48 protein-coding genes and 1 tRNA gene (2 of these 49 running past the window's edge) are annotated in these 57671 nt (G+C 57.2%); 16 read left to right on the top strand and 33 right to left on the bottom strand.

Annotated features, from left to right (window positions below; all coding sequences use genetic code 11):
• Positions 1 to 1039, top strand: the end of a protein-coding gene (locus HY010_04395; protein ID MBI3474947.1) for a tetratricopeptide repeat protein. The gene continues 1820 nt to the left of window position 1, outside the view; only the last 1039 of its 2859 coding nucleotides appear in the window; the start codon falls outside the window, past its left edge; it ends in the stop codon at positions 1037 to 1039.
• Here HY010_04395 and HY010_04390 read toward each other — a convergent pair.
• A complete protein-coding gene (locus HY010_04390; protein ID MBI3474946.1) occupies positions 1029 to 1604 on the bottom strand; it encodes a PEP-CTERM sorting domain-containing protein in 576 nt (191 codons plus the stop codon). The two genes, HY010_04395 and HY010_04390, sit on opposite strands and share 11 nt — an antisense overlap.
• A gap of 698 nt (positions 1605 to 2302) precedes the next feature.
• Between HY010_04390 and gcvT the strand changes: the two genes are divergently transcribed.
• The 4 genes from gcvT (at position 2303) to gcvPB (ending at position 6848) form a co-directional block, all read left to right on the top strand.
• Entirely contained in the window at positions 2303 to 3376 is a 1074-nt protein-coding gene (gcvT, locus tag HY010_04385) for a glycine cleavage system aminomethyltransferase GcvT (protein ID MBI3474945.1), read from the top strand.
• A 52-nt stretch (positions 3377 to 3428) separates the two neighbouring features.
• Positions 3429 to 3809, top strand: coding sequence for a glycine cleavage system protein GcvH (gcvH, locus tag HY010_04380; protein ID MBI3474944.1), 381 nt, complete (start codon positions 3429 to 3431; stop codon positions 3807 to 3809).
• A 151-nt stretch (positions 3810 to 3960) separates the two neighbouring features.
• Positions 3961 to 5334 (top strand): aminomethyl-transferring glycine dehydrogenase subunit GcvPA, encoded by a 1374-nt coding sequence (gene gcvPA, locus HY010_04375; protein MBI3474943.1) that lies wholly within the window; start codon positions 3961 to 3963, stop codon positions 5332 to 5334.
• Between the two features lie 5 nt (positions 5335 to 5339).
• A complete protein-coding gene (gene gcvPB / locus HY010_04370; protein ID MBI3474942.1) occupies positions 5340 to 6848 on the top strand; it encodes an aminomethyl-transferring glycine dehydrogenase subunit GcvPB in 1509 nt (502 codons plus the stop codon).
• A gap of 167 nt (positions 6849 to 7015) precedes the next feature.
• Here gcvPB and HY010_04365 read toward each other — a convergent pair whose 3' ends face one another.
• A complete protein-coding gene (locus tag HY010_04365) occupies positions 7016 to 8641 on the bottom strand; it encodes a methylmalonyl-CoA mutase family protein (GenBank protein ID MBI3474941.1) in 1626 nt (541 codons plus the stop codon).
• Between the two features lie 133 nt (positions 8642 to 8774).
• Positions 8775 to 9110, bottom strand: a complete 336-nt coding sequence (locus tag HY010_04360) for a hypothetical protein (protein ID MBI3474940.1) — start codon at positions 9108 to 9110, stop codon at positions 8775 to 8777.
• A 100-nt stretch (positions 9111 to 9210) separates the two neighbouring features.
• Here HY010_04360 and HY010_04355 point away from each other — a divergent pair, with 100 nt between their 5' ends.
• From HY010_04355 to HY010_04340, 4 genes are all read left to right on the top strand, one after another.
• Complete coding sequence (locus HY010_04355; GenBank protein MBI3474939.1) at positions 9211 to 9507, top strand: hypothetical protein; 297 nt, start codon at positions 9211 to 9213, stop codon at positions 9505 to 9507.
• A gap of 168 nt (positions 9508 to 9675) precedes the next feature.
• Positions 9676 to 10644 (top strand): arginase family protein, encoded by a 969-nt coding sequence (locus HY010_04350; protein MBI3474938.1) that lies wholly within the window; start codon positions 9676 to 9678, stop codon positions 10642 to 10644.
• A 438-nt stretch (positions 10645 to 11082) separates the two neighbouring features.
• Positions 11083 to 12129 (top strand): energy transducer TonB, encoded by a 1047-nt coding sequence (locus HY010_04345; GenBank protein ID MBI3474937.1) that lies wholly within the window; start codon positions 11083 to 11085, stop codon positions 12127 to 12129.
• A gap of 32 nt (positions 12130 to 12161) precedes the next feature.
• Positions 12162 to 14084: a M48 family metalloprotease gene (locus HY010_04340; GenBank protein MBI3474936.1), complete on the top strand. Its 1923-nt coding sequence runs from the start codon at positions 12162 to 12164 to the stop codon at positions 14082 to 14084.
• Positions 14085 to 14286: 202 nt separating this feature from the next.
• On the opposite strand, the gene HY010_04335 is transcribed toward HY010_04340, so the two are convergent.
• From HY010_04335 to HY010_04325, 3 genes are all read right to left on the bottom strand, one after another.
• Positions 14287 to 14478, bottom strand: a complete 192-nt coding sequence (locus HY010_04335) for a Flp family type IVb pilin (protein ID MBI3474935.1) — start codon at positions 14476 to 14478, stop codon at positions 14287 to 14289.
• A 161-nt stretch (positions 14479 to 14639) separates the two neighbouring features.
• The gene (locus tag HY010_04330; GenBank protein MBI3474934.1) at positions 14640 to 15326 is read right to left on the bottom strand and encodes a response regulator transcription factor; all 687 of its coding nucleotides are present in this window, start codon (positions 15324 to 15326) and stop codon (positions 14640 to 14642) included.
• A gap of 2 nt (positions 15327 to 15328) precedes the next feature.
• Positions 15329 to 17140 (bottom strand): hypothetical protein, encoded by a 1812-nt coding sequence (locus HY010_04325; protein MBI3474933.1) that lies wholly within the window; start codon positions 17138 to 17140, stop codon positions 15329 to 15331.
• A gap of 168 nt (positions 17141 to 17308) precedes the next feature.
• Between HY010_04325 and HY010_04320 the strand changes: the two genes are divergently transcribed.
• Complete coding sequence (locus HY010_04320) at positions 17309 to 19093, top strand: hypothetical protein (protein ID MBI3474932.1); 1785 nt, start codon at positions 17309 to 17311, stop codon at positions 19091 to 19093.
• Between the two features lie 74 nt (positions 19094 to 19167).
• On the opposite strand, the gene rlmN is transcribed toward HY010_04320, so the two are convergent.
• Positions 19168 to 20304, bottom strand: a complete 1137-nt coding sequence (rlmN, locus tag HY010_04315; protein MBI3474931.1) for a 23S rRNA (adenine(2503)-C(2))-methyltransferase RlmN — start codon at positions 20302 to 20304, stop codon at positions 19168 to 19170.
• A 143-nt stretch (positions 20305 to 20447) separates the two neighbouring features.
• Between rlmN and HY010_04310 the strand changes: the two genes are divergently transcribed.
• Positions 20448 to 21725: an insulinase family protein gene (locus HY010_04310; protein MBI3474930.1), complete on the top strand. Its 1278-nt coding sequence runs from the start codon at positions 20448 to 20450 to the stop codon at positions 21723 to 21725.
• A gap of 84 nt (positions 21726 to 21809) precedes the next feature.
• Here the strand turns inward: HY010_04310 and HY010_04305 are convergent, their stop codons facing one another.
• Positions 21810 to 22529, bottom strand: a complete 720-nt coding sequence (locus HY010_04305) for a hypothetical protein (GenBank protein ID MBI3474929.1) — start codon at positions 22527 to 22529, stop codon at positions 21810 to 21812.
• A gap of 158 nt (positions 22530 to 22687) precedes the next feature.
• Between HY010_04305 and HY010_04300 the strand changes: the two genes are divergently transcribed.
• Entirely contained in the window at positions 22688 to 24310 is a 1623-nt protein-coding gene (locus HY010_04300; GenBank protein MBI3474928.1) for a Na+/H+ antiporter, read from the top strand.
• A gap of 21 nt (positions 24311 to 24331) precedes the next feature.
• Here HY010_04300 and HY010_04295 read toward each other — a convergent pair whose 3' ends face one another.
• The 6 genes from HY010_04295 to HY010_04270 all read right to left on the bottom strand — a co-directional run bounded on the left by HY010_04295 (position 24332) and on the right by HY010_04270 (position 30996).
• Positions 24332 to 24733 (bottom strand): response regulator transcription factor, encoded by a 402-nt coding sequence (locus HY010_04295; protein MBI3474927.1) that lies wholly within the window; start codon positions 24731 to 24733, stop codon positions 24332 to 24334.
• 21 nt (positions 24734 to 24754) lie between these two features.
• Positions 24755 to 26344 carry a response regulator gene (locus tag HY010_04290; GenBank protein MBI3474926.1) on the bottom strand — a complete coding sequence of 530 codons (1590 nt, stop codon included), beginning with the start codon at positions 26342 to 26344 and terminating at the stop codon, positions 24755 to 24757.
• Entirely contained in the window at positions 26314 to 26778 is a 465-nt protein-coding gene (locus HY010_04285) for a response regulator (GenBank protein MBI3474925.1), read from the bottom strand. The genes HY010_04290 and HY010_04285 overlap by 31 nt, the downstream gene beginning before the upstream one ends.
• A gap of 319 nt (positions 26779 to 27097) precedes the next feature.
• Positions 27098 to 29398 carry a nitric-oxide reductase large subunit gene (locus tag HY010_04280; protein ID MBI3474924.1) on the bottom strand — a complete coding sequence of 767 codons (2301 nt, stop codon included), beginning with the start codon at positions 29396 to 29398 and terminating at the stop codon, positions 27098 to 27100.
• A gap of 34 nt (positions 29399 to 29432) precedes the next feature.
• Positions 29433 to 30182 (bottom strand): iron-sulfur cluster repair di-iron protein, encoded by a 750-nt coding sequence (ric, locus tag HY010_04275; GenBank protein ID MBI3474923.1) that lies wholly within the window; start codon positions 30180 to 30182, stop codon positions 29433 to 29435.
• A 157-nt stretch (positions 30183 to 30339) separates the two neighbouring features.
• The gene (locus HY010_04270; protein ID MBI3474922.1) at positions 30340 to 30996 is read right to left on the bottom strand and encodes a Crp/Fnr family transcriptional regulator; all 657 of its coding nucleotides are present in this window, start codon (positions 30994 to 30996) and stop codon (positions 30340 to 30342) included.
• Between the two features lie 182 nt (positions 30997 to 31178).
• Here HY010_04270 and HY010_04265 point away from each other — a divergent pair, with 182 nt between their 5' ends.
• Complete coding sequence (locus HY010_04265) at positions 31179 to 32435, top strand: hypothetical protein (protein MBI3474921.1); 1257 nt, start codon at positions 31179 to 31181, stop codon at positions 32433 to 32435.
• 89 nt (positions 32436 to 32524) lie between these two features.
• Here HY010_04265 and HY010_04260 read toward each other — a convergent pair whose 3' ends face one another.
• The 15 genes from HY010_04260 to chrA all read right to left on the bottom strand — a co-directional run bounded on the left by HY010_04260 (position 32525) and on the right by chrA (position 49432).
• Positions 32525 to 33304: an esterase family protein gene (locus tag HY010_04260; GenBank protein ID MBI3474920.1), complete on the bottom strand. Its 780-nt coding sequence runs from the start codon at positions 33302 to 33304 to the stop codon at positions 32525 to 32527.
• A gap of 106 nt (positions 33305 to 33410) precedes the next feature.
• On the bottom strand, positions 33411 to 33839 hold the full coding sequence (locus tag HY010_04255; GenBank protein MBI3474919.1) for a hypothetical protein: 429 nt from the start codon (positions 33837 to 33839) through the stop codon (positions 33411 to 33413).
• An 8-nt stretch (positions 33840 to 33847) separates the two neighbouring features.
• Entirely contained in the window at positions 33848 to 34279 is a 432-nt protein-coding gene (locus tag HY010_04250) for a hypothetical protein (GenBank protein ID MBI3474918.1), read from the bottom strand.
• A 6-nt stretch (positions 34280 to 34285) separates the two neighbouring features.
• Positions 34286 to 35203 carry a diacylglycerol kinase family lipid kinase gene (locus HY010_04245; GenBank protein ID MBI3474917.1) on the bottom strand — a complete coding sequence of 306 codons (918 nt, stop codon included), beginning with the start codon at positions 35201 to 35203 and terminating at the stop codon, positions 34286 to 34288.
• Positions 35204 to 35289: 86 nt separating this feature from the next.
• Complete coding sequence (locus HY010_04240) at positions 35290 to 36999, bottom strand: AMP-binding protein (protein MBI3474916.1); 1710 nt, start codon at positions 36997 to 36999, stop codon at positions 35290 to 35292.
• Between the two features lie 152 nt (positions 37000 to 37151).
• Entirely contained in the window at positions 37152 to 37394 is a 243-nt protein-coding gene (locus HY010_04235; GenBank protein MBI3474915.1) for an acyl carrier protein, read from the bottom strand.
• Between the two features lie 55 nt (positions 37395 to 37449).
• Positions 37450 to 38253, bottom strand: a complete 804-nt coding sequence (locus HY010_04230; protein ID MBI3474914.1) for an enoyl-CoA hydratase/isomerase family protein — start codon at positions 38251 to 38253, stop codon at positions 37450 to 37452.
• Entirely contained in the window at positions 38250 to 39905 is a 1656-nt protein-coding gene (locus HY010_04225) for an AMP-binding protein (GenBank protein MBI3474913.1), read from the bottom strand. Before HY010_04225 ends, HY010_04230 begins: the two co-directional genes overlap by 4 nt.
• Before the next feature lie 98 nt (positions 39906 to 40003).
• On the bottom strand, positions 40004 to 41413 hold the full coding sequence (locus tag HY010_04220; protein MBI3474912.1) for a polysaccharide pyruvyl transferase family protein: 1410 nt from the start codon (positions 41411 to 41413) through the stop codon (positions 40004 to 40006).
• A complete protein-coding gene (locus HY010_04215) occupies positions 41410 to 42543 on the bottom strand; it encodes an SDR family oxidoreductase (GenBank protein ID MBI3474911.1) in 1134 nt (377 codons plus the stop codon). Before HY010_04215 ends, HY010_04220 begins: the two co-directional genes overlap by 4 nt.
• Before the next feature lie 53 nt (positions 42544 to 42596).
• Entirely contained in the window at positions 42597 to 44987 is a 2391-nt protein-coding gene (locus tag HY010_04210) for an SDR family oxidoreductase (GenBank protein ID MBI3474910.1), read from the bottom strand.
• Between the two features lie 235 nt (positions 44988 to 45222).
• Positions 45223 to 46245: a TIGR03118 family protein gene (locus tag HY010_04205; GenBank protein ID MBI3474909.1), complete on the bottom strand. Its 1023-nt coding sequence runs from the start codon at positions 46243 to 46245 to the stop codon at positions 45223 to 45225.
• 158 nt (positions 46246 to 46403) lie between these two features.
• A complete protein-coding gene (locus tag HY010_04200; GenBank protein MBI3474908.1) occupies positions 46404 to 47672 on the bottom strand; it encodes an MFS transporter in 1269 nt (422 codons plus the stop codon).
• Positions 47673 to 47774: 102 nt separating this feature from the next.
• A complete protein-coding gene (locus tag HY010_04195; protein ID MBI3474907.1) occupies positions 47775 to 48251 on the bottom strand; it encodes a gluconokinase in 477 nt (158 codons plus the stop codon).
• Positions 48252 to 48271: 20 nt separating this feature from the next.
• Positions 48272 to 49432 (bottom strand): chromate efflux transporter, encoded by a 1161-nt coding sequence (gene chrA, locus HY010_04190; GenBank protein ID MBI3474906.1) that lies wholly within the window; start codon positions 49430 to 49432, stop codon positions 48272 to 48274.
• Between the two features lie 242 nt (positions 49433 to 49674).
• On the opposite strand from chrA, the gene HY010_04185 reads away from it, so the two are divergent.
• Positions 49675 to 49767 (top strand) — tRNA-OTHER (locus HY010_04185).
• 79 nt (positions 49768 to 49846) lie between these two features.
• Here the strand turns inward: HY010_04185 and HY010_04180 are convergent.
• From HY010_04180 to HY010_04165, 4 genes are all read right to left on the bottom strand, one after another.
• A complete protein-coding gene (locus HY010_04180) occupies positions 49847 to 50347 on the bottom strand; it encodes an N-acetyltransferase (protein MBI3474905.1) in 501 nt (166 codons plus the stop codon).
• A gap of 113 nt (positions 50348 to 50460) precedes the next feature.
• The gene (locus HY010_04175) at positions 50461 to 52749 is read right to left on the bottom strand and encodes a diguanylate cyclase (GenBank protein MBI3474904.1); all 2289 of its coding nucleotides are present in this window, start codon (positions 52747 to 52749) and stop codon (positions 50461 to 50463) included.
• A 176-nt stretch (positions 52750 to 52925) separates the two neighbouring features.
• Positions 52926 to 55094 carry a radical SAM protein gene (locus tag HY010_04170; GenBank protein ID MBI3474903.1) on the bottom strand — a complete coding sequence of 723 codons (2169 nt, stop codon included), beginning with the start codon at positions 55092 to 55094 and terminating at the stop codon, positions 52926 to 52928.
• 413 nt (positions 55095 to 55507) lie between these two features.
• Positions 55508 to 56638, bottom strand: coding sequence for a hypothetical protein (locus HY010_04165; GenBank protein ID MBI3474902.1), 1131 nt, complete (start codon positions 56636 to 56638; stop codon positions 55508 to 55510).
• Positions 56639 to 56763: 125 nt separating this feature from the next.
• Here HY010_04165 and HY010_04160 point away from each other — a divergent pair, with 125 nt between their 5' ends.
• Positions 56764 to 57477 carry an esterase family protein gene (locus HY010_04160; protein ID MBI3474901.1) on the top strand — a complete coding sequence of 238 codons (714 nt, stop codon included), beginning with the start codon at positions 56764 to 56766 and terminating at the stop codon, positions 57475 to 57477.
• A 37-nt stretch (positions 57478 to 57514) separates the two neighbouring features.
• Positions 57515 to 57671: the 5' portion of a M48 family metallopeptidase gene (locus HY010_04155; GenBank protein ID MBI3474900.1), read on the top strand. The gene runs 1187 nt beyond the window's last position; 157 of the gene's 1344 nt are visible here — the first part of the coding sequence; it begins with the start codon at positions 57515 to 57517; its stop codon lies beyond the right edge, outside the window.

Below are 57671 nucleotides of genomic sequence, written 5' to 3'. Positions count from 1 at the left end.
CCTCGCCGACTCCAGCCTCCGCCTCTACGGTGAGAGCAAGGAGAGCATCTGGGCACAAAAGGCGACGCTTGCCGCACAGCGCGCCGAACAGCTTTCCAGTTCCCTGCCGGAAGTTCACCTTTCACTTGGCAGCGTGTACTCGACTACCGGCAAGAATGCCCAAGCCATCACGGAGATCAAGCAAGCCCTGGCGCTCGCTCCCAATTCTGATGAGGCCTATCGCCTGCTCGGCGATGCATACCGCGCGAACGGCCAGAGCGAAGAAGCCATCACCGCCTACCAAAGGGCGGTCGCGGTCAACGCCTATTTCTGGATGAATCACAATGCGCTCGGCCAGGCTCTCTCCGACACCGGAGACACAACCAAGGCACTCGTGTCGTTTCAGAAAGTCATTGAACTCGCTCCCGACAATCCCATCGGATACGAAAACATAGGCGGCACGTATTTCAAGGAAGGCAAATGGAACGAGGCCATTCCTCATTTCCAGAAAGCTCTTTCAGTGGGTCCGGACTCGATCACGTACTCCAACCTCGGGACGGCGTACTTCTATCTCAAGAACTATGGCGAAGCGGTAAAAATGTTCGAAAAAGCCACCGAGATGACTCCGAACAACGAAATCCTCTTCGGCAACCTCGGCGACGCCTATCGCTGGTCCGGACACTCCGATCAGGCCGCGGTTGCCTACGACAAGGCGATTTCACTCTGCTTCCAGCAGCTGCAGGTGAATCCGCGCTCGGCGGACACGATGGGCGATCTCGCGCTTTATTCCGCACGCAAGGGCGATGCCCGCAACGGCCTGCAATACATCCAGCAGGCGCGCTCGATCAAGCCCAAGGATATTCAATTGATGTATTCGGAAGCGCTCGTGAAATCGCTGGTAGGGAAACCGGAAGATGCCGTGAAGGCGCTACGTGCTGCTTTGGATAAGGGCTACTCTGCGCAGGAGGCCTGGAACGATCCCGAGCTTCAGAAGCTCCAGGCCCTGCCACAGTTTTCACAACTAGTGAAGGAATTCACTTCTAAGGCGCCTAAGCCTTAAGAAAGTTCTTCCAGCTCTTGCGACGCGACACAATCGCTCCAAATCCAGTCAACATCAAAGCGATCGTGCCTGGTTCGGGAGCCGATCCAGCCTGACCGTGCAAAGTCATTCCACCCGGCCAGCAATTTCCGTTCACGCACGCGAAGCCGATGGAGAAACTCTGCCCGTTCACAATTCCGTTCTTCGCATTGTGACCCTTTACTCCGGAGAGCAGAATTTCGACCGAGCCGTTTTCCAGCGTCCGGACCGTGCAGCTCAGGAACAGGCTCTGCGAACAGGTTACTGCTTCCGCAGGAACGCCCGTTTCAATCAGCCGCAACGAAGTCCAGTTCTTGCCTGAAGCGTTCGTGAAAAACAGAGTGCCGGACCCGTGCTTGGGAACTGTCACGTCAAAATTCATCCCCACGTTGGTGCAACCAGAGGGTGGGCAGTGTCCGAAACCCGGTGCACCACCACCCGAAACGCCGTGGATGATGATCTTAGGATCTTGGATGGCGTCCGCGAAGGCCAGACCCGTACAGAACAGAGCGAGGACGAGCAGCAGGCAGAGGCGCGATATCTTCATTTGAATTTTCCTGTTTTCTTGACCACAAAGTTGTCACCGGTAGCAAGCGACTCCGGTAACAGGGGAGTGACAGGAGGTTAGCGACTTCATTACTGCCGGTCAAGCGGATAATGAACAATTACTTGAGGAAATTATCGGGCATGCAAACGATTGCGCATTTTGGGTAAGGCAGCCCTAATGGGTTGCAAAGAAATGCAGTTTTGCAGAAGAAAACATGAGCAGTGACGGCGTAGACGCTTCTAGCTTAATTTTCGACGGGCTTGTAGTCGCAAGCCGAGCGACAGGGCTCGCAATACATCAAGCCATCCGTGCAGAGTCGAATATCGAGCTGCGATTGGCACAAGACACAGAATTTTTCGCAGGAGCAGCGCGCTTCACTTTGCTCGCACTGAGCACAAACAATCTTGCTGGCGGAATTGCTGGACATACGTCGAGTCTAGTACCGTCCAGCACACGAAAAAACGTCACGGAGGTAACAGACGAACATTCAGCGCCTGAACGATTTCCCGAGTTGGCCACGCCGCAAATGTCGTCCGGTTTGCCGCCCTTCCCGGAGGGGTGATAATTTAGTTAGTTCCACACTTCTGACAGCCCAGCCACTGTCCGACAGAGGTCAATATTTGTCTGTTGTTGAGGCCACTCCGCCCCTAGTCCGCAAGACAGCGCTGAACGCCGTGCATCGTGCGCTGGGCGCCAAAATGGTCGAATTCAACGGCTGGGATATGCCGGTCGAATATCCTGCGTCCATTGGCTGCGGAATTGTCTCCGAACACATGGCAGTCCGCACTGGTGTCGGCATCTTTGATGTCAGCCACATGGGTGACATCCGGCTCAGCGGTCCGGGCGCACTCGACGCCGTCCAGCACATCTCGATGAACGATGCTGCACGACTGGCTGTCGGCCAGGCGCAGTATTCCGCCCTCCTTTATCCCGAGGGAACATTCGTCGATGACGTGATTGTTCACCGCCTCGGCCAGGACGATTATTTGCTCGTGATCAACGCCGGCACGCGCGAAAAAGATTTCAGCTGGGTGCGTGACAACACCCGCCAATTCAACTGCCGGGTTGAACATCTCTCCGACGATTTCACGCAAATCGCGATTCAAGGTCCGAAAGGCGTCAACCTGCTCCAAAAGCTCACGGACGCGAACCTCAGCGCCGTGAAGTTTTACTGGGTCACGCGTGGAACGGTCTGCGGACTGCGCGACATCCTGATCGGCCGCACAGGCTATTCCGCGGAAGATGGTTTTGAGATTTACATTCCCGCCGATGAAGCGACCAGTGCCCGGGTGTGGAATGAGATTTTGGAAGCTGGCAAGGAGTTCGGCGTAGTTCCCTGCGGCCTGGGAGCACGCAACACGCTTCGCCTCGAAGGCAGCCTGTCCCTGTACGGCCACGAAATTTCAGACACGATTAACGTTTGGGAAGCCGGCCTCGACCGTTTCTGCAAAATGGAGAAGCCGGATTTCATCGGCCGCCCAGCGTTAGAAAAAGCGCGCGCGGCGGGCCTGAAGAAGACGCTGGTCGGCGTCGAAATGGTAGACCGCGGGATCGCGCGCGATGGCTACAAAGTCTTGGACGACAGCGGCAGTGAAATTGGTTACGTCACCAGCGGATCTCCGGCGCCATTCCTGAAAAAGAATATTGCGTTGGCCTATGTCCCCACGGAGCATGCCGCCATTGGCAGCACCGTGAAGATCGAGATCCGGGGACAGGGAGTCAAGGCGCAGGTCATCCCGATTCCGTTTTATAAGCGCCCGAAAAAAAGTTAAGCGACAGCGCACGACAAACAGCGAAGGACGAACGACGAGGAGCGAACGACGAATGACGTATCCAACCGACCGCAAGTACACCAAAGAACACGAATGGATCACCGCCGACGGCACGATCGGGATCACGCACTACGCGCAGGAATCCCTCGGCGACATCGTCTTCGTCGATATGCCTAAAGTGGGCACTGAGATTACGGCCGGAAAAACATTCGGCACCGTCGAGTCGGTCAAGGCTGTATCGGATCTGTACGCACCAGCCTCGGGAACTGTGACCGAGGTGAATGGCGCACTTGCTACCGCGCCCGAACAGGTCAACAAAGATGCGCACGGCTCCTGGATGGTCAAGATCAAGTTGAAAGATCCGAACGAATTGAATCCGCTGCTGTCTGCATCGGATTATGAAAAGTTTGCCGGCGAAGAAGCGGGACACTGAAGCGGGAAGCGTTTTTCTTCCTGTTCCGTTCGACTGCCGAGTTTTGCATACGAGTCACGCGAACATTGCCCAGTGCCCAGTTCTCCTCCCCAAACTTGCCGTGTCGTGCCACAATCGAATCGACTGGTAGTCACATCTATATTGGAATCCTATGAGATATCTGCCTAAATCTCCTGCGGACCGCGAAGCCATGCTGAAGGCGATCGGGTCGCGCTCGATTGATGATCTGTTTTCACCGATTCCGGCCGAATACCGATTGGCTGGCGATCTGAAAATCCCGCGTCAAATGGCCGAGTCGGAAATCGTCGACTGGTTCAAACTCCGCTCCAAAGAAAATGGGGACGACTACACCAGTTTCCTGGGCGCGGGAGCCTACTTCCACTACCGGCCGGTGGTAATTGACGCACTCGTGCAGCGCGGAGAATTCCTGACCGCCTACACGCCTTATCAAGCCGAGTTCGCCCAAGGCACCTTGCAGGCGATCTTCGAATTCCAGACTATGATCTCGGAACTCACGGGCATGGACCTGGCCAACGCCTCCATGTATGACGGATCGACCGGAGCCGCCGAGGCCGTCATGATGGCCGTCCGCATCACGGGAAAGAGTTCTGCCGTGATCGCGCGCAGCCTGCATCCCGAGTATCGCGAAGTGTTGCAGACCTACGCCACCCACCAGGGAATTCCGCTGCGCACCGTCGGGTTCACCGACACTGCGCGCGTCGACTTGAAGGAACTGGAAAGTTCGGTCACCGACGATACCGCTTGCGTTCTGATCCAGTCGCCGAATTTCTTCGGATCGATTGAAGACGTTGAAACGATCGCCGACATCGCCCACAAGAAAGGCGCGCTACTGATCGTCTCGATCGCTGAGGCCGTTTCGCTTGGCATCGTGGAACCGCCGCGCGTTGCCGACATCGTCGCCATGGAAGCGCAGTCCTTTGGAGTGCCGCTCGGCTTTGGCGGTCCCTATTGCGGCGTGTTGGCGACGAAAGACAAATTCGTCCGCCAGATGCCCGGCCGCCTCGCTGGTCAGACGTTAGACAAGAAAGGCAAGCGCGGATTCGTCCTCACGCTGGCCACTCGTGAGCAACACATCCGCCGCGAGAAAGCGACCTCGAACATCTGTACCAACCAGGCGCTGGTCGCGCTCATGGTCAACATCTTCATGACTGTCTATGGCAAAGTTGGCCTGCGCGAACTCGCCAAGCAGAATCTGGCCAAGACCGCCTACGCAGCCGGCCAGTTCGGCAAGAATGCCAAAGTATTGTTCGCAGGTTCGCCGCGCTTCAACGAATTCGTTGTCGAAACCAGCGAAGATCCGGCGGCCATCAACTCCCGCCTGCTCGGGCACAAGATTGTCGGCGGCCTGCCGCTGAAGAAGTTCTACCCGGAACTCGGCAACGCCGCGTTGTGGTGCTGTACCGAGTTGACGACGCGCTCGATGATCGACACGGCCGTCGGGCTGGTGGCGGAGAGCGAGCGCTCGGTCCGCAGCATGAAGGAAACTGAGGAGGTGGCGCAGTGAAGCACATGACCCGCAAAGCGACGCGTCACATCAATCAGAACGAAGGCTTGATCTTCGAGAAATCCTCTCCTGGAAAAGCAGCGTGGAAACTGCCGCCGCTCGACGTCCCGGAAGTAGATACCGCAAAGCTTCTTGGGAAATCCGAGCGCAAAGACCTCGGCAACATGCCGGAAGTGAGCGAGATCGAAATCATTCGTCACTTCACGCGCCTTTCGACGTGGAATTACGCGATCGATCTCGGCATGTATCCGCTCGGTTCCTGCACGATGAAGTACAACCCGCGCGTGAATGAAGCCGTGTCCCGCATTGAAGGACTCGCCAACGGGCATCCTTATCAGCCCGCCAAGATTTCGCAAGGCGCGATGCGCATCATGAAAACGCTGAGCGATTGCCTGATCGAAATCACCGGCATGGATGCGATCACCCTGCAACCTGCCGCCGGCGCGCACGGCGAACTCACGGGCCTCTTGATGGTCCGCGCGTATCACGAATCAAAAGGCAATGCCCGCAAGAAGATTCTTATCCCCGATTCGGCGCACGGCACCAACCCCGCCACTGCAGCGATGGTCGGATACGCGGTGGAGAATCTGAAGTCGAACGACCGCGGCATGGTCGATGTCGCCGCGCTGGCCGCGCAGATGAACGAAGATGTCGCCGCGTTGATGGTGACGAACCCAAACACCCTGGGTGTCTTCGAGCAGGAGATCCACAAGATCGCCGACCTCATGCACGCCAAAGGCGGTCTTCTCTACATGGACGGCGCGAACATGAACGCGCTCGTCGGCAAGGCGCGGCCGGGAGATTTCGGCGTCGACGTCATGCACCTCAACCTGCACAAAACTTTTTCGACGCCGCACGGGGGCGGAGGCCCGGGGTCGGGGCCGGTAGCCATCAAGAAGAATCTCGAGCCATTCCTGCCCACGCCAGTGGTTGTCACCAAGGCCGACGGGACGATGGCGTTTGATTACAACCGTCCGCAATCCGTTGGACGTGTCCGCGCCTTCTACGGGAACTTCGGCATGTTCATCCGCGCGCTCGCTTACATTTTTGCGAACGGCCCCGACGGGCTGCGCCAGACCACCGAAGACGCGGTGCTCAACGCCAACTACATCCGCAAGGGACTCGAAGGCGTCTACGATCTGCCCTACGAAACGCCCTCGATGCACGAAGTCGTGTTCAGCGACAAGATTCAGTCGAAAAAAGGCGTGAAGACGATGGACCTCGCCAAACGCCTGATCGACTACGGATTCCATCCCTACACGACCGCGTTCCCGCTGATTGTCCCCGGCGCGTTGATGATCGAACCGACTGAGAGCGAACCGAAAGAAGAGCTCGACCTGTTCATCGAAGCGATGAAGTCGATGGCGGAAGAAGTAGAGGAAGATCCACAGTTCGTGTTGGACGCGCCCTACAACACGCGGATCTCGCGCCTGGATGAAACGCTCGCGGCGCGCAAACCGATACTGCGCTGGACGCCGGAAGATACCAGCGCCATTCCAAAATCTCGACCGTAGCGCCGGCAACTTGCCGGCTGTCGTGGCGGCGAATTGCCGCCGCCCATCGAAAGCGAATAGGTTTCAACGATCGCGGCAATATTCTTCTAGCTTTGAACAACCGAGGGCGGGGCGCCCTCGGGACAGCCGGCAAGTTGCCGGCGCTACGATTGGGTTTGCGGTGCTGGTTAGATCACAACCGCTTCTTTGTACTCCCCGTAGATGTGCCGCATTGCGTCGGAGATCTCACCCACGGTGGCATACGCTTCCACCGCCGCAAGAATTTTCGGCATGAGATTTTCGGTCGACTTCGCCGCATCTTCAACTCCCTGCAGCGCCGCTTTCCACGGCCCCGGATCACGTTTCGCCCGCACCGCCCGCAAACGCTCCACCTGCTTGCGTTCCAGATCTTCGTCGATATGCTGGGTCGGAACGGCCTTTTCTCCGTCGATATGAAATTGGTTCACGCCGACGACGATCGCTTCATGCTTGTCCACCGCCTGCTGATATTTGTAGGCGGCGTTTTGAATTTCCTGTTGGACGAATCCGCGTTCGATCGCCTTGAGCATGCCGCCCATGGTTTCGATCTTGCTGAGGTACTCGACCGCGCGTTTCTCGATTTCCGTGGTCAAAGACTCGATGTAGTAGGAACCCGCCAGCGGATCAATGGTCTGCGGCGCTCCGGATTCATAAGCGATGATCTGCTGCGTGCGCAGAGCAATGCGCGCCGATTGCTCCGTCGGCAACGCCAGTGCTTCATCAAACGAATTCGTGTGCAGTGACTGTGTCCCGCCCATCACGGCCGCCATGGCCTGAATCGCCGTCCGCACGATGTTGTTTTCCGGCTGCTGCGCGGTCAGAGTGGACCCGGCCGTCTGGGTGTGAAAGCGCAGCATCCACGACTTCGGATTCTTTGCCTGGAACCGGTCGCGCATGATCTTCGCCCACATCCGCCGCGCAGCGCGGAATTTCGCGACCTCCTCCAGGAAATTGCTGTGCGCGTTGAAGAAGAACGAAAGCCGCGGCGCGAACTTGTCCACGTCAAGACCAGCACGAATAGCGGCGTCTACATAGGCGATTCCGTTGGCCAGCGTAAACGCAACTTCCTGCACGGCCGTCGATCCCGCTTCCCGCATGTGATATCCAGAGATGGAAATCGTGTTCCAGTCCGGAACGTTCTCATTCGTCCATGCAAAGATGTCGGTGATGACCCGCATCGCCTGCTGCGGGGGATAAATATAAGTGCCGCGCGCAATGTATTCTTTCAGCACGTCGTTCTGTACCGTGCCTGACAGCTTTTTGATGTCCATCCCTTGCCGCTTCGCGACCGCCACATAGAGCGCGAGCAGGATCGATGCCGTCGCATTGATAGTCATCGATGTAGAGATCTTGGTCAGATCGATGCCATCGAACAGCCGTTGCATGTCTTCGACGGAATCAATCGCCACGCCCACCTTGCCGACCTCACCCATCGCCAGCGAGTTGTCGGAGTCGAGTCCAATTTGCGTGGGCAGATCAAACGCCACCGACAGTCCCGTCGTACCGTTTGCGAGCAGATACTTGTAACGCTTGTTCGATTCTTCCGCATCGCCCATGCCTGCATACTGGCGCATGGTCCAGAGCCGCCCGCGATACATGGTCGCCTGCACACCACGCGTGTATGGAAATTCTCCCGGGTAGCCGACTTCGCGCTCGTAGTTCCACTCCGCAAGATCTGCAGGCAAGTAGAGCGGCTGGACCGGAATATTCGACGAGGTGTATTGCTCAGTATTTTTGGGCTTCGGCTTGGCAGGAGTTTCGACTTTATCACTCATAAAATATGAAGAACCTTACTCACAGGGGACACATACAAAAGCGGGAGAAGTCGGAGTCCCCTGTGGTCCCCGGTGCCCCGTGGTGCAAGCTTTTTGTCAGCATCGCCAAAGAAACGCAGTTGCCTTTTGTAACTCAGTTTTTCTTGCGCACGCGCCAGAAAGAACTCACACCGAACCATACGAAAGTGGCGGTAAAACACACGGCTAGAATCACGCGTCCCAACCCCTCCGCCTGTCCAGCCTGATACTTCACATACTCGCGAAATCCAGCAATCCCGCCGATCACCGCCAGCACAAAGAACGTGAACCCGGTCACTTCCAGCCAGAGTTGATGGACGACCCGGCCAACGGACCGTGTCGTCGCACGCAGCCCATTCCGCAGCGCGACAACGGTCCGGGAAGTCCCGACGCGGCGCGAAACGATGTCCGTCGCGATCCCGATCTTCCTCATGGTGGAGACTTTAGCCACAAGTCGATTTTAGCAGTGCGCCAGCGTACAATGCTGATGGGGAAATCACAGCGTCCTGTGATCTGGGACGCCTGCCGTGGCCCTATCTCGAGGGGGATTCGTGGACCCGCAACTCAAGCAACTGATGAAGGAACTAGGTGAAGCCATCAATGAATCCCTGGCCGACTCCGAGCAAATCGCCGAAGTCGTCGCGCGAATCAAAGAAGGCGGCTACGACATTTTTCTCGTCCTCGAAGCCACCATCGGAGTGAGCAAACAAGGCGTGCCCGGCACCGACAAGACTTCTCTCGTTTCCACCCTCAGCACGAATCCCGAATTGAAGGTCAGCGATCAGGATTTGAAATTCCTGAAATCGCTACGGATCAAGATTGAGGAAGAAGAGGAAGAAGTCGAGTAGCCCCTCCTCTCGCCGAAAGAAACTGTCATCCCGAGCGAAGCGAGGGATCTGCAGTTCCTGCAGCGGCACAGAACACAGCAGATATCTCGCTTCGCTCGGGATGACAGAAATCTGATTTGATCTTTGCGGGCTCTCTTTCCTGCCACCCGTGCTACGATTCTGCCCGCCATGACCCGTCAAGCTTTTCTGATTGCTTTCGTCCTGCTGTTCATCACTTCCCTGCTCGCCGCCCAAGCGGTCCCTACCTTCGTCGGCGTCCGCACTTTTCTCGGCGCGCCCTACGTCACCAATCTCGACAAACTCGATGCTGATTTTGCCGTGCTCGGCGTTCCCTTCGATGAGGGCACATGGGGACAGCCCGGCGAACGCTACGGACCACGCGAGATGCGCGAGTCTTCGCAGGAATATAACCACGATCTGACCGAGGGCTTTTACTACATCGATGGCGACCGCACGGTGCTCAAAGGCAAGCGCTGGGCCGACGTCGGAGACATTGAGATCTGGCCAACCGTCCCGGCCCAGACCAACGACAAAGTCACGGCAGCGGTGAAAAAGATTCTCGCCCACAAAGCGTTTCCCATCCTCATCGGAGGCGATCACAGCATTACGTTTCCGTCGCTCCGCGCCCATGACGAACCGATCACGCTCATCCACATCGACGCGCATCTCGATACCTGGAGCGGTGCACCCGGCAACCTTGATCACGCTTCGTGGGTGTTGCGCGCCGCGCAATTACCGAACGTCAAAAGAATTGTACAAATCGGCATGCGCGGTCTGGCAAACGATCAGGAAGCGGTCGGCAACGCGCGCAAGATTCACACGCAGATCATCACCGCCGAAGAACTCCACCGTCGCGGCGTCGCCTGGGTGCTTGCGCAGATTCCGCCCAGCGAAAATATCTATATCTCATTTGACGTGGACTCCATGGACCCGACGCTCGCTCCCGGAACCGGCACGCTCGAGCCGGGCGGCCTCAGCTTCGCGGAAATCGACGATTTGCTCACCGGCATTCCCGCCAAAGGCAAATTGATCGGCATGGATATCATGGAAGTGAATCCGCTCCGCGATACCAGCGGTCGCACCGCCCAAACCGCGATCCGGCTATTGGTCGATACCCTCGGCGCAGCCTTCCACTGAAGGCGCGGAGACAAACGCGTTATCAAGAGACGCGCCGTAGAGACGCAGCTTGCCGCGTCTCCGCTGGGCAACGCCATTATTGAGGGCGAGGGAGACGAGGCAAGCCTCGTCTCTACAGGCGGAGGGGTCCGGCAATTTCTTCCAAATTCCTCCCCAAAATTTCCCTCGCGAGGTAGGAAAAACTTTGCAAGCATGCCCTTCCGGTCTGCTACGATAGCGAATACCCAAGATAAGTCGCTGCTTACCAGCATCTTACCCCTAGGAGCAGCGGTCGGAAGTGGCCTTCGGCGTGCACATTCAGATGTCGTAGTTGCTTCTCGCGACCCGTCTCCGAGTTAGGTGGAAATTGTCCGGAAAGGCATCTGGCGGCCGTATCCGTCAGATTAGATGACCCTTTGACGTACGGCTGATTTTTCGTAGCCGTTGAGGTAATGAATTATGAATTCCCAGCCTTTGGAATTGACCCTTGGTATTCTCCCTGATCCTCGCGCCCGCTGGCAGAAATTTGTTTTCAGCTACGGCGTGCAATCAGTGCTGGTCATATTTGCTTTGGTAGCGGCGGTCATGAATCCTGACCTGCTGGAGATACCTGCGCGCGACTATCACTTCGTCAGCCTGGTGAATACTCCGCCACCGGTCCCGCAAAAGCCGGCACCCATGCGGACTTTCCCAACTCCGAAGGTTGCTGAAGTGGTGGTGCCACGGCCGGAAGCACTGCGTGTGCCCAAAGAATTGCAGATTCCGAAGAAAGTCGTCCCTGAAGTGCAAGCTCCAAAAGTGGAATTGGCTGCCAAAATTGATCCCATTCCGGATATCAAGCCTGCAATCCCGAAACAACTGGTCCGGACGAATGTATTCTCGACCGGAAGTTCGGCGACTCCGACCCTGGCCGCCGCACCTGCCAAAGTGCAGACCGGTGGACTCGGCGATCCCAACGGAGTTCCTGCCCGCGACAATCCCGGCCATGCTGTGACGATCGCCCGGCTTGGTTCGTTTGACATGCCTGCAGGTCCCGGCCAAGGCAATGGAACGGGTGGATCCAAAGGCGTGCGCGGCGTGGTCGCCAGTGCCGGCTTTGGCAACGGCGTCGCCACCGGCGACAACTCAGGACGCGTGTCCGCTACTCGCGGGACAGTCCGGCAAGGTGGATTTGGCGATACCGACGTTGTCTCGCCCGCGGCGGCAAGAACAAAAACTCCCGAGGCAATGGCGAAAACGATTCCTGCAGAGATCACATTCAAGCCTCGTCCGGTTTACACTGAAGAAGGAAAACGGCTCAAAGTTGAAGGTGAGGTTCTGCTGGAAGTAGTGTTTACTGCGACCGGTCAGATTCACGTCCAGCGAGTCGTACAAGGTCTAGGTCATGGACTGGATGAATCGGCCATTCAAGCCGCGCAAAAGATCCAGTTCAAGCCGGCTCTGAAGGATGGACAACCTTCCGATTTTCAGGCTGTCCTCCATATCGTGTTCCAGCTTGCATCCTAGATAGAAATACTAGGTAAAATAAACAATTGAATATGTTGCGACCCTTTTTTGCGGTACTCTCCCTCGTCTGTGTGTTCGCCGCAACCCTGCTTGCTCAAACACCATCGGCGACTGAACCACAACTCTCCACCACCCGCGATGCGGCCACGCAGCAAGCTGCCGCCGCTGCCGCCAGTTTTGACCAGGTTATCGATCGAGCCGTGGAACGCGAACATTTCTTCATGGCCCAGATGAAGAACCTGCATCCCCTGGTCGAGACCTATCTCCAGAATCTCAAGGACGACAAGGATTCAGGCACGGTCGTGCCCGCGAGCGACCTCTATTTCCTCGGCCGCCTGGATATGACCAATGGCGCCGATGATCGCACCTTTACCTCGCCGACCACCGGCGGACTCGGCAAGCGCATGCTCAGCAAACTGAGCAACGTCTACACCATGAAATTCCTGCCGCTGGGTTTCGCGCAGATGGTTGTCCTGGACGATGATTTTCAGCGCAAGTTCTACGACTTCACCTTCGTACGCCGCGAGTTTCTCGGTGAGATTCGTTGCATCGTTCTCGACGTTGCGCCCAAAAAGGATGCCGGCAAAGGCCGATTCCTCGGCCGCATCTGGGTCGAAGAGCAGGACTACAACATCGTCCGCTTCAACGGCACGTACTATCCGCATCCGCGTTCCAGCTACTACTTGCACTTCGACAGCTGGCGGATGAACATGCGGCCGGGCGTGTGGCTGCCTTCGTTCGTCTACTCCGAAGAATCCGACCTCAAGTACCGCATCGGCCAGACCATTCACTACAAGGCACAGACTCGCCTCTGGGGCTACAACCTGAAGGACTTCAAGCGCAGCTCGGAGTTCACCGACATCACGGTCGACGCTCCGAATCCTGTTCAGGACCAGAGCCAGAAGTCGCAGGACGCAACGCCGATCGAAGCGCAACGCGCCTGGGAGCGCCAGGCTGAAATCAACGTCGTCGATCGCCTGCAGCAAATTGGATTACTTGCTCCCGAAGGTGAAATCGACAAAGTGCTGCAGACGGTGGTCAACAACGTGATGATCACCAACAATCTCGACATTCAGCCGGAGATCCACTGCCGCGTCCTGCTGACCACTCCCTTGGAGTCGTTCACGATTGGGCACACCATCGTAATGAGCCGCGGCATGGTCGACGTTCTGCCCGATGAAGCGTCCCTGGCGATGGTTCTGACCCACGAACTCGCGCATATCGTGCTCGGACATAAGCTCGACACCAAGCTCGCTTTCAACGATCGAATGTTCTTTCCGGATGAGCGCACCTTCGAGCGCATGGATTTCGGCCGCATCAAGAGTGAAGAAGAAGCCGCCGACAAGAAGGCCCTCGAGTTGATCAACAACTCTCCCTACAAAGACAAGATGGCGACGCCGGGACTATTCCTGAAAGCAGTGCAGGCCCGTGCTCCGCAATTGAAGAGCCTGATCCGTCCGCACCTGGGCGATAGCCTTTTGAATGGCGACGCGATCCGTATGTCTCCGTTGATGACAGCGTCTCCGAATTTTGATCCCAAGAAGACGGATCAAATCGCAGCCCTGCCACTCGGTGGCCGCGTCAAAGTTGACCCGTGGACCGATCGACTGGAATTGATCAAGACGAAACCCGTGGCTCTGAACTCGCCAGCGGAGAAAATGCCGTTTGAAGTCACGCCATTTTTCCCGTTCCTTGCAAGATTGGGAAGCACGCCGCCCGTTTCGACACCTGCTGCAGCGCCCGTGACAGTGCCCGCAACTGCTCCGGCGTCAGCACCCAGCGCAGCACCGGCGGCTTCGGATCCGGTTTCAGCCCCTGCTACTCCGGCGTCTGCTCCGGCAACGGCGCCAGCCAATGCGGCTCCTACTTCGGGCCCTGCGACGACTCCCGCTCCCGAGAAGACTCCCGAACCTGACAAGACAGCTTCGCCTACTGCTGCACCTTCGGCCCAATAGAGAACCATCCAAAGATGGGTAGAGACGCAAGGAAGCCGCGTCTCTACCTTCACTCTGAACCCATCTGTTTGTGATGGAAAATTGCGCCAACGGGACAGGCGACACTATCCCTATCGTGGGAGAATGACCAGAAAAATGGCGGGGAGCCGGTTCAAGGGGGGACGCGCGTTCACACGGAAGCGGAAGGGGACGTTGAGCGCCGCTATTGCGACATTGAGCTCGAGACTTGCGAGAATACGTTATTCGCGTTCCCACCGATCAGGCGAACCGTTCCAATCACGATGACAAGAATCACGGCCAGCATCACGGCGTATTCCGCGACGTCCTGTCCCTGATTGTCATTCCAAAGCTGACGTAAGGTTGCGATCACTTTGACCCCCAGTTTGAGTGACACTCGGAGACACTCGATCCCCAAATACACATAGTTCCGGTGTCGACTCTTGTAAGCCTATCGAAGGGGAAGCCAACTACCCAATAGCACAGTAGTGACACTGTGTAGCACTATGGTGCCAGTCATCGGTTACCTTCCGAACGAAGGTTCTCTTAAGTGCTTGATTAGACGATGGTTTTCAGCGGAAGGCCCTGGTTCACGGCAAACAACGCGAGTTCCAGACGGGTCGATACCCCTAGTTTATCGAAGATGTTACTGAGATGGTGTTTGACCGTATCTTCGCTAATTTTGAAATATTCCGCGATTTCCTTGTTCGCGTATCCCGCGACCACGGCCGAGACGATTTCTAACTCGCGTGGCGTCAGGCCAAATTTCTTTTGCTTGGATTCCTCGCTGGAACTCTGCATCAGGTTGCGAAGGTATTGCACCAGGTTTGAGACGCTGTCGCGCCCAACCCAATATTCTCCCGACATCACAGCGTGGATGGCCTTCAAGAGCAACTGAGTAGCGGAGTCCTTCAACACCACGCCGCGTGCGCCCAGCTGTAAAGCCTCGACAATCTGTTTTTTTTCGGCCGCCGCGGTCAACAGGATGATCCGGACCGCACCCGCCCCGGTATTCGTACTCAGATCACGCAGCGCATCCAGACCGGTGTGGTGCGGCATGGCCAGATCGAGGAGCAGAATGTCCGGCTTGATCTCGGTTGCGAGTTTCACCGCTTCGCGGCCGTCGGAGCCTTCGCCGACCACTTTCATGTCCGACTCAGTCTCCAGCAGGCGGCGCAGACCGTCACGGAAAATTGGATGATCGTCGGCGATCACGATACGGATGGAACGGCCTTGTCTGTCCATGATTAGTTTTTCGCGCTCGTCGGAATTCTAACTTCTACCCGTGCACCATGTCCCGGATTCGATTCTATCGTGAGTTCGCCTGCAAGCAAGCGCACTCGTTCACGAATCACCGCCGGCCCCTTCCCGGTCACCGCCAACTCGGCCTCGGACTGTCTGCCGGAGAATGAAAAACCGCGTCCATCGTCCTCTACGGTAAGTTGCAGGTTGCCCGCACGATTGGCCAGCCGCACCAGGACGTTCCTAGCGCCGCTATGCTTGCGGACATTGACCAGGCTCTCCTGCACAATCCGGGCGAGTTCGCGACAAACTTTCTGCGGCAAGTCCACCGTCCCGACCTCGCTCACAAACTCTGCCGAGATTCCCGTTTCGCGGCGGAAGCGCTCCACCGTATCCGCCACAAAACCCGGGAGCCGCTCCGCATCCACCTCGAACGACTTCATGGTCTGCATCAGTTCGCGCAGTTTGAGAACTTCTTCGCGGAGCAGCTTTTGGATACGCGAAAGTTCGCTCATCACTACGGGCGCATGTCCGGACTGGCGCCGCACCACATCGAGTTGCATTTCGACCGCGATCAACGACTGAATCGCTCCATCATGCAATTCGCGCGCGAACTTCGCCCGCTCCACCGCTCCGGCTCGTTCCCGTAAGCGCCGCATCAGGTAAACGTTGTAGATTGCCGGACCAACCTGGTGTGAGAATTCCTGCAGGAAGCGGAGCTCTTCCTCGGGGTCCCCGATCCGCTGGGGATCGAAAATGAATACTCGCCCCGACCACTCCTTCCCGAATCCGAATGCCACAGAGGCCACCGACTGGAATGTTTCCGTGCGCATCAGGCCTTCCAGGAAAGCCGTATCCACGTCGCGCAGACGCTGCCCACCCGCATCCAGCAGCACTGCGTCGAAGCTTTTCCCGTTACGCCGCGCATAGATCCCATCGGCTGCCGAATCGAACAAATATGCTGCTTCAGTATGTGGTAACGCGTCGTGCCAGCGCAGCATCGGTGTACCTTCTGAAGTACGATGCACGTCCGCCAGGAACACGCGATAACTGTTGGATTCCTGCGAGGCGCTCAAGACCCTGCGTGCCGCATACAGGCTCAATACTTCCCCCAGAATCTCCTGCATCGTGTTCGTCAGTCCGGCTTCCACGCGAGCGGAACTGAGAACGCGTGTAATCACCACGCGCTCGGCACGCAGCTTCTTCTCGTTTTCCGACATGTACCCAAGCAACAACCCGAGCACCATCAGGTAGACCGACGACATGAAAAGCTGTTGCGGATCAATGTGCTTTACTCCGAGGGCCAGCCGCGGCAAATGCGCGACCCGCAACCAGGCATCAGCCGCCTGTTCCAGGCCGGCGTTGACCGCCCATCCTTCAAGCCACAAAAGGACAACGGCAATCACGGATGTGCCGACCGTCTCCCACAGGCCCCAGCGATAGGCAGCGGCGGCCATCACGAACACAAAGAACAGAAAGAACGGACCCCTTTCCGAGGTCGTAAACAATGAAATCAGAACCGGCCAAAGGATGTCAGCGCCGTGGACAACCAGTCGAAATGCGCGCGTGGACCGGTTGCGGAAGCGCACCAGCAACATCACTACCACCGCGTGCACGAGGTAAACGATCAGCAACCAGTACAACCAGAGTGAATAGACCACCCCTCGAGCCGGTTCCATCCAGAGTGTGATCAGGGTGGCGATTGTCAGGGCGACGCGTGCCGTAGCGAGCCACCGTTCGGTACGCCGGATCTCACCCGAAGTGAGTGGGGCGCGGAAGCGCCACAAATCTCGATATCTGGGAATCGAAAAGCCCACCTGAACCCTCTTTGCCGCTGACAATTTCGGCGTGCCTAATTCTAAGATCAATCTCCAAGGAACTCCACCCTGCCCGATCGTTTTCGGACTTCCCCCTGGAATCTGACCTCGCACCGCTGAGGTCCGCATTACCCTAGTAATCCCTGTTCTCTCCGATTGAGTTCTAGAATGGAGGCCGGAGTACTCTGCTTGCGGGCGCGCGACAAATTTTGGATCCTCCTGCTGACGTCGCTCGTCCTCGCCCAAGCGGCGGCTTCGCTCCTCATTCCTCGCGGCGTTGGGCTCACCCTGGCCAGCGACTGGATTCAAGGCGCTCTGCTGCTGCTGGCCACGGGCGCTTTTCTGCCGAACACGTTTGCCAGCCACACTTCCAGCCGCCGAACCCGAGCCTTCTGGATCCTGATGTTCAGCGGGATGCTCTTCTGGCTTGCTTACCAGTGCATGTGGAACTACTTCGAGGTCTTCCGGCATCAGGAAGTCCCCAACCCGTTCGGCGGCGACGTGGTTCTCTTCCTGCACCTGGTCCCCATGATGGCGGGACTCGCGTTGCTCCCTCATCTTGAGGAGGATGAACGCGACGCCCGCATACGGACCCTGGATTTTGCCCTGCTACTGATCTGGTGGGTTTTCCTTTATGTGTATTCCGTGATCCCGTGGCAGACCGTACATATCGACGAGACCGCCTACAGCAACAACTTCAGCGCAACCTACCTCGTGGAGGTGCTGGTCCTGATGTCCGCGCTTCTCATGGCGACCTATCATGCGCAGGGAGGCTGGCGGTTGCTCTACGCGCAACTGCTGGGCGCGACTGCGCTCTACGCATTCAGTTCCTATGTCGCCAACTACGCGATTGCCCATCAGACGTATTACAGCGGCAGCATCTACGACATCCCGTGGACCAGTTCGATCGCATGGCTCGCGGTGATTGGAAAGTTTGCGCCTCGCTTCAAGCTAGCGGAATCGAAGAAATTCCAAACCATGATGGGGGTGTGGATCACTCGACTCGGCATGCTCGCGCTTTTTAGTCTTCCCTTTTTTGCCCTGTATGCACAGCTCGAAAGCGTCACTCCGGTATCGGTCAAGAACTTCCGCAGCATCTTGAGCCTGCTTGCCATGATCGTGATGGGGACGCTCCTTTTCCTGCGGCAGAATCTGTTGGGCAAGGAACTCACTCATCTCCTGGAACAATCACGCGAGTCGTTCGAAAATCTAAAGGCATTGCAGAATCAACTGATCCAGTCGGAGAAACTTGCTTCCCTTGGGCAATTGGTCGGCGGCGCCGCTCACGAAATCAACAACCCGCTTACTGCGATGTTGGGATACTCCGACCTCTTGAGCGCGTCCGAGTTGCCGGCTTTGGAAAAAGGCGTGGCCGATCGCGTTGCGGCGCAAGTTCGCCGTACGCGAACGCTGGTGGCAAGCCTGCTGACATTCGTTCGGCAGGCTCCTGCCAAGCTGGCTGCGGTCGACGTGAATTCGATCCTGCAAACGGCGATTCGGCTACTGGCGCCACAAATTGAGCTGGAGCCAAAGGATTTCAATGCCGACTTGGGAGAAGCTCTCCCGCCCGTGTTGGCTGACTCGAACCAGCTCCTGCACGTATTCCTGCACCTTGCGGGACAAATCGGCGTCCGGGCACAGGCAGAGCCTTCTTCCAGTCTTCGCATCCAGACTCAGGAGGATGGCCCGTGGGTCAGCATCACGTTCACTGCGGACGCGTCTGCAGCCGCGATCCCTTACGAGCCTTTGGAGAATCTGGAAAGAGGCGTGACGCGCCCGACACTCTCACTCGGCGCCTGTTCGCGAATTGTGGCAGAACACGGCGGACACATCCTTGTACAACCAGCGCCCGAAGGATACAAAGCGTTCCGTGTCGAACTCCCCGTCGCTGCAAGACCGGCTGGACAAAACCACGCCGCAAATGCACCCCAACGCGCCGTCGCCGGATCGTAATCAGGTCAGAGGTGAGAGGTCAGATTGCAGAGGTGCGAACCATTCGTCGAGGTATTGCATTTCACCTCTGCAATCTAACCTCTCACCTCTAACTTTATTTCCGTTCTCTTCAGTTGTCCGCAAGCTGCAAAAATATCGCGTCCCCGGGGCCTGCGCACGAATGCAGGAATGCCCGCCGCCATCACGATTCGCTGGAACTCCTCAACCCGTTGTTGGCTGGGCGTCCGATACGACAATTCAACTCCGGAGTTAAGCGCAATCAGATTGATCTTTGCGCGAAGTCCGCGCACCAGTTCCGTCAGTTCACGAGCATTCTCCGGCGCGTCGTTGACGCCGTCCAACAGAACATACTCAAACGTCAGACGTTCCCGCGGTCGCAGTGGAAACGCTCGCGCAGCGTCGATCAACTCCCGCAGATTCCATTTCCGGTTCAGAGGCATCACTTCACTGCGCAGTGCGTCATTCGAAGCGTTCAACGAAATCGCCAGCTTTGGACGAACCGCCTCCCGTCCGAAATCATGAATACGGGGAACAATGCCTGCGGTCGAAACCGTCATACGTCCTTCCGGAATCCCGACGCCCTCAACCAGCAGCCCAACCGCCTTCATGAAATTGTCGTAATTTAGAAATGGCTCACCCATCCCCATGAACACGATATTCACGCGCTGCATCGGCGGCTGCACTCCCTGATCTCGCAATACGGCAGCAATCTGCCCGACAATTTCTCCGGCCGTAAGATTCCGTTTCACTCCCAGCAGCGCGGTAAAACAAAACCGGCAATTGACCGCACAACCCATCTGGCTCGACACGCAGATCGTCGCTCGCCGCCACGAGTTCCCTGCGCCCGACGGAGCTTCTCCCTCATCGCCCGCTTCACTGCCGTCGCCAATCTCGCCATCGTCACCCTCCGGCATCCAGACGGTCTCCACCGTTTCTCCGTCCGACAAGGCCATCAAGTAGCGCACCGTTCCGTCACTCGAAACAAATTTCTGCGAAATCGCCGGCAGCCCTACCAGCCAGCCTTGCGCGCCAAGGCTCTCGCGGTAGTCCAGGGGCAAGGTTGAAATCTGTTCCAAGGTCTCAATCCTCTGGCGATACACCGCATCAAATAGCTGTTGGCCACGATAGGCGGGCTGGCCCGAATCCAGGACCAGCGCCGTAAGTTCCTGAACCGTAAGCCCGAGCAACGAATTGGATTGCAAAGTCTGCATACGAATGCGCTCTTTTGGAGTTTAGCGCAGGTCGCAGAAACTAGCCGACCGGCACCCGGAATACCTCGTAACTCCAACAAACGACAAGGCTAATACTGCCCGCGAACGCAACTCCGCGGGGTATGGGAAAATAGACAATCGAAATGGTAAAAGAAACTCGCAACATTCATCGTCGCGTGTTGCCCAACGGCTTGACCGTGATCACGGAACAGATGTCGCACCTGCGGTCCGTTTCGATCGGCATCTGGCTCAAATCCGGATCCCGCGATGAAGACACGGAATGGAACGGTATCTCGCACTTCATTGAGCACATGGTGTTCAAGGGCACCGAGAACCGGTCGGCGGAAGCCATTGCTCGCCAGGTCGACTCCATCGGCGGCAACATGGACGCCTTCACTGCCAAGGAATGTATCTGCTTCAACATCAAGATTCTCGATGAGCATGTTCCCGTCGCACTCGACGTTCTGAGCGACCTGGTGTTACGTCCCGTATTCGACGCCAACGACATTGCGCGCGAGCGTGGCGTGATCCTTGAAGAAATCAAGATGGACGAAGACAGTCCCGACTATCTTGTGCACGAAATCTTCACGCAGAGTTTCTGGAAGGACCACGCCCTGGGCAAGCCGATCCTGGGCACGCGCGACACAGTGAAGCGCTTCGAACGTCCCGTTGTTTCGCGACACTACGGAGACCGATTCGCTCCCGGCAATCTGATTGTCTCTGCTGCCGGAAATCTCGATCACAAGCACTTTGTCGAACTGGTCGCCAAACATTTCGAGCACATGAAGCCGGTCACTAACGGATTGCACTCGGCGCCGCCAAAGACTTTTGCGCGGATCAACATGCGCAACAAGAAGTCGCTTGAACAGGTCCAGATCTGTATTGGCGTCCCTTCGCATCCGATCGCGCATGACAAGCGTTACGCGTCCTACGTCCTGAACACTCTTCTCGGCGGCGGCATGAGTTCGCGCCTGTTTCAGAACATCCGCGAACGGCAAGGCCTTGCCTACGCGATTTACAGCGATCTCAATCCGTATCGCGATACAGGATGCATGGGCGTATACGCCGGCACGTCGCGCGAATCGGCAGTTAAAGTCGTGGAATCCGTAATCGCCGAATTTCGAAACTTGAAATCCACGCCGATTCCGGACGAAGAATTGCGCCGCGCTAAAGATCAACTCAAAGGCAGCTTGATGCTGTCATTGGAATCGTCCACCGCGCGCATGTCGAACCTGGCGCGCCAGGAAATGTATTTCGACCGCTTTTACGGCCTCGACGAACTGATCGAGCGCATTGAAGCCGTCACCGCCGAAGACTTGCAGCAGACCGCCAGAGAATTCTTCCAAACTGACCAGATCGCAGTCACCGTTCTCGGCAACCTGAATGGCCTGAAGCTAACCCGCGACCAACTAGTTTGCTGATGGCTAGTGTGGCGCGGGCGCCCCCGCCCGCGTTGACCTTCATTCGCTCAGCTCGCGTCGAAGGATGAGTTGCAGCCCTCCGCTTTACTGCACCCGCAAGTTCATCTGTGTGCCGCTCTCTAGCTTCACGTTGTCCGTCTGCGAACTGATCGTGGATGTCTGCCCTGAGACTTCCAGCGCGAGTCCTTTCATCCCTACGATACCCTTGCTCGTAGGCCCAAGTGGCGCCATGGTTGTGGGAGGAGGAGTGTCCGATTCTGTCCCGGCTGCGCCATTGATCGGGATCGCAGCCACACGCTCCTGCGCCCGCGACGGCGAAGTCGCGCCCGTTCCACTCCCGACCGACGCTGTTGCAGCGGACACCCCCGCTCCTTCACTCATGTGCGCCGGCGAATCCACCAACTGCAGCGGGCGACCGACTGCCTGAACCACGACCTGGATGGGTACTTCACTGCCTTTTTTCATCGCAATCGTGTCGAACGCAATTGCGACCTTCGATCCGGGAGACTCCTTGCCGTGCGCCTTCACATCAGTAACGTGGCCATAGACCTTTGTCTCGCGCGGAATCACAATCTTCCCGTGAGCCAACAAATCTGCCGGCAGCTTGGCTTCGATCTTGTCGCCAACCTTCGCCTTCCTTGTGTCCAGCGATTTCGACAGTTCAATCGGAATGATGGTCCCTGCCGGTAATGAATTCGTATTCTGAACCTGTGCTGCGGCGTCCGAAGTGGTGGGAGCGGCCTGCGCGGCACACCATTGCGCCAGCATTGCAATGCCCAGCCCCAGCAATAACCTTCTTTTCATGATGCTCACCTTGGTTGCGTAGTCCTAATGCTTGATAGGATGCATGAACCATGCCCGGTTCTGTCCGAAAAAGCGCAGCCTTCGCGGCCGTACCGAGGCCGTAACCACTTATAATTTTCTATGCGGCTAAGCCGCACCGTACGGAGATTGCGGGACCCATGCCGAGCAGCAATGTACAGACCATCGAACTCGTTTTCCTGTTGTTGCTGCTGTTCGTCGTGGCCTTTGGCGCGCTCGCCCGCAAGCTAAAGACACCTTATCCCATTGTCCTCGTGATTGCGGGAGCTTTATTGGGATTTGTTCCTCACGTCCCGAAGATCACTCTCAACCCTGACGTCGTGTTTTTCGTCGTCCTGCCTCCCTTGCTGTACGCAGCAGCCTGGGTCACATCATGGCGGGAGTTCTCGTTCAATCTCGCCAGCATTCTCATGCTGGCTTTTGGGCTCGTCGGATTCACGGTCCTGGGAGTCTCCGCCTGTGCCCACTGGTTGTTTCCCGGCTTCGACTGGAGGCTCGGCTTCGTCCTCGGAGCGATCGTCGCGCCCACCGATGCCATTGCCGCCACCGCCATCGCGAATCGCATCGGTCTACCCAAGCGTATCGTCGACATCCTCGAAGGCGAGAGCCTGGTCAACGACGCCAGCGGCCTGCTTGCGCTCGAATTCGGGATTGCCATGGTCGTCCGTGGCCAGACGCCCACCATCTCTGAAGGCTTGGGGCGGATGGCCTTCCTGGTATTCGCTGGACTCGGCGTTGGACTTTTGACCGGATGGATCGTCGACCGCGTTGAGCGGTGGATTGACGACGGCCCGATCGAAATTGCGATCAGCATCCTCGTTCCCTATGCGGCCTATTTCGGTGCCGAAAGAATCCATGCATCCGGCGTGCTCGCCGTCGTCGCCTGCGGACTCTATCTCAGCCGTCGCAGTTCGGAATTTTTCTCACCTGAAGTCCGATTGCAAATTTGGGGGTTCTGGGATTCTTCCGTCTTCATTCTGAATGGCTTGGTCTTCGTCCTCATTGGCCTGCAACTGCCTCACGTGTTAGCGGGGATTCGTGACTACCGGCTCGGTTCCCTGCTGCTCTTTGGCGCCCTCTTCAGTAGCCTGGTGATCCTGCTTCGCCTGGTCTGGATTTTCCCCGGCGCATTTCTGGCCAATCGAATCCGCCGGAAAATTCTCCATCAGAACGTCGCGTTCCCTTCTCTACGAACTCTGCTGGTTACCGGATGGACGGGCATGCGGGGAGTCATCTCTCTTGCCGCTGCCATTGCCCTTCCCGAAGCCCTGGAGAACGGCAATCCGTTTCCGCAACGCGATCTGATTATCTTTCTTGCGTTCAGCATCATTTTCGTAACCCTGGTGCTGCAGGGACTCACGCTCCCATTTGTGGTGCGGCTCTTGAAGATCGGGGACGGGGGCGGTGGAAAGAACGAACGAGACAAGGAGGAGGAGTCAGCGCGACGCGAGATGCTGCTGTCCGCTCTCACTCACCTGGAACAAACACGAGCAGATGATGATAGCGAGTTCCGGGAGATCTATGACGATCTCACCGGACACTATCAGCATAAGCTGGCCGTGGTGAGTGGAGAGGAGAATCCTGAACACGCTCTCTCGCCTGCCCACCGCAAGCGCCACACCGGCATCCTTCGCGATCTGCTGCGTGTCGAACGGCAGACCCTCATCCGGTTGCGCGACCAAAGCCGCATCGACGATGAGACCTTGCGCCAGCTTGAGTATGAACTCGATCTGCGCGAAGCCAACCCAACGAGCGCCATCTAGCGACTCGGCGAAATCCCTCTCTCACGACATCATCGGCGCTGGCGCGTTGCCCTCCTGGGGCAGACTGATGCGGATTACGTTCATCAGCTCCTCGTTGTCCACCGGCTTCTGGAAAAACGCCGTCGCTCCAGCCTTGAGTGCGCGCGCTTCGTTGCCCTGAGGATCGCGCGCCGTCAGCACGATCACGGGAATTCCAGACAGCGAATCGCTTAATTGCAGTCTCTCGAGGACCACGAATCCGTCTCCGGCCGGCAAGCCCAGATCGAGAATGATCACGTCCGGATGTTCTTTCTGGGCCGCACCGACCACCGAATACCCGTCCGAGCAAGTCACGACCTCGCAGTTGTTGGCACGCAAGCGCAGTCGCATCGCCTTGAGTAGATCTGGATCATCGTCCACAATCAAAACCTTCGGTTTCCGCATCACATTCTCTCCTTTGTTTTTCTAGTTGAAATGTTTGACGCCGTTTCCCGGCCGATGCTTCCCAGCCATGCTCAGCATGATCATTTCCGTGACGCGTTCCGCGACCGCGCTAACCTGCTTCTCCACAGATTGGCCGCTATCGGCGAGCACCCGTTCCACCGGAACCGTGGTGATCGTCAATTTGCCTCTGGATTTCAGATCGGCAACCCGATCCAATTGCTTGCGAATGCGCATGGTCATGATTCCTGCATGTTCCATGTCCGTGGATGCAACCACAAAAAATGTCTCGGCCGCTCCCGATTCTCCCATCGGCGGAAGAACGAGATCCTTGTCGATATACACGCATTGCCGCAGAGTCTCCAGGCATTGTTGCCAGGCTTCCCGCCAGTCGCCGCGCGGCGGTTCGGTGAGCGGCGCCAGGTCAATGCGCACCAGCATCAACCCTGTTCGCAGATTGCCCTCGTACACCAGCACCGGCTCCAGCAACCGGGCCAGTGAGTACAGCGGCAGGGTAAAAGTGAAATTGCTGCCTTGCCCCGGCTCGCTCGTAACCCAGATCCGCCCGTCGTGAAGCCGCACCAGTTCCTTGCAGATAAAGAGTCCAAGGCCCAGGCCCTTGCGATTGCAATCAATCGAATCCGGATCCTGATATAGCCGTTCGAAAATCAACGCTTGCGCCGCCGGACTGATTCCCCGCCCTGTATCGGTGACCGAGACATAAACCGACTGACCATCGTTCTCGGTCACGCATGCCTGCACGATCACTTTTCCTTCCGCACTGGTGAACTTGATGGCGTTGTCGAGTAGATTGATCAGAATCTCGAGAACACGATCCGGGTCGGCGTACACCAGCGGGATATGAGCATCCGGGCCGATTTCGAGTGCCACCTGCCTCTCGTGTGCCGCCGGCCGCATCATGGCCACTGCCTGCTGGATGAGTGCGTCGATCGATATGCATCGCGGCTCCACTCGCAAAGAGCCGCTCTCGGCGCGCGTCGCCTCCAGCAGATCGCGAATCATCGCGTGCAACTGGTTCACGCTTTTCAAAACCGTCTTTAAGTGGTCGGATTGCTCTGGAATCATCGGCCCCGCCAAGCCGTCCAACAGGAGCGTGACGTACTGGTGGATACAGGTCAGGGGTGTGCGCAGTTCATGCGATACGTGCGACAGGAACTGGTTCTTGAACGCGAGCTGTTGTTTGCTCGCAATTTCCAGTGAGAGCAACAGGGCCTGCCGTTCCATGGCATGACGCATGGCCCGTTCCAATTGCTTGCCGGAGATGTCGCCCTTCACCAGGTAGTCCTGCACGCCCTGATGCAGCGCCCTCGAAGCCATCCCCTCGTCATCTTGTCTAGACAGGACAACGACCGGAACATCGGGCGATTTTTCCCGGATCTTCCGCAGTGTCTCCGCACCCCGGCTGTCCGGAAGATTGAGATCCAGCAGCACGAGCGACGGCGTGCCGTGACTCAGGCTTTCCAGCGCATCCGACAATCTTGGCACGCACTCCACCCTGAGGTTGGGCTGGCCCTCCGTGAGCCGAAGGCGCACCAGATCCGCATCTCCTGGATTGTCTTCAATCAGCAGTATGTGCGCTTCTGGTAGCTCCATCGTTCTCCTTCCGAATCCGCGTCGTTACCGCCGAAAAATTTCGCAATCAATTGCACTGTCGAAATGAATTCATTGAGATTGCCCGGCTTGCTCAGATAACAGTTGGCTCCGAGTTCGTAACTCCGTACGATGTCGTGGTTCGATCGCGACGAACTGAAAATTACGACCGGAATCTTCCGCAGTTTCGGATCCGACCGGAGTTCCGCTAGAACAGCCTCGCCGCTTTTCTTCGGCAACCTCAAGTCCAGGATCACCACGTCCGGAGCCACCGAGTCAGCATGGCATCCTTCGTGACGCAGATAGGCAAGCGCTTCCTCACCATCTCCTACGTTGGATACGTGGCAACTCGCAGAATTCATCCGCAGCGCTTCGCTCGCCAGGTAGATATCCGCCATGTTGTCATCGACCAGCAGTATTTCCGACGCCTGCTTCATGTCTTACCTCTTGAGTTCCTAACACATAGTCATAAGACTTCTTAAGGGCTCGCCGCTTCACCCTTGCGCACAATCATTGGATGGATTGCTGAGACACATCTCCCATGACTACCCTCATCGGCGATGAAGTGCGTAGCTTTAAGCTCAGAAGGAGAGGGGTACAACAGGAAAAAGCCACATCGTTGTGGCCAATAGGCATGGCCCATTCGCCAAGCCGGGATCATAAAACCGAAGACACCGAGGTTGCTCTCACACAAAAAAGCCCCGCCTCTCGCTCCAACACCGCGAAAGGCAGGGCCTTGCTTCAGGATCAGACGATCTAGTCTGCGGTGGAACTCCGCGGACTTGCCAGAGGCCGCACTTCCCAGTCCCCTTCCGCGACCTCACCACCATGCTCGTCGTAGGAGTGTCCAGTCCATAGCCCCAGCACGAACCAGCCCAGGACCAGCGCCCCAATCGCGAAGATCGAGTCGCCAAACATGCGGCTCCAACGCAACCGGGTCATCAGCGACGTCTGCATGAATTCGGACGAACGCGCATACCATGTCCCGTACTCGACCGAGGCCCACGCTTGCATGAGCCCGATCGGCAGCACGCTGATCAAAACCATCAGCGCGAGACCAATGTTGATCGACCAGAACGCAAACGCCAGAGGGCCATTTTTCCAGGCTTTCCCCGGACGCAAAGCGCGCAGGCAAAACAACATCAGACCGAGCCCCAGCATTCCGTACACCCCGAAGAGCGCCGTGTGTGCGTGGACAGCCGTCGTGTTCAGTCCCTGCATGTAGTAGAGGGCAATCGGCGGATTGATGAAGAAGCCGAACAGCCCCGCACCCACGAAGTTCCAGAAGGCGACCGCCACAAAGAAATAGATCGGCCACTTGTAGGCAGCCACCCAGACCTGTTGCTGACGGGAACGAGCCAGGCGGATATTCTCCCAGGCCTCAAAGCCGATCAGTACCAGCGGCACAACTTCAAACGCGCTGAAGACCGCACCCAGTGCCAGCACGATATTCGGAGCGCCCGCAAAGTAAAGATGATGGAAAGTTCCGATGATTCCACCCGACAAATAGACGACGGTGGAAAAAAGTGTGGCGCGAGTCGCAGTCTGTAACGAGAGCAGCTTCAACCTCGTCAGCAGAAATGCGATGACCACCGTGGCAAACACTTCGAAGAATCCTTCCACCCAGAGGTGGACGACCCACCAGCGCCAGTATTCTGCCGTGACCAGGTGAGAGCGTTGTCCATACATCAAGCCGGCCGCGTAGAACAATGGAATCGCAATCGCGGAAATCAAGAAGAGCAGCAGCAGCGAATAGGCATTGTCACGCTTGCGCAGTGCCAGAGCCAGGCCTCTCCACATCAGCCATAACCAGAACAGCAGTCCGACAAAGAGCAGGATCTGCCAGAACCGGCCGAGATCCACATACTCGTAACCCTGCGCTCCGAACCAGAACCACAGGTTGCCGAGTCTCTGCTGAATGCCCAGCCACTCGCCAGCCAGCGATCCGACGACCACCAGCAGCACCGCGCCAAAGAGCAGATTCACTCCCAGCCGCTGCCCCTTGGGTTCGGCTCCGCTCACCGCCGGCGCAACATACAAGCCGGTAGCAAGCCACGACGTCGCGATCCAGAAAATCCCGATTTGCAGATGCCACGTGCGCGTGATGCTGTACGGCAGCCAGCGATCGAGCGGAATGCCATAGAAGCCCGACCCTTCGACTCCGTAGTGCGCCGTAAGTGCGCCGAGCGCCACCTGAACAACCCACAGCGCGGCCACAACAAAGAAATATTTCACCGTGGCTCGCTGTGAAGGCGTCGGGTTCATTCCCAGCAACGGGTCCTTGTCTTGCAGCAGGTCGTGAGCAACCTCCCGTTCCTGCGAACCGAAGTACCACACCATGCCCCCGATACCGCCTAGGAGCAGGACGAAGCTGATCACACTCCACACCACCGCATTGCCAGTCGGCACATTGTCAACCAACGGCTCGTGCGGCCAGTTCTGCGTATAGCTCACATTGGTTCCGGGCCGGTTCGTGGTAGCTGCCCAAGCCGTCCACCAGAAGAACGCCCCGAGCTGACGGATTTTTTCGGGATCCTTGAGCGCGCCGCGCGGAATCGCATACGCGTCATGTCCGTTCAAGAAGATATCTCCGTAGTACGCGGTCAACACGCCGATCGCTTCCGCCTGTCCAGGATCAACTGTGATCTGGTCAGTTTGCGGATCGTAAGTATTGCGGCGCATGGTTGACTGCAGCCGCTCGCGCAGCCCGGCCTGCGCCTCGGGAGCGAGCGCCGCGTAAGAAGCTGCGCCTGCATCCTTCGCCCAGCGATCCAGAATGAACACACACTCCCGATGCAGCCAATCCGCTGTCCAGTCGGGAGCAACGTATGCGCCGTGCCCCCAAACGCTGCCCAGTTCCTGTCCGCCGATTGACTGCCATACATTCTGGCCATCGCGGATCGTTTCCCCGCTAAAAATTACGCGGCCGCCGTCGCCGACGACCTGCGCGGGAATCGGCGGCGCGCTTCGAATCAGCTTTATGCCAACCCCACCCAACACCGAAAATGACACGACCATTACGATCGTCAGAGCAACCCAGAGTTTCTTGTAGTTCATTCTTTCTCCTTCGAATCGTGAGTGAAACCCGCCATCAATTCACTGCCACACTTTCAGGAACGCTCTTGCTGCTCTCCATCGCCAGTGCGCGTGGAAACAATACATTATTTTCCAGGTGAATGTGCTGATGGAGATCCTGCTCGAAGTTCTGCAGCGCAGTGTAGAGCGCCCGGAAACTCGTGCAAGCATCGGACGGAGGGTTGTAGTCCTGACTGACTTCGCGCATTGTCTTCAGCGCGCCCCCGGCGCTGTCATGTTCCTGTTCCATCATCCGTACGGGATTGCCTACCGTTCCGAACGGCGGCGGCAAGATTGGTTCGTGCTGCAACACCGCTTCTTCCATCCGCTCGATATAGGGAAATAGCACGGATTCTTCTTTCATCAGGTGCATGGAAAGTTCTTGACCCAGCCCGTGAAAGACACTGCGGATCTTCCCCAGTTCCGGATGATTTGCGCCGTGCTTGCTGTGTACTTTCTCCAGCAAACGCTCGATTTCCGGAATTTCGCGCCGTACGTAGGTGTGGTGAGTCTGCACGATGTGCGCGATCAACTCGCCGAGCGAACCCGCCCGCAGTTCGCGCTCCGCTGGCTTAACCGGCTCCGCTAACGCTGCCTCCAGCGATTGCAGTACGTCTTCAACGCGCAAGTTGGAGGCGGCACACGCTTCGGTCAGCGGACGATTCCCTCCACAGCAGTAGTCAATCCCAAGCTTTTCAAACACGCGGATGGTTTGGGGTGTCTCGATCGCATACTCACGAACGGTCTTGGTGGCAGTCAAAGTCATTGTTTTTCTCCCACAGCGAATCGCTGCTCTCCATCAAAGTAAGAGCTGCCGCGGCGCCAGACGATGACTTTTGTCACACAGAGTAAAGAAGCGGCGAGGCCGCCCAGGACTGTTTGCCGGTTTGTCCTCCAACCCTTGTGGTTGATTGGTTCGAGGACTAGTCCGAAGAATCCAGCTCAGCTTCCAGCGCCTTGAGATTTGCAATCACAAGCCGCCGCCCGTCCATCTGGATCAGCTTTTCGGACTGAAAACGGCTCAAGTTACGCGACACGAGTTCTCGGACAGTACCAATCTGCGATGCAAGTTCCTGGTTGCTGGCCGGGAGCGTGACTTCGATCCCGTCGGAGACTTTCGTCCCTTCGCGCTGCGCAAGCCGAACCAGAAGTCCCGCCAGCCGGTGGCGCACGGTCGTAAAGGAGAGTTCTTCAATGATCCCAACCAGTCTACGCAAGCGTGCCCCCACAACCCGCAACACTTTGAGCGCAACCTGAGGATGAGTCAGACAGAGCGATTGGAAGTCCTGCTTGCTGATAAAAAGCAGTGTCGAATCTTCAACGGCCGAGACCGAGGCCGGATAGTTTCCGCCGTCGAATACCGGCAACTCCGCCACCGAACTGCCCGGCCCATCGATGCTCAATACCTGTTCGCGTCCGCCCGTGGAGGTCTTGAAAATTCGAATGTGGCCAGCCTCCACCACATACATGCCGGTACACGGATCGCCTTCGCCGAAAACGACTTCTCCCGCCGAGAACTTGCGCGGTACCGCGCGTTGGGAAAGGAACGCCAGTTCCGTCTCTGTGAGGCCCGTAAACATCCCCACGCGGGCCAACGTTGTTGCAGCGTTTGGCTTTGTCTGATTCACCGTGTCATTCTACTCAAGCTCCGGCCTGGCACCAGTACAACTTCTCAACATTCTTTTTACATTCCGCTGACAACTTGCCCCACGGCGCTCCTTTAGTTTGTTGACCGATGTGTGAAGCCCACTCTGGAGAAACTATGAATTCGCCTCTCGTCAAACTGCGCCTGTCAGGACCCTTTATTAATTTCACCCTGGCCATTCTCTGTCTTTATCCCGTGACCTCGCTCGCACAGGCAAACTTCTCACTCCAGAACAGTCCCAGTCCCAACGCGCACGGCAACACCTTGAATGCCGTGACGGCGATTTCATCAACGGACGCGTGGGCAGTGGGCTTCAGGAATGACAACAATCTCAATGAGTCCCGAACACTCATCCAGCACTGGGATGGCTTGAAATGGAAGACGGTTCCCAGCCCCAATCCGGGGTCCACCGGTACCTGCAAAGGATTCAACACCGGTAATCTTCTGGCTGCGGTCTCGGCGGTTTCTTCCTCAGACGTGTGGGCGGTTGGCCTGATGTTTGACTGCACTTCATTGCTGAAACCGATGGCATTGCATTGGGACGGCCTGAAGTGGAGCAAGGTGAAAACCCCTGCCCTTAACACCAACGACAATGCGGCATTCACCGGAGTTCGGGCCTTTGCCTCGAATGACGTGTACGCCGTCGGCTATCAACCTGCCACCAACGGTGCGGTGCTCACTCTCATCGAACATTGGGACGGCTCATCCTGGAAGGTTATCTCCAGCCCCAACGGCAACAACACCGGCAACGTACTGGCTGGAATCTCCGGCAATTCCCCGACCGACATCTGGGCAGTGGGCGACATGGTGGCCCCCAACACGCCGGTGAAAACGCTCGTCGAGCATTTCGACGGCGCAAATTGGACGATCGTTCCGAGTCCCAATCCACTCCCGACGGGCAGCCTGAATCAGAACGTCCTCAGCAGCGTGCAAGCGAATTCTGCGACCGATGTTACCGCTGTCGGCTTCCTGTCGAACTCCGGGACACAGACCGTCACTACCCTCGTCGAACACTGGGATGGACATCAATGGAGCGTCATCCCTAGCCCGAATCCAAGCGAAAATGCGGGATCCTTCAACATCCTCAGAAGTGTGTCGGGCACTTCGGGATCCAACCTCTATGCGGCGGGATTCTTTGCGAATGGTCAAACCGGCGGGCAGCAGAGAACCATGGTGGAGCACTTCGACGGCCACAACTGGAGCATCATTGCCAGTCCGACAAAGGGCATCGCACAACAACTCCAGAGCGTTTTCGCTGTGCCTAATTCCACCAGCGTGTGGAGTGTCGGCGCTTTCACATTCGAGCAAACCGATCCGGAAACCGGTTTCCTGATTGTGCCGAAGACGCTTGTTTTGTTTTCGCCGACTTCGTAGAGCGGCGAGAGGTCATAGAATCGGGCCGCGTCGGTGTGATCACGAAGCCGAAGTGGCGATCTGTCACTAAGTCGGGTGCAAGTACGACTTCACGCTCCAAAAAGGAATGACAGAGCTTCCGCAAAGCGCGTGCCCCAGGTCGCCTCGTTGTGCAAGCCCCCTTCTTGCACCACCACTTTCAGGCGCGCCTTGCCCAGCTTCGCGGATAGCAGGATGCTCTGCAACTCTTGCACATCGTTGACGACCCTTTCATCCTTCGCAGGGTTTCCGACTTCCTGTGTGCCCATCCCAAGATAAATCCGGTAGGGCCAATCCCGGAAGTTCCTGCACTCTTCAAGGATCCTCCGGTTGGCAACCCACAACGATGGACTCTCAATCAGCAGCCTCCCAAAGACTCCCGGGGATGCTAACTGTGTGTACAGCGTGATCAGCCCACCGAGAGATGATCCACCTAGCCCCGTATGTTCCGGTCCCTTGGCGACGGAATAATACTTCTCGATCATGGGCATCACTTCGCGCAGGAGAAACTCGGGATAGCGCTTTCCCCGGGGTCCAAGCACGCGCGGGTCCTGCGATCGGTACGGGATATATTCGCGCACCCGGTCTTTCCCCGTGTTGTCGATGCCGACGATGATCATCGGCGGAACCTTATCCGCATTGATCAGCCGTTCCGCGGTCGCTCCCACACCCCAGTCCACTCCCGCGAAGGCCGTCGACGGATCAAATAGATTTTGCCCATCGTTCAAGTACAGCACTGGATAGCGCGTCCTACCCAAGCCGTCATAGTCCGGAGGCAACCACACCCGCACCGTCCGCGTATTCCTGAAAATCCGGCTCCGCAATTCATGCAGGCGCAAATTTCCAGCCATGACTGGCGCGTCAGTAGCCGCAACCGTCCGCGCAGATTTTCTGGATTTGATCAAAGCCATGATTGGAAAAACGAGGCCAGCATCCGTAGAGTTTGTCGATTACAAACTAAAAGTTGGCGCTCCGACTCTTGGACCAAAGTGTGCCGGAAACAATTGCGATGCCACTAATCGCTCCCAACGAACTCAGGCACAGAATGCACCACACGCCCAGCACATACCCCTCGATGTAGGTCAGGTAGAGCGCAAACGCCAGACCCGCCAACGCGCCAGCAAAAATCATAAAGGGTGTTTCGCGCCGCTGCCGATACACCGTCGCCAGCCCCAGTACCGCGCCATAGCCCAGCATTCCGATCAGCGCCACCGGGATCCCCATGAGTTCCGAGTAGTCGCTCCGGTTCACAATGTCGCAATTGAACGCTGTCCCGATATCGCAGTACGCCGTTTTCGATTTGGCGTAATGATGCTGCAACGAGACAGAGGAAACCACGATTCCTACGACCGCTAGAATCGCAATCAAGCTGAACAACCGTGGCATGCCCGAACTCATGGCAGCGGGCATCCGGTTCGCTCGCTTAACTCATCGAGTTCGAAGATGCGCTCCACTCGCTCGCCCGTCGGTGGGAACTGCCACGTGGGATAGTGTTTGATATCCGCGTCTTTGCAGACCTGCGTGCGAATACTCGTGTCGCCTTCCACTCCGCATTCCACATACGGAGCGAGCTTAAAAGATGCCTTGCCGAATTTGTCCTTCTGTTCCTGACAATGTGGACACCACCATGCGCCATACATCTTGACTCCACGATCGGTCAGGCATTTGGCGAACCCGTCGTATTTGTGCTGTTGCCGGTTGCCCAGGTAGTAGACCGCCGCGAACGCTACCACGATCAACAGCCCGTAGGCAGCGCGTTTCCCCCAATTCACGGGTTCTGCAATACCTGCATTCTCTTTTCGCCGCTCTCGTCTCTGTTCAGACATGGTTTTTTATACCACGACCTGCAATACCGACGGCAAAACATCGATCGCTTCGCAATGTACCGTAAGCGCTTCGCCGTCCACCATCACATCAATCGGGCCATCGAGATCGAACTCCACCCGCTGTGTCTTCTTACTCTCTGCCAACGGATGCTGCACGTGTGTCCCGTCATACAAAGTGCTCAGGTTCCTGACCAACCCCGCGCGACCGATCGGTCCCCAGCGCACGAAATCAATCAAGCCGTCGTCAGTGGCGGCGGTCGGAGCGATCATCATGGTGCCGCCGGTAAACTTGCTGTTGTTAAAACTCAGAAAGAGGCACGAGCGCCGATCGAATTCCTTCTCACCCGCCACCCGCACCGGGAAAGGACGCCGCTTCAACTGCGCCAGCCCCATGAAGATGGAAGCAAAGTATCCCATCTGCCCTGAATTCTTGAACCGCCGGGACCGCAAAATATTGACGTCGGCCGCAAACCCCACGCTGAGCAGGTTGATGTAATACAGGACGCCCTCGCGATGCGTCAATCGCAGAACGTCGCACGCCTGCGACCGCCGAGCCAGTAGCGCCTGCATCGCGTGCTCAACACCCTGATCTCCAAAATCGCGCAGAAAAGAATTGCCGGTACCCAACGGCAAAAATGCCAGCGTCGGTATGTGCGATTCAGCGCTGCTTGTGGCTAGCGCGTCCGGAAACAGTCCATTGACGACCTCGTACGAAGTTCCATCCCCACCCACCGCGAGGAATTTTCGGTAACCCCGACCGTACGCGTCGCGAGCTATCCGAGTCGCATCCCCCTCCGCATGGGTTTCAACAGTTTCAAGCGCGAGTCCACCCGCTCGGAGGCGATCCAATGCCGCGCCGACAAGTTTGCGTGACTTGCCGCCCCCCGCCGCCGGATTAACGATGGTTAGAAAAGGGAAGGTCACAGGTCACAGGTGTCAGGCGTCAGGATTGCAATCATTCCAACTGATCCGCATTTCCTGCGAGCTGTAACCCGTCACCTCTGACCTGATCAAATCTCCACCACGCTCTCGCGCACAACCTCACGCCCAATTGTCTCCGCCAACTCCACGCGTTTGATCTTCATCGACGCGGTCCGCGGAAAGTCCTTCTCCCACACCAGGTATCCACCCACGCGCTTGTAGTCCGCCAGCCGCCGGTTGCGCGTGGCCAGATCGTCCCGCAGTGCCTCGCTGAATTGCTGGCCTTGTTCCAGGCGAATAACCAGTACTAGCATTTCGCTGCCCAATTTTTTCTGTGGCCATACATAGCCCGCCGCAAAAATGCAATATTCCTTCACCGGCAACCCGTCGAAAACCGATTCCACGTCCTCGGGATAAATATTCTTTCCGCCCTCGGTCACGATCATGTTCTTCTTGCGGCCGAAGAGTTGAAGATGGCCGTTGCCATCGAACCGCCCCAGATCGCCCGTCAGGAGCCAGCCTTCCACGATCGTTTGCGCCGTCAGTTCCGGATCCTCCAGATAGTGCGACATCACGGCGCGACTCTTAACCGCAACTTCCCCGATCCCATCCTCTGCAGGACTAAGAATCCGCAACTCGGAACCAGGCAACGGTTTCCCAACTGTGTCAGCGCGAAATGGTTTCAGATCGTTCAGAGTCACGGCAGTACAAGCTTCCGTGAGTCCGTACCCGCACGTCACCGGAATGCCAAGATCGTAGAAGAACTGCATCGTCCCCGGATCAGTAAACGCGCCACCCACAATCAGCGCCTTCAATTCTCCGCCAAATGCCTTATGCACCTGGGGCAGCAACCGACGGCTCAGTGCGACGCGCGCCCGGCCTTTGGTCAGCAACTTGTTAAGGCCAATCAACCGGTCCAGAACAAATCGCTTCGACGGAGGAAGCTCGTCAAACTTCGCGCGCAGTCCCCGTTCCAGATTCTTGAGCACCATCGGAACCAGGCTCACATAGGTAATTCTGTATCGGACAAACGCATCGCGCACAAACTCCGGACGCAGCGTCCGCAAATGCACCACACACGCCCCGCAGACAAACGGGCCAATGAATCCAACCATGAAGTCGATCGCATGGTTCGTCGGCAGAATACTCAGATACCGCACACCCGGCCAGAATGGATACCAACTCGTTAACGCTCTGCATTGCTCGAGATAATTGTCATGGGTGAGCACGCACCCTTTGGGCCGCCCACCAGTGCCGGACGAGTACACGATGCACGCCGTGTCTTCACGCTGCCGCGCCACAAATTCCGGTTCCCCTTTGCGGCGGAATTCCTCCCAGCGATACGCTCCTCGCAAATCGGCACCAGCCGGCGCTTCCGTGACCAGTACGATCTCCGCCGGCAACTTCGAAAACTCAGGCGCCTGCGTCATCGCCCGCCACAGGTAGTATTCGACGATCAAAAATCGCGCCTTCGAGTGCGCCAGCAACTGCAGTTGCTCCACCGCCGTCAGCTTGTAATCCAGCGGAACCAGCACGCCGCCGCAATAGAAGATGGAATAGGCCGAGATCAGCCACTTCGACTGATTCGTCATGATGATCGCTGCCCGGTCTCCAACCTTGAACTCAGCGTCCTGCAACGCGCGGCACAATGGGCGCGCCATCTCTTTAAAGTCCGAATAAGTAAGCCGCACCTTCTCGCGATCGCGATCGGCTTCGATCAGGCAGGTAACATTGGGCCAGCGTTCCAGCGCATCACGCAGCGCCGCACCCAGGCTGGCATATTGACGGAGATCAAGCATTCAGACGGTTATCTCACTACAAAGACACAGAGTCACAGAGAGACACCAGAGTTTATCAGAAAGTAATCTATGTCCGTGTCATGCAATGGACCGGCGATACCCAAAAAACAACGATTTTTCGATGCGTCTCTGGGACTCGGCGGAGAACGCCTCTACAGCCGCGCCTGAATCCGGCTCGCCAGCGTGCGGAAATCCGATACGCCTTGCAACTCGTAGTCCGGCAACTCGATCCGAAAGTGCTGTTCGAGCCGTGTCAACAAATCAAGCGCCTGCAGGCTATCGATGCCCAACGCCTTGAAGAAGTCTCCATCGGGCGTGAGCTTTTCCCGCGGCACTTTGAAATGTGTCGCAGCCAGGCTGAGTATCTCGTCGAGTGTGTTGTCAGTAGTTGGCATGAGTTCCCAAATTACCAATTACAAATTACCAATTACAAATTACCACTTACAAATCCTACGGCAAATACGGCTGCACGCCCTCGTTCTCCACGAATTTCCGCAATCCTTCTTCGACGGCCGGCTGTGCAAACAAGTCGCAAAAAATTTCGATTTCGCGTTTCAACTCGTCATACGGGATCGGCTTCATGAACTCTTTCGCTGCCATCGAAGTCCGACGATCAAATTTTCCGACCTGTGCCGCAGTCGCGCGCGCCAGGCGTAACGCCTCGCCTTCGGCAGCGATCTGACTGACCAACCCGATCTGTTGTGCCTTCATGACATTGAAACTACGTCCCGTCATCAGCAAGTCGCGTACCACAGCATTCCCCAAATCCCGTTTCAGACGGGGAATCCCGCCGAATCCCGGAATCAGGCCCAATCTCAATTCTGGAAAGCAGAAACGCGCCATCCGGTCCGCAATAATAATGTCGCACACCAGCGCCAACTCAAATCCGCCGCCAAACGTCACACCGTGGACCGCCGCAATCGTCGTGAGCGGCGCTGCGTCCAGCGTGTTCATCACCGCGTGAATGCGCCGCAGGAATTCCCGGACGCCTCGCACCGCCTCGGCCTTCTCCATCCCCTGCGCGCCTTGATATAGTTCGCGCAAGTCGGCGCCGGCCGAAAACCCTGCCTTCATCGTGGAATGGACGATCAACGCATGCGCATCGCCCGCCAGTTTCGGCAGCGCGGCCGCAAACGTTTCCAACTCTTCCAGTGTTCCCGACCCAATCTCGTTACAAGGTTCACGATGGAGCGCCAACTCAATCGCTCCATTCACGATCTGCCACGAAATTGCCTGCCCCTTGAATTCGTTCATGCCGTTTTCGTCGCCCGATACATGCCGTCGATCTCGCTGCGAAATCGTTCCGCGATCAAGTCGCGCTTCAGCTTTCCATTCGCAGTCAGCAATCCGCCTTCAATTGTGAACGGATCGCCCACCAAATGAAAGGCCCGCACCTGCTTGTAATGCGGCAGGAGCGGATTCACAACATCAAGCGCGGCCTGTACATTTTCGCCGCTTACCTTACCGGTCACCAGCGCTGCCAGGTATCCGCGCGCATTTCCAACCAGCACGACTTGCGTTGCGCCCGCCAGATGTTCCAGGATTTTCTCTTCAATCGGTTCCGGTGCGATGTTGTGTCCGGACCCCAGAATAATCAGGCTCTTGATGCGCCCGATAATCTTCCAGTTCCCTGCCGCATCCACTTCACCCTGATCACCGCTGTGAAACCAGCCGTCCTGCAGCACTTTCGCCGTCTCCTGCGGACGATTCCAATATCCCGGAAAAATGTTTGGCCCGCGTACGAGAATCTCTTCATTCTCGCCTAGCGCCATCTCAACACCCGCGATCGCAGGACCAACACGCCCCGGAACCACCTTCACGTTCGGATCGTCCATCGTGCAGATCGCCGTCGTCTCCGTGAGCCCGTAGACCTGGAGGACAGAAATTCCCAGCATCGAGTAATACATCTGGGTCTCAACACTCAACGGAGCCGAGCCGCAAATCAGAGCGCGCAACTTGTTGCCGATCATTTTTTTTCGGATCGTCGGAAACACCAACCGCTGCGCCATTCCCAGCCATACGCCGTCTCCGGATTTCTTCTTCCCTTCCTGCCGCCGCGTCCACGCGCCCTTCGCTTTACTGTAAATCTTTTGCGGAAAGCCGCCCGTTTGCCACAGTTGCTCGTCGACCGCCTTGCGCATTCTCTCCAGCAGCGCTGGGACATTCAAAAAATATTCCGGAGACGACGCCCGCATATCCGACGCTAACTTGCCCAGATCGGTATTCAGCGTGAGACGGCTACCGCGCAAAAGGCACGTCAGCAGCATGATCCACGACCCCGCGAAACAAAACGGCAGGTAGTGAAACACGGAATCCTGTCCAACCCCTCGTTTCATCAGTTGATCCAGCCGTCCCGACGTACATCCAACCATGTGCGTGATGTTGCCCGCGTTCAGCATCACACCCTTGGCTTCACCGGACGTTCCCGACGTATAGATAATCGTCACGGCATCGTCATCTTTCACGGTGAGCGCCACGTCGGAAAGAGGAGCCCGCGACGACGTAAACACTTTGCTCATCGAAAAATTCGGAGGCGCTTCCGGCCACTCCTGCACGATCGAGTCAGCCAGCATCTGATCGCCACAACAGATCAACGATGGCGAACAATCCTTCATCATCGCCACCAACTCGGTCGCCGCCTGCCGCGCGTACAGCGGAACTACAGTCAAACCCTCCGCCATGATGGCCAGATCCATCGCCACCCATTGCGTTGAGTTGTGCGCCAGCAACGCGCAGCGGTCGCCTCTCTTCAGCCGTAAGCGCCGAAGATACGCACGCCCCACCATTACCTGGTCAATCAACTGCCGGCCCGTAACCGGCAATGTCCGTCCATCGCGCAACTCCTGCAGCACGACACTATCGCCGCTCTTCTCCAGGCTCGCGAAAATCTGTTCCAGAAATGTCATGAAATGCGATTGATCACGAAACTAAGGATTGTCATCGTGAGCGAAGCGAAGGACCCGTTCCGACTAGCCACTAATCACCAACAACCATCAACATGTTCCTACGAATACGCCCCCACCAACTCCCGTAATCCCACGCTCATCGACGGCAAATAGTCTTCCCAACTCCACTCACCCTTGCGCGTCGGAAACTCCGGATACCTTCGCTGCACTTCTTCTTCGAAATACACTCCCATGCGCGCCATCAATTTCAGATTGCGCACGACTGTCCGCGCGATTCCGTCGGCAATCCGTTCTCCTTCGCGATCCAGGATCTCCAGCGCCGCCAATGTTCTCTCGGCCAGGTCCGGATCATCCACATTCATCAGCAAATCGCGATGCCCGCGTTCATTCATCAAATTGCGGATACGCTCGTCCATGGTGATTCCCGCCGACGGTACCAGCGCCGGCATCGACGTAACAATGCCGTGATAGCGCGACGACACCATCATGTGGCACGCCCGCAGTATGCTGACGAGTTGATACATGTCGTACTCTTCCGACGTCAGAATCGGCACTCCGCCGAGCATTTCCGAGATGCGCTTGGCAGGACGAGCATCCAGTCGTTCCGTCGCGACCATGATGACGAAGACATTTTTCTTCTGCCGGAACGCAGCAACCGCTTTCGCGATCGAACTCAAGTAATGTTCGTAAGCACGATCCGCTTCCGGGCCTGCATTGTGAAAATACGGACCGCGATAGTGGCTCGCGGCATACGCACCCGTGACACTATGCAGTGCAGCCTTTGCCACCGACGCCTTCACCGGCCACTCAAACGGATTGATCGGGCACACCACCAGCACCGGCGTTTTCCCATCCCAACCCACATCGCGCAGCGCCTTCTGTCCGTACTCCGCGCCGAGTGGTTCAAACGTCCACGCCGTGTCTGTTCCCAGTTCGGTGGGAACACCCAGTTCACGTAGAATTTTGCGCGACTCCTCGTTGCGCGTGATGACCAGTGAGTTCTTGCAATATCGCCCGCACATCTTGGCGACCAGCGGATCCATGTGTCCCGCCTCGGCGCCGTAACCGACCGATAGTTTATTTTCTGCTGCGGCAATTCCGAGCGACCCGATCATCATCGTGGCCAGCGCATTCGCAAATTTCGACTTGAACATCGAGCCTTCACACGCGACGACACCGTGATGCCTGGGTACTTCATTTGCCAAAAACGGTGGGAAGATATCCGGCAGCCGGACTTGCGACGTTCCATCAAAATATCCGCGGGAGCGATCGAAGTTGAACGTCATCATGCTGAGGTCGACGTTCTCCGGACCGAGGATGCGGCGTACCTGCCGCAACATTTCCTCAACGCGCACGTCTGACCCCGTGTTGCGCGTGCCGTTATATCCCGCAAACAATAGCTTGAGCTTCTGGCCCGGTTGCCATGGCTGGCCCTTGCCCATCACCCATTGCACTTTTTTGCCTTCGATGATGGCCGACACCCAGGCCTCAAGGAACAGGTCCATCATGCAGCCGCTCCTCCCACGCCCTGCGGCCAGGGCTGGTACGGATAGCTGAAATCATGCTCGCGGCTGAATTTCAGCAAGGGGAAACTGTACTGGGAGAACGGTGCCGGCTTCCGTTCCATTTCCGTGGTCACGCGAGTATTGTCGAAGACCGTGTTCCACATCAGATAGGGCAGAAATACTTTCATGAGCGCCGCACCATGACCGATCGGCCCCTTGCGATTCGCCAGCGTGTTGACGATCGAGCTGAACGGCTTTTCCAGGACTGGCATGAACATCGGGCCACGCTTCGACTGCGCCGCCGCTAAGGCCGTCGTCAATTCACGAAACGTCTGCGAGCCATTGCCCGACGAAAGATGATAGGTATCGTGCAAGGGATTCGCCTTCATGTGAAGGGTAGAAATCGCATCCGCCACAAAATCCACGTTCACGATATCGATCTTGTCATCCGGACGAAAGGGCAGCACGGGCAATCCCGCGAGAAACACAAACGAGCGCACCATATCGAACTGCGTCGTCTCCGGATAACGGCTATCTCCCAGCACGATGCTCGGACGAAAAATTGTCAGCGGAACGTCGGGCAGAAGTTCCCGAACCATGTGCTCGCAGAATTTCTTGGTCCGCGCATACGGATCGTAATCCGAGCGTTCCCACTCAATCGAACGATCTTCCGTCACAACCTCGTGGTTCCTCTTCCCTGCCACGGCGACCGTACTCACATTCGAAAACCGCTGCAGCCCGTGATAGTAGTGCGAACGCCGCGCCAGTTGCGCCACTTCCAGTGTGCCGCGCAGGTTCACATTCAGGCAGCTCTTCTCCGACTTACGGTTCAGCGATGCTGCGCAATGGATAATCGAGTCGGTCGTGTGTACCAGTCGCTCGTAAGTGTCCTTCTCCATGCCAAAGAGAGGATCCGTCAGGTCACCGATGAAGATCCGCACTTTTGACTGCAGGTATTCCTGGAAAGTCTTGAACGGCATGTGCAACTGGAGGGCGTTCCACAGGCGGACCTCCGCGTCATGCGCATCCTGTCCACGCACCAGCAGATTCAGCGTGGAATCGTGCTGCTGCAACAAATTCGACGCGACATGCGCGCCGATATATCCCGTAGATCCGGTGAGGAAAATGGCCATCTGAACCAAGAACTCTTTCTATTTTCGAAATCACTTACTGTCCGTGGTTGCGTTTACGAATACCGCAACGTCGCACCCGTCCCAGTCTTGACGCTCTCCGCTGTATCACCGGCTGCCCGCAGACTTCGCGGAGCTCTGGCCTCCAGTGGACGCCCTTCAATCAGCGGATACGTCCACCGCCGCAGAGCCGGGATGTGAATTTCGATCCAATATTCCCACCAGTCCACCGCCGCCGCGTCGTATCCAAAAGCAGCCCGTTCTTCCGGCACCAATGCCTGTGCGAGCTTCTCGACATTGTCCGCGACAAAATCATGCTCGTTGTGCAGAATAAACGGCTCAAACAACTCAATCAGCTTTTCAACCCGCTCCAGGCTGCGCTCCGTTTTTGCCAGCGGCTTGCGGACCGGTAGGGGCGACATGATCGCCTGTATAGACTTGATGATCATCCGCTGCGCCGGCGCCGACATGCGCTTGTAGCGCGTCTTGGAAACCGAAATCGCATCCATCCTCAATCGTAGCCAATACTCCAGACCTTCTTGCGCCCGGTAGTGCTTGCGATGTCCCAACGAAGTCAACTCAATACACCGGCCCATGTCGCAAGGATTGGTCACCGACGTCGCCAACTGGTACAGCGGATCATGCCGCCGTTCAACCAGCGCTGCTGCTATCAGTGTCATGCCCGCGCACACCGCGTCCACCGGAATAATGTCGAGCCGCTTGCGTTCGTTCGACGGCAATTGCCGGAACGAAGTTCCCAACAGATACGACAACGAAGCCGAGGTATTGATGCCTTCATTCCACCCGCGAAACGGCTTAAATACCGACGTTTCCACAATCGCCGGCCGCACAATGGCGATCGGCAGCCCCGCCCCGTGCTTCGCGATCAGCGATTCGGCCAGGCTCTTGCTGAATGTGTACGTATTCGGCCAGCCTAGTTCGCGCGCGCGGGCCATCCCGGCCTCGGTCAAGTAGTTCTTCAGCCAGCGCACTCGATTCTTACGAATCTGGTTCTCCAGCGCCGCTCCGTGCAGATCCTTGGCCGCGTGTTCTTTTTCACGCGCCTGCTGCCGCAATTCCTCCGTAACTTCAGGCCCCTCGGCCCGCGCTTCCGCGGATTCCACAAACTCGTGCAGCGCATGCCACTCTTTTTCCGCGTCAAAGTCCGCCACACCAGCCGGCGTGTAGTTCAGACGAACCCGCTCGCTCACTCGTCCATCGCGCTGTCCGGCAACGTAACAGGTGGAGAGGTGCAGCAAGGCCGCATGTTTCGATCCACGGATAAACTCGATCAGGTGATAGGTCGAGTCCACGTTGACGGCTAACGCATCCCGCAGGTCAGGATTGAAATCGGTCAGCCCCGAGCTGTTGACGATGACATCCAACTCGCCTTGTAGACGCGCCGCCACTTCCGGATCCAGTCCCAGTCCCGGCTGCGAAACATCGCCTTCCACAACTTCCACTCTGTCGGCGAGAAACGAATCGAGACGGTCGCCGTAGCGTTCAAACAGAGGATCGAAAACCGGCGACTCCTCGATCATCTTCTCGAAACGCGCGCGGCCTGGATTCGACTTCTGACGCCGGATCAGCAAATACAATTTCCCGATTTCCGGCAAATCCAGAAGCATATTGGCGAGCCACACCTTGCCGATAAATCCCGTGACCCCGATCAGCAGGATGCGTCGGCCACTCAGTGCCTTGCGCACCGAGAGCTGGCCTGTATGCCGGGTCTCATCAAAATAAACAATCGGACGCGATCGCACCGGCGCTTCCCGATCCGCCGAAACTGCCGCCCCTTCGAGCGCCCGCAATCCTCGGAGACCAAGCGCCCGCACCCAGCGTGCCGTGCTCTGTTGTCCGTCCGGCCCCGCTTCGGCGATCCGCGCAAACAACCCTCGCGGACGAATAATCGGGCTCAGTACTCTGCCGGTTGCCACGCCATCGCGAAACTCCAAGCGATTGGAAATGATCCACCGCACTCCCACATGCCGCGCCAGCGGACGCATCACATGGTCCAGCCCCTGGCTCACCAGCACCACTTCGGCGCCCGTATCCTGCAGCGCCTTGAGTTTCTTCACTCCTTCTTCCTTCAGGAGCGGCTTCAGCTTGTACTGGAATTCTTCTTCTCCCAGCAGATCGAGCCGGTCTCGCGTAATCCCCCGCAGCACCGAGTGGACGATCCGCGTGGCTGCCTTTCGATTGAGCGCGTAGAGAATTGGCCGCAGCGCCGCCGTGAGCAGAACCAGCCCTCGCCGCAATCCACGTGAAGCAAAAGTCTGGCTGTTCCAGGCAAAAAAGGCGATGGAACGAGTCGTCGTCAGTTCCAGCAGACTGCCTTCGACCCGCCAGTAAACTGGGGCGGCCGGGCGACCGAGATGTGAGTTGGTCTGGGACAAGCAGTTCTTTCGGCTGACAACGCCTTCCACGGGGAGGGCGGAATCTTCCATTTTAACCAATCCGCAACGATCGCGGGGCGCGACCAGCGCTCGTCCAGAAGTCTATGCCACCTAAAGAGGCCTTGCGCCACAAATTCCTTGGCGGAGTGTCTGACTGAAAAACGATGAATGGCAGGGAAAAAGCACGCATTTTCACGCGGAAGGCGAATAGTGCAAGGAAATTGAGCAGAAAAATGACCCACCCAAATACAGATCCGATCGGGTGGGCCGGAAGTTAACTGGTTGATTACTGAATCACGCCAAACAATCCGTTGATTCCGTTCTTTGGGCCAGCGGTATAGAAGAGCTGATTCGTCTTTCCATTTGCAGGTGTGCCGCCGCCGAATTCGATCCCCCACAACTGGTTGATCTTGATCGGTTTGCCCACTTTGTTCTTGATCGTTCCAACCATGGCGCCAGTGCTCAAATCGAAGCCATTGATCGTCCCGGTGTTGGTGTTATTGCCGATCAGTAGCGTGTTGCTGAGCGGACCAAAGTTGCTGGGCGCAACCGCTATTCCCCAGGGCTGGTTCAGAGGAGTGCCCTGGATCAGCGTCTTCACGAACGTTCCGTCTTCCCCGAAGATGTCGATGAATCCACCAGCCCCGCCCTTGGTATCGGCAAAAGCCACGTAGAGCTTCCCATTGATGTCCTGAATGTTGGCGGGAGCGAAGCCGGCGGGCAGGTTGTGATCCGTAAAAGAGGTCACAAACTTGAAGGTGCCGTCGTAAACATCGACCTTGTTGTTGTTGAAATCGGCCGCATAGATCATGTTGCCGGAAGGCTTGTTGGTAATCGCGAGCCCGGTATAGCTCGCGCCTGATCCAGAATTATTGACCGCGATCAACGACGCGCTCGGGGAAAATTGCGACCATCCGCTGATCGTCCCATCGAGCGTGACAAAAAGAAACAGCGAAACCCAATTGCTGATCTTGAACTGTTGCGAACCGTTGAAAACAATTCCCGTCGGAGACCCAACGCCGGTGCCCGAAGCCGTCGGAATCGTCACGATCAGGCCTTGCTTCACTCCCGTGCCGTCATACAACGTCGAAAGCCCGCTGTACTCGTCACTCAGCCAGAAAGGATTTCCTGGAGCATATGCCAGGCCCCAGCCATTCTGTAACTGCACATCCTGCTGCTTAGCGCCCTTGGAAAGGTTGGAAACGAGGTTGGTCTTCTTATATTGCGCCAGCGCCGTGCCGGACATCAGCAACAACGACATCACGAGCATCGTGGCGATAAGGCGATTGCGGCGGACTACAGGATTCATTGAAAAATCTCCTTGATGAACGAACTCGGCCGTCGAACCGCGGCCACTAGGAATCCATGCAAAGTGAGGAAAATTCTTCGCCCTGACAGCGCCCGAATGCTACTGCGCAATGGACAAGACAGTTGTCACAACCACGTCAGCTATTTGTAAATTCCTTGTCAATGTTTCGTGACGGAGACGGGTGCGAGTTTGACCGCCAGAACCACGACTCCGCTGATCGCAAGCGCTGCACTGACCAGCAACAACCCTCCGCGGAATTGGCCCGTCGAAGTCCGCACCAACCCGATCACATAGGGCCCGGCGAATCCGCCCAGGTTGCCAATCGAATTGATGAACGCGATTCCCGCCGCTGCTGCCGTGCCGGACAACAAACTCGTCGGCATCGACCAGAACGGCCCCATCATCGAAAACACTCCCAGCACGGCGATGCTAAGAAGCACAATCGACGGCCCCACTGAAGTAGAGAACGCCGCCCCAACCAATGCGATTGCCCCCGCAAACGCAGGCAAAGCCGTGTGCCACCGTCGCTCTCCCGAGCGGTCCGAGTGCACTCCGACCGCGACCATGGCCAGCGCCGCCGCAATATAAGGAATCGCCGACAACAGCCCCACCTTGAAATTGCTCACGGACGAGACTCCCTTGATCATTTTGGGCAGCCACAAGCTCACACCGTACGAAACCGTATTCAGCCCGAAGTACACCATCGCCAGCATCCATATGCGGCCGATCTTCAGAGCACTGAACGTCCCAGTGGCGGCCGCGACAACCTGCCGTTCCTCTTGCAGGGTGTGTAATAGCCATTCCCGCTGTTCCTCTGGAAGCCAGGCCGCCCGCTCGGGACGATCCACCAGGTACGCCAGCACCACGCCTCCTAGCAACACTGCCGGAATCCCTTCCATGAGGAACATCCACTGCCATCCCGCCAGCCCCGCCTTCAGGTGCAAGCCCAGCAACGCTCCCGACACCGGTCCGCCCAGAACTCCCGACAGCGGCGCAGCCGTCATGAATCTGGCCACCGTCCTCGCCCGCGCTTGGGCAGGAAACCACGTCCGTAAATAGAAAATGACTCCTGGAAAAAATCCTGCCTCCGCAGCGCCCAGTAGAAACCGCAGCGCATAAAAACTGCGCGGACCACTCACGAAAATCATCGACGCCGAAATCACGCCCCACACCATCATCAGCAATGCAATCCAGCGCCGCGCTCCAACTTTTTCCAGCATCAAGTTGCTGGGCACCTGGAAGCAGAAATATCCTGCAAAAAACATTCCCGCGCCCAGGCCATATACCGAATCCGTAAACGAAAGCTGTTGTTGCATCTGGAGTGCGGCAAACCCCACGTTGATTCGGTCCAGATACGCAACGATGTACAGCACGAAAAGAAATGGCACCAGCCGCAACGTAAGCTTGCGGACCACCTCCTCCTCCATCGTGCCCCCGACTTTGACTTCCCCTGTGATCTCTGTGTCTCCTGTGGTTGAAAATCTTGGCGTTCTCCGCGTCCTTTTGCGGATTCTTTGTGAGCTTTGCGGTTAAAGGCTTCTTCGAATCTCCGTCACCATCTCTTCGATCGTGCGGTCAGCATTCACCACCAGCGCATCCTGCGGTTCTTCCAGCGACGCGATCTGACTCTCCAGCATCGACTCCTTCATGTAGTGCCCCTGCCGCTCGTGCAGTCTCTCCCGCAGCAGAGCGCGATCCGCTTTCAAATACACTACTCGCACTTCCGGCTTGGCCACCAATTCCTCGCGATATGCTTCCTTCAATGCCGAGCAAGCTAAAATTGCATTCGCCTTCGAATCGATCCAGCCCACGATCAAGCCTCGCAGACTCTTCAGCCAGGGTTCTCGATCTTCGTCGGTGAGCGGAATTCCACTGCGCATCTTCTCGACATTCGCTGCTGAATGATAGTCGTCGCCATCGGCAAACTCCCATCCGAGTTGGGACGCCAGCAGTTTCCCCACTGTCGTCTTCCCCGAACCCGACACACCCATCAGCAGAACGACCAAACGTCATCACCTCGCCAGACTTATCGCAAAGCCTGCAATGTCCATCCCAGCCCACCCGCCGCGACCACCAGCACCGCCGAATTTACGCGAAAGCGCAGCAATGCGATAACGCTGACCACAAAGATCGCCATTGTAATTCGATCCACCAGCGCTGCTTTACCCAACTGCCACGTTACCACCGCCATCAGTGCGATCGATGCCGCCACCACTCCGTCCAATGCAGCGGCGACCATCGGCGCTCGCCGGAGTTTCGGGATCAACGGACCCGCCATCGCCACCAACAGGAATCCCGGGACAAAGATTCCGACCGTCGCCACGAACGCCCCTCGCCATCCCGCCACGATATATCCGATGAACGTTGCCGTGGTGAATAGTGGTCCGGGAGTGAATTGTCCGACCGCCACCGCATCGATCAACTGCCGCTCGGTAAGCCAATGGAGGCGTTCCACAAACTCCGAACGCAGGAACGCCAGCAGGACATACCCGCTGCCAAAAACGACCGAGCCGATTTTCAGAAAGGAAAGGAATAGCCGCATCAAGCTCACTGGGATCGCAACACCAGCGGCAACAGCGCTTGCGGATACCGCGAGCACTTTCGGAAGTCCCACCAGGGACACCTTTCCCGATTGCCCCTTTACCGCAAAAGCCGCACTCGAAACAATTCCCGCAACCATCAAAATGAGAATCGGACTCACTCCCAGCAGGCTGGCGATTACGGCCATGGCAGCAACGAGCCCAAGGAAAAGCGTCCGCACTCCCGTGCGCGCAAACTTCCAAAGCGCTTGCACGATAATGGCGGCGACAACGGGCTTAATGGCGTAAAGGATCGCCTCGACCGGCGGTAGCGCGCCGAAACGCACATAGGCCCAGGCGATCATCGAAACCAGAACTGCCGCCGGAATAATAAAGCAGCAACCGGCCACGATCAGTCCACGCCAGCCTCGCTTCAGATGGCCCACAAAGATCCCTAGCTCCGTCGAACTCGGTCCCGGAATCAGGTTTGCCGCTGCCAGTCGATCAAGAAATTCCGTCTCGCTGAGCCACTTCCTCCGGCGCACGAACTTCTCTTCCATCATCGCGATGTGCGCGGCCGGCCCTCCAAAAGCAATCGTCCCAAGTTTCAGAAAGACGAATGCGAGCTCCGCCAGCGAAGGCCCCCGATTTGGATTTGCGTCTGCCAATCGTTCCTGCTCGACTCCGCATTGTCACACACGAGCGCCTACTTGTTTGTGCGGACTCTCCTCTCGGCTCAGCGTCACGGTTCCGGCATCGAAGTCGTGCTCTCGAGTCCGGCAAACCCTCCATCGAGGAGTAAGACGCCCTAGGGGAATATCGGTTGATACTGTGCAGTGGCCAGACTCGAAGTTACTCTGATTCAGGTGAAGGTAGTGGGTATCTCGTTTCGTATCCGCTGCCGATGCTAGGGCCGGTAGTGTAATGGAGCACGTCGGAATATTTACCCGCGTCCCAGAAATTTCGTCCGAAGGTGCAAGTTCAACGCTTGCCCGGTCCACCACTCTATAGCTCGCCTCGCGGCACGGATATTCAACGGTCGCGACTGAGAGATAGCCCTCCCCGCAAGATCTTCTTTGCGTTCACCCCGCTCTCTCCATCCAACACACGTCCCAATACTTTCCAAACTTTCTCCCCACCTCGGAAAACACACCCACCTCTTTGAATCCAAGCCGCGCATGGAGCGCCGCCGTGGCCGCGTTCGGCATCGTAAAGCCGGCCACAAAGCGATGGACATCTTCGCCGCGCAGCGCTTCAAACAGCCCGTTGTACAGGCGTTTCCCAATGCACTGCCCTACCGCTTCCGGCGCACAATAGATGGTCGTTTCGACAGTCGTGTCATAGGACGCCTTCGGACGAAACCGCATCGTCCCGGCATATCCCATCACGCCGGCTTCGCCTTCAGCCACTAGTAGCCGATGCCGGCCCGATGCGCCAAACTGCGCGAACCAAACCCCGCGACGTTCGACCGTGTAGGGTTCGATATCAAACGTTACCGGAGTATTCACTACGTAATAGTTGTAGATCTCGTTGAGCCTGGCCAGGTCAGACAGCTCCGCCGCCCGAATAGAAATCTCCGCCATGCGAGTCCCCTTCTCATTGGTACCGCCTAGTAGAGACATCTTATAAGCGTGGTGCTGGCCTTTCCGACAAGCCATTCACTTCCATGGGAGGTTGCTGCGCTTGAACTGCTGAGCTAGATCACACCGCCAGCAGCAGAGATTGCTTCTTCATTGATATTCTTGCCGATCGCTACCCGATCGCGGCCCGCTCTTTTTGCCTGATACAGGGCGGCATCCGCGGACGCGAACAGCTCTTGTGCAGTCGCACCATGAATGGGATAACACGCCACGCCGATCGAAATCGTGATTTCGCCCAGCGCCTGGCCGTTGTACATGACGTGCAAATTCTTCGCGTCCGCTCGCAATTCCTCTGCCCGCTTGCAGGTATTCGCCAGATCCGCATTGGGCAGAATCAGGACAAACTCCTCTCCACCGTAGCGGCAGGCAATGTCTTCGCCTCTGATCTTGCTCGCAAACAGCGCGCCCGTTTCTTGCAGAACGGCATCTCCGGCATCATGGCCAAATGTGTCGTTGAATTTCTTGAAGTGATCCAAGTCCAGCATCATGAGTCCCAGAGGCTGCTTCGACCGCAGAACGCGATGGATCTCCCGGTCGAACGTTTCCTCGAGATAGCGCCGGTTAAAGAGGCCCGTAAGAGAATCGCGGATGGATTGACTCCGCAAGGCCTCGCGCAAGCGGATATTCGCAATGGAAAGACCGATCTGCTCCGAGAAAGCACCGATCAGCGAAATTTCTGATTCTGAGAATCCGCGTTGCCCCGCCGGGATTTGAAAGTGGATGATCCCCAGCGCCTCTCCATGCGCCAGCACCGGCACACACACATAGGAATCGGAGACACTTCCGGCATGAGCGCAGGGAGCGCTGCGGTCTCCGGCTTCGACCATATAGCGATGCCCGGTGCGCAAGGCCCAACAGCCATTGGGCTCGAACGTTTTTGACACAAGATTGCAATCCCCCCAACTGCCGGTCAGCTCCAGCAAATTCTTGGAGGCGTCCAGCAAAATCACCGCGCCTCGCCAGCCCGGGAAGATTCGGGGAGCATATCCCGTAACAATGCCAAAGGCCTCGGTCTGGTTGGTACCACTTTGCAGCAGTTCTCCCATCCTGGCCAGTAACTCCGCCTTGCGCGAACGCTCGGTCAACTCCTTGACCAGGCCCTCCGTCTGCAGATTCATCTCTCGTTGCGCACTGGCCCGGTCGCGCATTTCGTTCGTCAGATGAACATTTGCCTCGACCAGCGCTGCGGTCCTTTGCCGCACCTGCTCTTCGAGACTCTCCTGATTCCGCTTCTGGTCGTCGATGTCAGTGCAGGTGCCAAACCACTTCACGATAGTTCCCTGTGCGTCGCGCACCGCCTGTGCGCGGCCCAGGTGCCAGCGGTAGGTTTGATCGCTCGCCCGAAGAAAGCGATGCTGCACTTCATACGGAGTGCCTTGTTGGGCGGCCAATTCCCATGTTGCCTTTGTGAACGCTACGTCATCCGGATGCAACACGCTCCACCACACGCTTTCATCCGTTGGCTCGATTCCTCCGGTGTAGTCGTACCACCGCTTGTTAAAGAAGTCCGGACGCCCATCGGGTCTCGCCGTCCACACAATCTGCGGAATCGCTTCTGCCAGTGTCCGGAAGTGGACCTCCTGTTGCCGCGCGATTTCGACAACTGCCCGCTGTGCCGCCACCAGTCGGTCCAAAAACGATGTCCCAATTGCAACCAGGAGCACGAGCACGCTGATCGTGCTGATCGCCGCCACTCCGAGCGAAGAGATACTCACGGCGTACGAGAGGTCCACGGTTTCGCCGGTAGGGACAAATGTCACCGCCCACATGCCCGTGTAGTGCATGATGGGAATCGCACTCCCCATAAGCAGCGCGCTGAGCACTTTGCGCTGGCTGGCCTCCGTCTCTTCGCGAACTCGAACAGATAGGATTAACGCGACATAAGAAATCACCACCGCGATCACCACCGAAGCCGCCACAATCGTGGGATCGTACTGCGCGCGTGCGGGCAGCCGCATCGCGGCCATCCCGATGTAGTGCATCACCGAGATGCCGCATCCCGTAAAAAAGCTAGCCGTGACCGTCTGCCACCTTCTGAGACTCTTTCTGCTGATGGTGTACAGCGCGATCAGGCTGGCCAGCATGGCCACCAGCAAAGACGCCAACACGATCGGTAGATCGTAGTAGACCTTCATAGGCAGGCTGAAGGCCAGCATGCCGATGTAGTGCATCGACCAGATGCCCGTCCCCATTGACGTCGCGCCGCCCACCAGCCAGTACACGCGCACTCGGCTACGGGCGGCCGTGATACGGCCGGCCAGATCCAGCGTCGCGTAGGCGGAGACCATCGCGATCAAAACGGAGAGTGCCACCATCCCCAAATCATGGTGCCCGTGCATCGCCATCGAATGCAGGAAAGGATCCTCCTATGTCTATTCTTCGGATCGAAGGAAGATTCCCTTGAGTGATGCATGGGACGTATGTACCGCGAGACATGTCCTGTTTGGCGAGGACTGCCGCTCAATAAGAAAGGCCGCCCGAAGGCGGCCTGTTCAGTTTGCTCGCAGCTCGTAGCCCGGAGCTAGTCCCCAGCCACTGGCTCCCCAACCTGCTCCGCTGCTTTCTTAGCTTCGCTTCCATTGGAGTTGCCGTTGTTCGCTGCGGGTGCGATCGCGCCGAGCGGGATGAATCCGGCTTCGTCCGACGTCGCGGCCTTCTCTTTCAGAACCACTTCCCGATAGAGTGCAGCCATGCGTGCGTCGTAAGCGGCGTCGTTCTTCTTGTTGCCGCGTTCCGCAGCCTGTTTCGCGTCGCGCGCTCGAACCTTCTCTTCGCGCGCTGTCTTAGCGATGCCCAGCTTGTCCAGATCGTGCTGGATTTCCTGGGTCACGATCCCATCGCGCAACTGCAGGGAATGCTGCGCGTCTTCCATGTTGACTTTCTTGCCGCCCGCGAAGATCTCGTGACGTCCATGCTCTTCATACCACTTGGTGAGCGTGGCGGTCATGTGCATCTTCTCGATGATGTTGCGCCATCCCACGCCCGTGTTGTAAGCGCAGAAGCTGATCTCGCCTTCCTGCGTGGCGTAAGGAATGATGCACTGCTCGGTCCGGCGGAAGTCGTAGTTGAACAGATCCTGGAACCACATTCCCGCAACGAACAGGAAATTCCAGCGATCCTGGCGGCGCTTCATGACGTCGTCAATCGTCCGGTCTGGACCGACCTTGCCGTAGTTCTTGCCGGTCGCGTTGAAGTTCTTATCGAACTTCTTGAGCAGGTCCATCAACTTGAAATGCGTCGGGGACTGGAATGAATCGTAATTCTTCATCAAGCACAGAGCCATTCCAAATACCGTCCAGAACTTCGACCGAGCCGCATCGTTAACCTTCGCAATATCCTTTGCGAGCTGATCGCCCTTCAGGAAAGCCGTAACCGGCACCGCTTCCTTGGTCTCCTTATCAATCATGATCGCCATCCCCGTCCCACAATTTGGATGACAACCGCAGGAGAGTTGGCCCCAGTCGTTGTTGGGTTCGCCGGCGTGCATGACGTCGGCCCAATCGCTGAAAGTGGACATGAAGCTGATCGGATACCAGTCGCGTTTCGGTTCGCCGAGGCCGGTTTGATTTTTTACGTCGTGCGCCAAGTGGGCCAGCGTGTAACGCTGCGCCTGGCGGCGTTCATCGGTGATGGCTTCGTCGCGGCCGGTGAAGCTTACGGGCTGGAAGCTGAGGAAGCCAATTTTTTTCGGATTGTCTAATGCGAACTGGATGATGCGTCCAACTTGTTCGTTGTTGATGCCGTTGACGATGGTCACGACGGGCACGATTTCGACGCCGGCGCGATGGAGGTTATCGATCGCCTTCAACTTCACGTCAAACAGATTGCCGACTGCGCGGTGCGCGTTGGCGGCGTTGCCGATACCGTCGAACTGCAGATAGGCATACCGCAATCCCGCTTCGGCAGCTTGCTGCGCGAATTCAAAACTCTTCGCGAATTCGATGCCGTTAGTCGCAGCCTGCACGCTGTTGTAGCCAACCTTGCGGGCATAGCGGACGGCGTCCAGGAAGTACGGCGACAACGTGGGCTCGCCGCCCGAGAACTGTACGGACATCTGGCGGCGCGGCTTGATGGTGATCGCGTTATCGAGAACGGTCTTGATTTCTTCCCACGTCAATTCGTGAACGAAGCCAACCTGGTTGGCGTCCATGAAGCAGGGATCGCACATCATGTTGCAACGGTTGGTGAGATCGACCGTCAACACTGATCCGCGGCCGTATTTCACGGTCGACGATCCGTGGTGATGGAGCTTCTCGTCGTTATGGGCCTTGATGTCGCGGCCGGGGAAAACTTTTTCCAGGTGATCGGAGAACTCGGTGTCGATCGACATCAGATCTTCGAAGTGTCCGTGGGTCGGGCAATCCTTGACCATCCAGATCTTGCCATCGCGCTCGATGATCTGCGCTTTGATCTCGCCGACTTTTTCGTTCATCAACACGTCGACGGGCAATTTGCCGTCAAGAATCTGCTGGCGAATTTCCGGCACACACTTCGGACAGAGCGAGTCCGTGGTGCGCGGCCAGCCAAGGGGCGGCTTCGATTTTTCGAAAGACTTGAGCAGCGGCTTATCGGACCACTTCGGGGTCGGCGATGGATTGGGAGCAACACGGTTCAAACGTTCAAAGATGGCCCACGCGCCAGTGGCTGCGATCGTAACGGCCTTCTCGACATACTTGATCGGCTTATGCATTCTGCTCTCGCTTTCCTGAGTGCTGCGAAATTTAAACCCGCAAACTAGAACTGTCCCTCGCGCTCTTCAATGAGCGGTATAAGAAATAGCTCTTCCACGGTGAAACCTGGAAGTTTCGTTACGTGGAGTTCGTCAGGGTGATCTTATTGAAGAATATCGACTTGGCCACCAAAAAGGCAATAAAAGGGTGAAAATGGGGGTCGAGTGGTAACTGGGGGGATTGAGCGGGGCTAAGTTGTTGAAAGGAAAAGAGCAGATGTGAGCTTAGAGCTGCGAGCTGCGAGCCGGGCGGGGGTGTCGTCCCTACGGGACTCGGTTTGGGGCCGGGCTCACCCGGCACTGACGTGCCGGGCTTCCCTGTGCCGCCGCTACGCGGCTTGGGCCCGAAGGGGGGTAGTGCAGCACTTTTGCGTCTAGTGTGTTGCTGCGCTGAAGAATGCTTTGTTCCGATCTTCGATCTGGTTGCCGGAGAATTTTCCTTCCTTGAACATGCGTTTGAGGAACGCGGGGAACGGCTCTGCGGGATCGCTGAAATGTTGTTCCTTGAATAACGAGTAGAGAGCGACGGCGAAAACGTGGATGCCGTCGTCCTGCTGGCGCCAGTATTCCTTCATGTCCTGGGGTGCGATGAAGCGCTCGGCGATCCACTCTTCCAGCGCCTGCACACAATCTTCTTCAACCAGGCCGTCGGGCTCGTTGTATCCGAAGGAGCGGTCGTGGTGCTCGACCTTGTTCATGAAATAGGGGACGGAGCGAAGCAAGGTTAGATCCGCGCGCAGGGCAGGATCGTGCGCCAGATCGTAGGGCGGATGCATCATTTCGTGGATGGCGTTGTGGAGAACGATGCGAAACGGATACGAGTAATGCGAGAGAAACCGGGTGCCGGTGATCTTGATGCCGTGCGGCTCGGAATAATAAAGAAGGTAGACGGTGATGTGGTTGGACGCCAGGGGCGTCCCCAGCACGGATTCGATTGCGGGCACAATGTTGTATTTGGGAAGGTCGGCGGCGATCTTTTTTCTTGCTTCTTCTACGCGAGGTCGAACTTCTTTTTCCCAGTCGGATTCGAAGTGGATACGCTGCAGCGCTCGGAACGCCGTCTTCAGGTCGAGGCGGCTGGCTTCGTAGAGTTTCCATCCATCCTCATCGAAGTAAGGCGTGGCCTGGAGGTTGCGCTTCATGGCGGCGCTGTCGTCAACGACGTGGATCAGATCTTCCAGTGAATCGGCTTCGACGGCGGAAAAGTACAGCGAGAGATGGGCGGAGATGATGCCGCCGTTTTCGTCCTTGATGCGGTGCTTGAGGCTGGCGAAGGCGGCCAGTTCCTCGGGCTTGAGCAGGCGGGAGAGGCGCTCGTAGTCCGCTTTGTAGTATTCGAGATAATAGGGGTCGGCGCTGAGTACGTTCAGGGCGCAGAGGGCGTCGAATTTGAACGATGGGCGAACGTCCCAGTCGGTGGTGGCGTGGCGACTTTGTGCGCTCAGGATGGAAGACACACTCACCACCAGAGCCAGGGCCACGAACAGACGTTGGATTCGAGTCATACGGATTAGACGGGTGGCCAAAAGAGTGGTGATCGCTTCGGGCCCGCGCAACGTGATGGCATAGAGTAGCAGGCGGGCGGCGATGTGCGAGTATCCGCCCGGTTCGGGTACAATCCTTCCTCGAAATGAATCGCGAACACCATAAGAATTACAGCCACGAGTTGCAGCGGGATATGGAGTCGCTTGTCTTTGGACATGCCGGCGCGCCTCTGCTCGTCTTCCCGAGTTCCATGGGACGTTTTTTTGAATATGAAGATGCGGGAATGATCCGCACACTCGCTCCGAAGATCGATGCTGGCGAGCTCCAGGTGTTTTGCGTCGATAGCGTTGATACCGAGAGTTGGTACAACAAGGGAGTGCATCCGGGGTCGCGGATCTGGCGGCATGTGCAGTACGAAAAGTATGTAATGAACGAATTCGTGCCGTTCCTGAAGTGGAAGAACTGGGCCCCGCAGCTGGCGGTTACGGGATGCAGTTTTGGCGGCTATCATGCGTTGAATTTTTCGTTGCGGCATCCGGATCTGGTGTCGGCGTGCATTTGCATGAGCGGGTCGTATAACATCAAGAGTTTTCTCGACGCCTACTTTGATGACAACGTGTATTTCAACAATCCGCCCGACTATGTGCAGGGAATGAATGATGATGGGCTCCTTTCGCGCATTCGTGCCATGAAGATTGTGCTCGGAACGTCGGACTGGGATATGTGCCTGGACGCGAATATCAAGATGGCGGGATTGCTGCACGCGAAGGGGATTCCGCACTGGCTGGACATCTGGGGCGACAACAACAAGCATGATTGGCCCTTGTGGCAGCGAATGGCGGGAAAGTATCTGTACTGAAGTCGTGATCGTTCGCGCACGACGCGAGTGAGACAAGATGACCAGGTTGGCTTCAGTTTTATTGGCGCTGGTATTTTCGGCATCCGTCTGCGCGGCGGGCGATCAGACGCCATCGGCTGATGCCCGTCAACAACAGCAGTCTTCGATTGCATCGCCAGCCGGAACCGCGCCGCAGGCAGCCCACACAGTGACGG

This window comes from Acidobacteriota bacterium, assembly GCA_016196065.1.
Lineage (GTDB): Bacteria > Acidobacteriota > Terriglobia > Terriglobales > Acidobacteriaceae > Acidiflorens.
The sequence above is the reverse complement of the archived record's forward strand: the minus strand, read 5'-3'. Positions and strand labels throughout refer to the sequence as shown.

Excerpts from the sequence above, each read along its gene's own strand:
- HY010_04390 (MBI3474946.1), bottom strand. The coding sequence starts at position 1,604 with ATGAAGATATCGCGCCTCTGCCTGCTGCTCGTCCTCGCTCTGTTCTGT.
- gcvT (MBI3474945.1), top strand. The coding sequence starts at position 2,303 with ATGGTCGAATTCAACGGCTGGGATATGCCGGTCGAATATCCTGCGTCC.
- gcvH (MBI3474944.1), top strand. The coding sequence starts at position 3,429 with ATGACGTATCCAACCGACCGCAAGTACACCAAAGAACACGAATGGATC.
- gcvPA (MBI3474943.1), top strand. The coding sequence starts at position 3,961 with ATGAGATATCTGCCTAAATCTCCTGCGGACCGCGAAGCCATGCTGAAG.
- gcvPB (MBI3474942.1), top strand. The coding sequence starts at position 5,340 with ATGACCCGCAAAGCGACGCGTCACATCAATCAGAACGAAGGCTTGATC.
- HY010_04365 (MBI3474941.1), bottom strand. The coding sequence starts at position 8,641 with ATGAGTGATAAAGTCGAAACTCCTGCCAAGCCGAAGCCCAAAAATACT.
- HY010_04350 (MBI3474938.1), top strand. The coding sequence starts at position 9,676 with ATGACCCGTCAAGCTTTTCTGATTGCTTTCGTCCTGCTGTTCATCACT.
- HY010_04345 (MBI3474937.1), top strand. The coding sequence starts at position 11,083 with ATGAATTCCCAGCCTTTGGAATTGACCCTTGGTATTCTCCCTGATCCT.
- HY010_04340 (MBI3474936.1), top strand. The coding sequence starts at position 12,162 with ATGTTGCGACCCTTTTTTGCGGTACTCTCCCTCGTCTGTGTGTTCGCC.
- HY010_04330 (MBI3474934.1), bottom strand. The coding sequence starts at position 15,326 with ATGGACAGACAAGGCCGTTCCATCCGTATCGTGATCGCCGACGATCAT.
- HY010_04320 (MBI3474932.1), top strand. The coding sequence starts at position 17,309 with ATGGAGGCCGGAGTACTCTGCTTGCGGGCGCGCGACAAATTTTGGATC.
- rlmN (MBI3474931.1), bottom strand. The coding sequence starts at position 20,304 with ATGCAGACTTTGCAATCCAATTCGTTGCTCGGGCTTACGGTTCAGGAA.
- HY010_04310 (MBI3474930.1), top strand. The coding sequence starts at position 20,448 with ATGGTAAAAGAAACTCGCAACATTCATCGTCGCGTGTTGCCCAACGGC.
- HY010_04305 (MBI3474929.1), bottom strand. The coding sequence starts at position 22,529 with ATGAAAAGAAGGTTATTGCTGGGGCTGGGCATTGCAATGCTGGCGCAA.
- HY010_04300 (MBI3474928.1), top strand. The coding sequence starts at position 22,688 with ATGCCGAGCAGCAATGTACAGACCATCGAACTCGTTTTCCTGTTGTTG.
- HY010_04295 (MBI3474927.1), bottom strand. The coding sequence starts at position 24,733 with ATGCGGAAACCGAAGGTTTTGATTGTGGACGATGATCCAGATCTACTC.
- HY010_04290 (MBI3474926.1), bottom strand. The coding sequence starts at position 26,344 with ATGGAGCTACCAGAAGCGCACATACTGCTGATTGAAGACAATCCAGGA.
- HY010_04285 (MBI3474925.1), bottom strand. The coding sequence starts at position 26,778 with ATGAAGCAGGCGTCGGAAATACTGCTGGTCGATGACAACATGGCGGAT.
- HY010_04280 (MBI3474924.1), bottom strand. The coding sequence starts at position 29,398 with ATGAACTACAAGAAACTCTGGGTTGCTCTGACGATCGTAATGGTCGTG.
- ric (MBI3474923.1), bottom strand. The coding sequence starts at position 30,182 with ATGACTTTGACTGCCACCAAGACCGTTCGTGAGTATGCGATCGAGACA.
- HY010_04270 (MBI3474922.1), bottom strand. The coding sequence starts at position 30,996 with ATGTTTACGGGCCTCACAGAGACGGAACTGGCGTTCCTTTCCCAACGC.
- HY010_04265 (MBI3474921.1), top strand. The coding sequence starts at position 31,179 with ATGAATTCGCCTCTCGTCAAACTGCGCCTGTCAGGACCCTTTATTAAT.
- HY010_04260 (MBI3474920.1), bottom strand. The coding sequence starts at position 33,304 with ATGGCTGGAAATTTGCGCCTGCATGAATTGCGGAGCCGGATTTTCAGG.
- HY010_04255 (MBI3474919.1), bottom strand. The coding sequence starts at position 33,839 with ATGCCACGGTTGTTCAGCTTGATTGCGATTCTAGCGGTCGTAGGAATC.
- HY010_04250 (MBI3474918.1), bottom strand. The coding sequence starts at position 34,279 with ATGTCTGAACAGAGACGAGAGCGGCGAAAAGAGAATGCAGGTATTGCA.
- HY010_04240 (MBI3474916.1), bottom strand. The coding sequence starts at position 36,999 with ATGCTTGATCTCCGTCAATATGCCAGCCTGGGTGCGGCGCTGCGTGAT.
- HY010_04235 (MBI3474915.1), bottom strand. The coding sequence starts at position 37,394 with ATGCCAACTACTGACAACACACTCGACGAGATACTCAGCCTGGCTGCG.
- HY010_04230 (MBI3474914.1), bottom strand. The coding sequence starts at position 38,253 with ATGAACGAATTCAAGGGGCAGGCAATTTCGTGGCAGATCGTGAATGGA.
- HY010_04225 (MBI3474913.1), bottom strand. The coding sequence starts at position 39,905 with ATGACATTTCTGGAACAGATTTTCGCGAGCCTGGAGAAGAGCGGCGAT.
- HY010_04220 (MBI3474912.1), bottom strand. The coding sequence starts at position 41,413 with ATGATGGACCTGTTCCTTGAGGCCTGGGTGTCGGCCATCATCGAAGGC.
- HY010_04215 (MBI3474911.1), bottom strand. The coding sequence starts at position 42,543 with ATGGCCATTTTCCTCACCGGATCTACGGGATATATCGGCGCGCATGTC.
- HY010_04210 (MBI3474910.1), bottom strand. The coding sequence starts at position 44,987 with ATGGAAGATTCCGCCCTCCCCGTGGAAGGCGTTGTCAGCCGAAAGAAC.
- HY010_04205 (MBI3474909.1), bottom strand. The coding sequence starts at position 46,245 with ATGAATCCTGTAGTCCGCCGCAATCGCCTTATCGCCACGATGCTCGTG.
- HY010_04200 (MBI3474908.1), bottom strand. The coding sequence starts at position 47,672 with ATGGAGGAGGAGGTGGTCCGCAAGCTTACGTTGCGGCTGGTGCCATTT.
- HY010_04180 (MBI3474905.1), bottom strand. The coding sequence starts at position 50,347 with ATGGCGGAGATTTCTATTCGGGCGGCGGAGCTGTCTGACCTGGCCAGG.
- HY010_04175 (MBI3474904.1), bottom strand. The coding sequence starts at position 52,749 with ATGGCGATGCACGGGCACCATGATTTGGGGATGGTGGCACTCTCCGTT.
- HY010_04170 (MBI3474903.1), bottom strand. The coding sequence starts at position 55,094 with ATGCATAAGCCGATCAAGTATGTCGAGAAGGCCGTTACGATCGCAGCC.
- HY010_04165 (MBI3474902.1), bottom strand. The coding sequence starts at position 56,638 with ATGACTCGAATCCAACGTCTGTTCGTGGCCCTGGCTCTGGTGGTGAGT.
- HY010_04160 (MBI3474901.1), top strand. The coding sequence starts at position 56,764 with ATGAATCGCGAACACCATAAGAATTACAGCCACGAGTTGCAGCGGGAT.